Raw genomic sequence first — 52,359 nt, 5'->3', positions numbered from 1 at the left:
GGGCTTTGGCCTGGTGGAAGCGGTTCTGGAGGGGAGAAGGGAGCGAGGCCACCATCTCGCTCACCCGGGCTGAGCCTGCGGCCAAGGCGCCCCGCACCACCTCTTCAAACCGTCGGTGGAGGCGCTTATCGGGGGAAAACGCTCGCAAAACGGCCCGTGAACTCCTGGAGCCTGGCCTCGGCCACCTTGAGCATGTCCATGGATCACCCCCGGTACCAGATACGGGCTGCGCCCGCAAGGGGAGATTTACCACGAAACGGAGATGTGGGTAAAGTCCTGCTTAAGGAGGCCAAGGTGGCCGAGGCCCTGGCCCAGAGGGGAATCCCCCACCAGGTCCTCACTCCCTTCCAGGTGGAGGTGGTGGACACCTCCCCCGAGCGGGAGAAGGCCGGGGGGCTTCTGGGCTTCCTCCTTCCTTTCTTCCTGGTGGTCTTCGTCCTCACAGGGGGGCAGGTGGTGGCGGTGGACGCCACCGCGGGGGAGAAGGAGAAGGGGACCCTCGAGGCCCTCCTTGCCGCTCCCGTGCCCCTTTTGCAGATCGCCTTGGGTAAGACCCTGGCCACGGTGGCCATGGCCCTCCTCTCGGGGGCAGCGGGCCTTCTGGGCCTGGCCTTGGGTGGGGCCTTGACCGCCCGCTTCGGCGGCCTGCTTTCCGGAGGAGAGGGCCAGGCCCTGGCCTTGGGAGGCCAGGTAAGCCTGGACTGGGGAAGCTTTCTCGCCCTCTTCCTCACCGCCCTTCTCCTGGCCCTCTTCATGGGGGCGGTGATGGTAAGCCTGGGGCTCTATGCCCGAAGCTTCAAGGAAGCCCAGAGCTACATGGCCCCCCTCCAGCTTCTCGTCTTGCTCCCCCTCATCTTCCTCCAGTTTCGGGGCTTCTTTGAACTCCAAACCTGGCACCACCTGGTGCCCCTCTTCAACGTGGCCCTCCTCATGGACGCCCTCCTGAAGGGAAGCGCAAGCCCCCTGCAGGCAGGCCTCACCTGGGGTTCCACCCTGGTCTACGCCGGGCTTGCCCTCCTGGTGGCGGTTAGGGTCTTCTCCCGGGAAGAGGTGGTCTTCAGGAACTAAAAGGAGGCGGTATGCGCGAGGTAAAGGAAACTGCGGCGTGGCGACAAAACGGCTTTCTTGCCCTTTTGGCTCTCCTCCTGGCCCTCCTCTGGCTGGGCTGGGCAGGGTATCGGTTGCTGACCGAGAAGGAGCTTTTCTACCTCTGGCACCTCATCCCCGCTCTTCTGGCCTCGGGGCTTTTAGCGGCGGGGCTTTTCACCGTGCAACCCAACGAGGCGGTGGCCATAGTCTTCCTGGGGCGGTACGTGGGTAGCGTCCGGGAGGAAGGCTTCCACTTCACCAACCCCCTGGCCCAGCGAAAACGGGTTTCCCTCAGGGTCCACAACTTCACCTCGGACAAGCTCAAGGTGAACGACGCCCAGGGAAACCCCATAGAGATCGCCGCCGTGGTGGTGTGGCGGGTGGTGGACACGGCCAAGGCTCTTTTCCAGGTGGAGAACTACCAGAGCTTCGTGGCCATCCAGTCGGAGGCGGCCATCCGGGCCCTGGCGAGCCGCCACCCCTACGACGCTGAGGGCAAATCCTTGAGGGGAAATCCTGAGGAAATCGCCGAGGAACTCAAGGCCGAGGCGCAAGAGCGCCTCAAGGTGGCAGGAGTGGAGGTGTTGGAGGCTCGCCTCACCCATCTGGCCTACGCCCCCGAGGTGGCCCAGGCCATGCTCCGCCGCCAGCAGGCCCTGGCGGTGGTGGCCGCCCGCAGGCTCATCGTGGAGGCGGCGGTGGGGATGGTGCGGGAAGCCCTAGAGGGCCTGGAGGAGGCTGGGCTTTCCCTGGACGAGGAAAGGAAGGCGGCCATGGTGAACAACCTCATGGTGGCCCTGGTGGCCGAGGCCCAGGCCCAACCGGTGGTGAACGTGGGCACTTTGTACACCTAAAGGGAGTGGAGTGAGAGAAAAGGAGAAGAAGCGCTTCCTCTTAAGGCTTGACCCAAGGCTTTACCGGGTGCTGGAGAAATGGGCCCAGGACGAGCTCAGGAGCGTGAACGCCCAGATAGAGTTTCTCCTTAAAGAAGCCGCCAAGAAGGCGGGGAGGTGGAAGGATGAGGCTCCACCCGAAGAGGGAAGGGAATCCTAGGGGATTTTTCCTAGGTATTTTTATCCTGGCTACCCTGGCTGCCCTGGGGGTGGTCTTCTGGTCCCTTTGGGAAGACCCGGAGAGCCTTCCCCTTTTGCTAGCCCTCCTCCTTTTGGAGATTCCGCTTACGGGGGCCTTTTTACTTTGGCTTTCCAGTCTTCCGGGAAGGCTTTCCTACGAGCTGGCCGGTCCGGTGCTCACCGTCCACCTGCCCTTCGGCCGCCGCTCGGTCCACCGTTCAGAGGTAACGGAGGTGCGGCTTCTCCACTACACCCTTCCGTGGTGGAGCTACCGGTACAAGGGAGAAGCCTCCATGCCCGGTTACCACCACAGGAAGTTCCGCCTCAGTCCGCAGAGCTATCCTGGGGGCCTTCCTGTGGAAGCCTTCGTAGGGGCAAGGCGGGGGGAGGGCGTGCTTCTCGTGCTTAAAAACGGCTCTGGGCTTCTCCTGAACCCGGAAGACCCCCCCCTTTGCTGAAGTGGAAAGGGGAAGCATGAAAGCCCTCTACTGGACCTTTGGCCTTTCCTGGAGCGCCTTTTTAGCCTTTCACCTCCTGGGCGGGCGGGTGGGTAGCCCTGTTTACGCGGCCTTTGGCCTCCTGTACATGTGGATACCAGGCCTAACCGCCCTCTACTTGGCCCGCAAGGAAGGAGTGCGCCTTCCCCTCGCCTTAAGGCTCAACCGCTACTGGCTTTTCGCCTGGCTCTTCCCCGTGGCCCTCACCCTGCTTTCCATTCCCTTAAGCCTTCCCTTCGGTGCCTGGAAAGGATGGGAAGCCCTCCGGCAAACCGCGCCCCAGGAAGCAGCCCAGGCGATCCCGGAAACCCTCTCTGCGCTTTTCCCCCTGGTCCTCATCCTCTCCGCCCTGGTGGCGGGAGCCACGGTAAACCTCCTGGCCGCTTTGGGAGAGGAACTTTTGTGGCGGGGGTACCTGTGGGAAAAACTAAAGGTGCGGGGCTTCTGGCCCGCCAGCCTGGAAATCGGCTTCTGGTGGGGCCTGTGGCATGCTCCCCTTATCCTGGCCGGCCATAACTATCCCAGAGAACCTCTCCTCGGCGTTCCCATGATGATCCTCTTCACCCTGGCCCTGACCCCCGGGCTCCTCTGGGTCCGGGAAAAGGCAGGCTCGGTGCTGGCGGCAGCCCTCTTCCACGGAACCCTAAACGCCATAGCGGGCCTTTCCCTCCTTCTGGTGGAGCGCACCCACGACCTCCTCATCGGGGTGGTGGGGCTTCCTGGGCTTTTCCTCCTTTCCCTCTTCAACCTCTGGCTCAGAAGGCGGGTATAGTCAAGGGGATGCGGTTTCTGGTGCTTTCGGGGCTTTCCGGAGCGGGCAAGACCACGGCCAGGGGATACCTTGAGGACCTGGGCTACTTCATGGTGGACAACCTTCCCCCAAGTCTGTGGGAAGCCCTTTTGCAGGAACTGAGCCGAAGGGGGGTGGAGCGGGCCGGGGTGGTGCTGGACGCCCGGGCCCTGGCCTTCTTCGGGGATCTGGAAAGGGTATTGGACCAGCTCAAGCCCACCGTGGTCTACCTCGAGGCCCGCCCCGAGGTCCTCCTGCGCCGCTACAACCTGACCCGGAGGGTCCACCCCCTGGGAGCGGGAAATCTCATGCGGGAGATCGGGGAGGAACGCCGCATCCTGGGTCCTTTACGGGCCAGGGCCCACCTGGTCCTGGATACCTCGGAGCTTTCCCCAAGGGCCCTCAAGGAAGCCCTGGTGCGCTTTTTGGGAGAGGAGGCCGGCTTTCTTCTGCGCCTCATCTCCTTTGGCTTCAAGTGGGGCCCGCCCCAGGAGGCGGATCTGGTCCTGGACGTGCGCCCCCTGCCAAACCCTCACTATGACCCCACCCTCAAGCCCAAGACGGGGCTTGACCTCGAGGTGCAGGCCTACGTGTTCCGGGAAGAGTACGAGCCCTACTACCGGGCCCTGCTGGCGGTGGTGGGGTTGGCGGCAGAGGGGGCCCAGAAGGAAGGCAGGGCCTTTTACACCGTGGCCGTGGGCTGCACCGGGGGAAGGCACCGGAGCGTGGCCGTGGCCGAGCGGCTTGCCGAAGAGCTCTCCAGCCGGTTCCGGGTGGAGGTGAGCCACCGGGATGTGGACAAGGAGGAGTAAGTACCAGGGATTGTACCGGGTAGCCAAAGGGCTTGCCCGGCGTTTTCCCCCGCTTCGCTGGCTCCACCCGGGGATGCGGGTCAAGCGCTACGCCGCCTTGGCGGGCCTGGGGGTAGGCCTCATGGCCTTTGGGCTTGCCCGCTTCCTCCCTCCTCCACCCCCGGAACCCTGGGCCCTGGGCCTTGTCCTCCTGGGCCTCACCCTCTTGGTGGGAGGGGTAAGGAGCATGAACCGGAGCATGCTCTCCGCCTTCACCGAGCCCGAGGCGGTGCCGGAAAGGGTCTACGTGCGCAGGAGGCTGGAGCAAGGCCCCAAGGTGGTGGCCTTTGGCGGCGGGACCGGGCTCTCCCGTGTGCTTAGGGGCCTAAAGGAGCACACGGCCAACACCACCGCCATCGTGGCCGTGACCGACGACGGGGGCTCCACAGGCCGGCTCCGGCTAGCTTTCGGCCTGCCGGCGGTGGGGGATCTGGTGGACTGCCTGGCGGCGCTTTCCGACCACCCCGCCCTTCCCAAGCTCCTGCACTACCGCTTCCAGGAAGGAGAATTTAAGGGCCACACCTTCGGCAACCTCTTCCTCTTGACCCTGAACCAGGAAGCCAGGGATTTCGCCCAGGCCATCCTCGAGGCCAACGCCATCCTGCAGCTTAGAGGCCAGGTCTTTCCCGCCACCCCCGAGGCGGTGCGGCTTAAGGCCCGCTTCCGCGATGGTTCGGAGGTGGTGGGCGAGGTGGTCATTCGGGAAAAAAGGGGGCGGATCCAGGAGGTCTTCCTGGAACCCGAGCCCCAGCGGGTCATGGAGGAAGCCCTCAGGGCCATCCGCCAGGCGGACCTCCTGGTTCTGGGCCCGGGAAGCCTCTACACCAGCGTCATCCCCAGCTTCCTGCCCAAGCCCCTCCTGGAGGCCATGGCCAAGGCAAAGGCCCCCCTGGTCTACGTGGTGAACCTCATGACCGAGCCGGGGGAAACCGATGGCTACACCGCTTACGACCACTACAAGGCCATCGCCTACCATCTCGGCAGGAGGCCCGAGGTGGTCCTGGTGCACACCGCCCCCATCCCGGAGGAAGTCCAAGGGCGGTATGCGGCAGAAGGGCGTTTTCCCGTGGCCTTTGACCCGAGGCCCTTCGCCGCGGACGGGGTGAGGGTGATCACGGGGGATTTCCGGGAGGAGGGCCCCTTGGCCCAGCACGATCCGGAAAAGGTGGTGAGGGCCCTGGTGGCCCTGGTATAAAGATGGGCATGCTGTTTCTCTTCCAGGACCCCGTGGGCGACGATCAGGGCCTGGCCTACCGCTATCCCCGGGCAGCCCTGTTCCAGGAGGCAGGGGAGGGCTATGCCGACCTTCTGGCCCTGGCAGGGGAAGAACGGGAAGGGAGGCTGGTCCTGAAGGTGCGCCTGAGCCGCTACCCGAATCCCCTCGAGGGCCCCTTGGGCTTCAGCCTGGCCACGGTGGCCCTCTGGTTGGACACCGGGGAAGGAGGGGAGGAAGCCTTACTTCCCGGGCTTTCCACCCCTCCTGACCAAGGCTTTGAGGTGGCCTATATCCTCACGGGATTCGGCGGGGAAAAGCGTACCCCCACCGGGGAAAGGACGCCCGCCAGGGTGTGGCGGGAAGGGGAATGGGTGGCGGTGGACACTGGGATTCCCCCTGGGCCTTACGGCTACTACGGGGCTGTGGGCCTCTTCGACCCCTTCGCTCCCTGGTACCTGCGCCCCACTAGCCCGGAAGGAGGCCCCTGGACCCTGGGGGCCCCCCCGGGAAGCCCCCCGGTGGTGGACCTTTTGGCGGAGGCACCCTTGGATCAGGTAAAGGCCTACCAAACCGGCATCCTGAAGCCCTTAAGGCCCAAGGGATTCGCCCTAAAAAGGGAAAGCCTCCTGGCCTTTGCCCTGGGTGGGGCCTCCCTCCTCCTGGCCTTCCTCCTCCGCAAGCCCTAGAGGGGACGCAAATCCTCCAGAAGAAGCCAGCCCACCTCCTTGGGAAGCCCCTCCAGCATCCCCCGAAGGATGGGGGCCAGGGTTTCCGTCAGGGGCTTCAAGGCCTCGGGAGGTTCCTCGGTGAGGAGAAGAAGGGTAACCTGGTAAAAACGCTGGGTGTGCGTGGGGGTACCGTCCTCAAAGAAGGGTGTGGGGGGCGGCACCTCGTCCAGGAGAAGCCTGGCTCCCTCCACCTCCTGGGGAAGCAGGGTTTTCAGGTCCAGGGCAAGCTCCCTGGGGTACCAAAGGTAGCCCTGGAACAGGCGCACCGCTTGCACCCGTCTAGTTTAGAACCTCCCACACCTCCTCGCCATAGCGGTAAACCCGAGGAAACCTCCGGGAAAGGTGCACCGCCACCTCGTAAGGGATGGTCCCCCGGGCCTCGGCCCAGGCGCAAAGCCCCGTGGGGCCGAAATCCGGGGAGAGTACCTCCAAGACCGCCTCCAGGGGCAAAGGCCCCGGGGAAAGCACCGTGGTCTGGTCCATGGAGATGCGGCCCGCCACCGGGTAAAGGCCTCCTTCGGGACCCTTCACGAAGCGCACCGCCCCCCGGGGAAGACCGTCGGCATAGCCCACGGGCAAGGTCAGAAGCCACTCCCCACCCCGGGCCACGTACTCCCCTCCGTAGCCCACCCGATCCCCCGGCCCCAGCTGCTTCACCAGGGTGGGCCGGGCGAGAAGGCGGAGGATGGGCTTTAGGCTGAAACCCGGGATGAGGCCATAGAGGGCAAGTCCCACCCGCACGTTCTCCCCCCCGTGCAGCAGAAGCCCGTGGGAGTTTTCCAGGTGGTAGAAGTAGCCTTCCCCCAAAGCCTCCCGCACCCTTTGGAAGCGGCTTCTCTGCACCTCCACGAAAGCCTCGTCCTCAGAGGCGGTGGCCAGGTGGGTGTAGACTCCCTCCACCCTTATCCCCAAGGCCTCCACCGCCAGGAGGGCATCCTTGGCCTCCTCCCAGGGAAAGCCCACCCGGTTCATCCCCGTGTCCACCTTGAGGTGGGCCCTGGGGGTTAGGCCCAGGGCCCGGGCCCTACCCGCCAGGGCCTGGGCTGCCTCGAGGGTGGAGAGGGTGGGCAGCAGGTTAAGGCGCAACACCTCCTCCGCCTCCAGGGGATGGAGGCTTCCCAACAGGAGGATCTCCCCCTCCACCCCGCCTTCCCGCAGGGTCCTTCCCTCGCTCACCGTGGCCACCGCCACCCACCTGGCCCCCTTTTGGAAGAGGAAGCGGGCCAGGGGTAAGGCTCCATGCCCATAGGCCTCGGCCTTGAGGACCGGGATGACCTCTCCCCTGGCCTTGGCCTTAAGGAGGAGCCAGTTGGCCTCGAGGGCCTTAAGGTCCACCTCTATCCAGGCACGGGTCTTGAGGTACGCTGTGGCGTGACCCATGCTAATCCTCCAAAAGCCCCACAAAGCGGTGGGGATCGGGATCCAGCTTAAAGCGACGGCGGTCCAGGCGGGAAAGAAGCTCCCAAAGCCGCTCCGTGCTTCCCTTCAGGAGAAGGTGGAAGATGTACATCCCCTTCACCCGGGGCACCGGGGCAGGGGCCGGACCCAGCACCTCCCCTTCCCGGGCCACCCCCTTCAGGGCGGAAAGGAGGCCATAGGCCTCCTCGAGGGCCCGCTCCTCCTTGCGGTGGGCAACCTCCAGCTTCACCATCCGCACCTTGGGAGGGTAATCCAGAGCCTCCCGCAGGGCCTTTTCCCTCCAGGGAAAGACCTCCACGCTTCCCTCCAAAAGCGCCTGGTGAGCAGGGTGGTCGGGGGTGTAGGTCTGGAGGACCAGAAGGGGCCTTCTCCCCGGCCTCAGCTCGGTGAGGGCCCAAAGCAGGCGATGGTACCGCTCGGCGGCGCGGAAATCGGAATCGTAGAGGAAGCCATCGGCATAGGGCAGGAGGACCAAGGCCAGCTCGGGGAGCACCGGGCCCCGGAGAAACGCGGTGGTGCCCACCACCACCCCTGGTTCTCCCTTGAGCAGGGGGCCCAGGTCGTCCTTCCCCTCCTTGGAGTAGCGGTACACGGGTAGGGAAAGGCGCCCCCTTAGTTCTTCCTGCAGCCATTCCAGCCCTGGTCCCTTGGGCTCGAGGAGGGGGGAACCGCACTCCGGGCACAGAACCGGGGGAGGCTCGCGGTGGCCGCACTGGTGGCAGACCAGTTCCCCCCTGCCCCCCTTGTGGTAGCGCAAGGGAAGGGCGCAGTTGGGGCAGGTGGGCTTGTACCCGCAGTCGGCGCAGAGGAGGAGGGCGCTATAGCCCAAGCGGGGAGAAAGGACCAGGGCCTGCCGCCCCTTCTCCTCCACCTGCCTCAAAAGGGCCCAGGCCCTTCCCACCAGGGGATACCCCTTCTCCTTCCTCAAGTCCAACAGGAGAACCCTCGGCTTGGGTACAGGGAAGGCCAGGCCCGGCTTTTCCAAGACCTCCACCGCGGGCACCAGGGAAAGGTAGGTGAGGGGCACGCCCAAAAGCCTTGCCCTGAGCTCCGCCAAGGGAGGCACAAAGGCCCGGGTCCCCGAGGGAAGCTTGTAGCTCTCGCTTCCCTCTTCCACCACCACCAGGGAATCCGGGGTGAAGGGGAGGAGAAGCCCGCCATAGGTGGCGAAAATCAAGCCCCCAGGCTGCCGAAAAAGGGCCTCCCGCACCTCCCGGGAAAGGCCCCCATGGTACGGCCGGGCCTGGGGGAAGTGGCGGAGGAAGCGTTCCAAAAGGCTTACCTCGGGAAAGAGCACCAGGTGGCTTCCCTTGGCCACCAGGCCCGCCAGGAAACGCATCCTCTCCCCAAGCCTCCCCCCGTTCAGCCTTTCGGGCCTTTCCGGAAGGAAGAGGGGTTTTAGGGGCTCGCCCGCAGGGGAAGGCTCCCTAGGAGTCCCGTAGCCGATATCCCCCTCGGCGAGAAGCCTCTTTACCCGGCCCACCCCTACCCCAGCAGCCCGGGCCAAGGCTGCCAAACTCTCCGCCTGGCCCAGGGTCCAAAGGACCTGCAAAACAGCGTTCAGAAGAGGGTCTGGATGCCGCTTCTCCAGGGGGATGAGAACCCTTCTCCCCTCCTTAAAGGCCACCTCCTCCTGCAAGACCCCAGCCTCCCGCAGGTAATCCAAAAGCTTGGGGTCAAACCCCTTAGCCTCTTGCCAGGTGACAAGGCCCTCCAACCCCTTGGGCAAAAGGGCTGGGTCCGCCCCCGGGTAGAGGCGCACCCGGTGCCTTAGTTCGGGAAAAGGGGGCAGGAAATCGGCAAGCACCTGGCCCAAGGGAGCAAAGAGGTAGCGGGCGGCTTCCTCCAGAAACAGGATCTCCTCCGGGCGCAAATAGGGCCTCGAGTCCAGATAGGCGATGGCGTGCCGCAAGGCATGGCTCGGCCTGCCCCCTTCCCCCACCACCACCCCCACCCGCACCTCCCCCCGCCAGGGCACCGCCACCCGTTTCCCCAGGGCTTCTTCCCCGTCTACACCCTCCTGGCCCAGGGGAGGCAGGTAGGTCATGGGGGGAAGGGGCAGGGGTAAGGCCACCTGAAGAAGGCGCATGCTGCCCATAGGATAAGGGGGATGCGGTGGGCGGTGGTGCTCTCTGGGGTAGCCCTTTACAGCGCCCTCTACGCGGTGGTGCCCTTGCTTCCCCTTTTGGAAAAGCTCTTCGCTGTCCCTCCGGGGGCTGCGGGTCCAGGCATGGGCCTGCCCCTTTTGCTTCTGGTGCTCCTTTCCCCCTGGGTACCCCGCCTGGGCCTGCCGGCAGGCGCCCTGTTGGGCGGGGGCCTTCTCTTGGTGGGCCTAGGGGGGGTGCTCGGGGCCTTTAGCCCAAGCCTTTTCCCCTGGACCCTTTGCCGCATCCTCCAGGGGGTTGGGGCCGCCCTCGTGCCCACCTTGGCCATCGCCCTCATTCCCCTTCTCTTCCCCCAAAAGGCCTGGGAGATGGCCGGGGTATACATGGCGGGGAATGTTCTGGGCGGGGGCATGGGCCGGGTGCTGGCAGGGGTTTTGGCCGAGGTCGTCGGGGTGAGGGAGGCCCTCTTCCTCCTTTCCCTGCCCGCTTTTCTCCTGGGTCTCCTCCTCATCCGGGCTCCTGCGGGGCTTCCCGCCCTGGGTAGGCCGCAATACGACCTTTCCGCCTTTCCCTTGTACCTGGCGGGTTTCATCCTCCTTTTCCTGAACCTCTTCCTGGCCAACCTCCTCCCCTACCGCCTTCTGGAGCTGGGCTTCCGCCCAGGCGAGGTGGGGCTCGTGTACCTGGCCTACCTCTTCGGCATCCCGGGAAGCGCCCTTTCGGGGCTTCTGGCCCGCCGGTTCGGGGCGGTGGCCACCTTTCGCCTGGCCTTCTCCCTGGTCCTCCTCGCCCTGGGGCTTTTGCTCCTGCCACCCCCAGGCCTGGTTCTGGGATTCGTGCTCCTCATGGCCGCCCTCTTCACCGCCCAAAGCCTGGCCTCAGGAGCTGCAGGAAGAAGGGGAGCGGGGGTAAGCGGCACCTACGTGGCCGCCTTTTACCTGGGGGGCACCCTGGCCGGGCTTCTTTATCCCTTCTTCCTTCATAGCTTCCCCCTGGCGGTGGCGGTGGGCGTGGCCCTGGCCCTTCTCAACCTCCTCCTGGCCCCCGTCAGGTAGGCTCTTTGGTCCCGGAACCCTCCTACCCGCGCTACCATAACCCCATGGAGCTCCATGCCGCCGACCAGTACCTGGTAGCCCCTGGGGAGGCCGGGCTTCTTTTCGTGTACGAAAGGCTTTCCGGCACCCGGCTCTATCCCCCTTTCCCCCCGGTGGAGCTCCCTGGCGGGGTGGGGGGGCTTTTGGAACGGGGGGGCTTTGGCCAGACCTTTTTCTTTCCGGCGGAGGTCCTGGGCCTGACCTTTAAGACCCCCAAGGGAAGGGTGGTGCGGGCCGGGGGGGTGGTGGTGAAGAACGTGCAAGGCTACGACCTGGTGCGGCCCTTTGTGGGGAGTTTTGGCCTGTTGGGAAAGGTCCTCGAGGTGGTCTTTCGCCTGAGGCCGGGGCAGGCCTCCGTCTTTCTAAAGAGGCCCTTCACCGGAGAATTTCCCGAGCTTACTCCCCATCCCCGCTTCCTCTTTGCCCTCCTGGAGGAAGGGAGGTGGTGGCTTTACGCCTTTCACTTCGGCCACGAGAAGGAGGTGGCCCGCTTCCAAGAGGCCTTCGGCGGGGAGGAGGCCAGACCCCTGGACCTGCGGCCCCTCTTCCCCCAGGGGATGGGGGTGGGGGAGGGTCCTCTCAAGGACCTTCGCTTCTCCTGGGCGGATGGGGGCAGGGCCCCGGAGCCTCCAGAGGCCTTCCGGAAGCTCGCCGAGGCGCTTTAGTTAGTAAGCGAGTGGAAACGGAGTCCTCGACCTGTCCGGGGAAGGAGCGTAAGGGGGTGCCGCCATCTCCTTGCCCCACCCTCCCCACGCCCGGGACGGGGCAAGGTATTCTCTAAAGGATGCGGGAGCTCGAGCAAGAAGCCCTAGCCGCCATCCGGGAAGCCCGGGACCTCGAGGCCTTAAAAACCCTGAAGGCCCGCTACCTGGGCAAAAAGGGCCTCCTCACCCAGGAGATGAAGGCCCTTGCCAACCTTCCCCTCGAGGAAAGGAAAGCGAAGGGCCAGGCCCTAAACGCCCTCAAGGAGGCCATCGAACGGGCCCTGGAGGAGCGGGAAAAAGCCCTGGTGGAAGAGGAGCTGAGAAGGGCCCTGGAAAGGGAGCGCCAGGATGTTTCCCTACCAGGGGTGGAGGTTTTCACCGGGGGACTCCACCCCATCACCCTCATGGAGCGGGAGCTGGTGGAGATCTTCCGCTCCCTGGGCTACCAGGCGGTGGAAGGCCCCGAGGTGGAAAGCGAGTTCTTCAACTTTGACGCCCTGAACATCCCCGAGCACCACCCGGCCCGGGACATGTGGGACACCTTCTGGCTGGAAGGGGAGGAGCATAGCCTTCCTGGCCCCTTGGGAGAAGAGGTGAGGGGCAGGCTCCTTCTTCGCACCCACACCTCCCCCATGCAGGTGCGCTACATGGTGGCCCACACCCCTCCCTTCCGCATCGTGGTGCCGGGGCGGGTTTTCCGCTTTGAGCAGACGGACGCCACCCACGAGGCGGTCTTCCACCAGCTGGAAGGCCTGGTGGTGGGGGAAGGGATCACCATGGCCCACCTGAAGGGAGCCATCTACGAGCTGGCCCAGGCCCTTTACGGCCCGGAATCCCGGGTGCGCTTCCAGCCCGTGTACTTTCCCTTCGTGGAACCCGGGGCCCAGTTCGCCATCTGGTGGCCGGAGGGAAGGAAATGGCTGGAGCTGGGCGGAGCCGGGATGGTCCACCCCAAGGTCTTCCAGGCAGTGGATGCTTACCGCCAGACCCTGGGCCTTCCCCCTGCCTACCAGGGCATCACGGGCTTTGCTTTCGGCCTTGGGGTGGAGCGACTGGCCATGCTCCGCTACGGCATCCCCGACATCCGCTACTTCTTCGGGGGAAGGCTTAAGTTCCTGGAGCAGTTCCGGGGGATTCTATGAGGGTGCCTTTTTCCTGGCTAAGAAGCTACGTGCCCGAGTTGGAAAGCCCCGAGGTTCTGGAGGAGCGGCTAGCGGGCCTTGGCTTTGAAACGGACCGCATGGAAAGGATCTTCCAGATACCCGGCGGCGTGGTCTTCGCCCGGGTCCTCGAGGCCCACCCCATCTCCAGCACCAGCCTGAAGCGCCTGGTCCTGGATGCGGGAAAGGTGGTGGAGGTGGTCTCGGGGGCGGGAAACGCCCGGGCGGGCATCGGGGTGGCCCTGGCCCTTCCCGGCACGGAGGTAAGAGGGCTGGCCATCGGGGAAAGAACCATCCAGGGGGTGGTCTCCCACGGCATGGCCCTTTCGCCCAAGGAACTCGGGGTAGGGGAATACGGCGGTGGGCTTCTGGAGTTCCCCCCCGATACCCTTCCTCCCGGCACCCCCCTAGCCGAGGCCTGGCCGGAGGAGGAGGTGCTGGACATCGAGGTCACCCCCAACCGCCCGGATGCCCTGGGGATCCTGGGCCTGGCCTTTGATCTCCACGCCCTGGGCTACAGCCTGATTCTGCCCGAGGTGCGGCTGGAAACGGAGAAGGTGCCCCTACCCTTTGGCCTCAGGGTGGAAGACCCTCGCGGGGCCCTTCACTTCACCCTTTCCTACGCCTTTGGCCTCCAGGTGGGGCCGAGCCCCCTTTGGCTCCAACGCATCCTTTTCGCCTGCGGGATGAGGCCCATAAGCAACGTGGTGGACGTCACCAACTACGTGATGCTGGAACGGGCCCAGCCCATGCACGCCTTTGACCTCCGCTTCGTGGGGGAGGGTATCCTGGTGCGCCGGGCCAAGCCCGGGGAAAAGCTGGTCACCCTGGATGGCGTGGAAAGGGAACTCCACCTCGAGGACCTGGTGATCGCTGGGTACAGGGGGGAGGAAAGTTTCCCCATCGGCCTCGCCGGGGTCATGGGGGGCGCTGAAAGCGAGGTGCGGGAGGACACCCGGGCCATCGCCCTGGAAGTGGCCCAGTTTGACCCCGTGGCCATCCGCAAGACCGCCCGGCGGCATGCCTTGCGAACCGAGGCCAGCTACCGCTTCGAGCGAGGGGTGGACCCCTTGGGCCAGGTACCCGCAGCCCAAAGGGCCCTAAGCCTCCTCCAGACCCTGGCAGGGGCCCGGGTGGCGGAGACCATCCTGGAGGAAGGAACCCCCCAGGCACAAAGGCCCATTCCCTTCCGCCCTGCGTACGCCAACCAACTCCTCGGTACCCAGTACCCGGAAGAAGTACAGCTTGCCATCCTAAGGCGCCTGGGCTGCCGGGTAGAGGGGGAGGGTCCTTACCGGGTCACACCCCCCAGCCGCCGCCTGGACCTCGAGCTGGAAGAGGACCTGGTGGAGGAAATCGCCCGAATCCAGGGTTACGAAAGCATTCCCCTGGACCTTCCTGCCTTCTTCCCCGCCCCCGACAACCGGGGGGTGGAGAGGCCCTACCAAAGGGAGCGCCGCCTGCGGGAACTCCTTTCGGGCCTTGGCTTCCAGGAGGTTTACACCTATAGCTTCATGGACCCCGAGGAGGCTTCCCTCTTTCGCCTGCCCCCGTCCCCCTGGCGCCTCAAAAATCCCTTGAGTCCCGAAAAGGCCGCCCTGAGGACCCACCTCTTCCCCGGCCTCCTCAGGCTCCTCAAGGAAAACCTGGCCCTGGACCGCCCGGAAAGAGCCCTCCTCTTCGAGGTGGGCAGGGTCTTCGGGAAAGAGGGGGCTTGGGTGAGGGAGGAAACCCATCTGGCAGGCCTCCTCTTCGGGGAAGGCCTGGGGCTTCCCCATGGGGAGAAGCTTTCCGGCTACCCCCTCCTCAAGGGGCTTCTGGAGGCCTTTTTGAACCGGCTGGGCCTGGACCTGAGGGTGGAGGCCCATCCCTACCCCTTCCTCCATCCCGGCGTTTCGGGGAAGGTAAGGGTGGCCGGGGAGGAAAAGGGATTCCTGGGCCAGGTGCACCCGGAGATCCTCAAGGCCCTCGAGCTTCCCCCGGTCTATATCTTTGAGCTTCACCTCCCCCTTCCCGAGAAACCCTTCCGCTTCCAAGACCCCTCCCGCTACCCCTTAGCCCTCAGGGACCTGGCAGTGGTGGTTCCCGAGGCCACGCCCTACGGGGAGGTGGAGGCCCTCCTTCGCCAGGCAGCGGGACCCTACCTGGAAAGCCTACGGCTATTTGACCTCTACCAGGGCCCACCCCTTAGGGTTGGGGAGAAGAGCCTGGCCTTCCACCTGCGCTTCCGCCACCCCGAGCGCACCCTCAAGGACGAGGAGGTGGAGGAGGCCATGGCCCGCCTCCTGACGGCTTTAAGAAGCCGGGGCTGGGATATCCGGGGCTAGGCGGTAAACTGAGGCCATGCTCACCTGGGTGGATCTCCTGGCCCTGCTAGGCTTGGCCGTGGCCCTGGCCTGGGGCTACCGGAGCGGCCTCCAGGGGGCCTTCGCCGGGCTTGGGGTGGTGCTCTACCTCCTCCTGGCCCAGGTGGGGTTTGCCGGCCCCTGGTGGGGTCTTGGCCTCGGGCTTCTCCTGGGGCTTCTGGCCAAAAGCCTCCCCCTTCCCTCCCTTTCCCAGGGCCTCGAGGCCCTCCTGGGCTCCCTGGGAGGGTTCCTTTTGGGCCTCTTCGTGGCCCTGGCCATCTGGACCGGCTATCCCTGGGAAAAAACCGCCGCCGGGAGCCTCCGCTACCCCTCCCTGAACCTTCCCACCCCGGTCTACGACGGGGTGAGCCAGAGCCCCTTTGCCCGGGAAGCCTTCCGCCTGGCCTGGACCTCCCCATGGCTCAGGCGGGCCCTGGGCCTAGATCGGCCGTAAGGCTATCTAGGTCAGCCGCAAGGCTATCTAGGTCAGCCGCAAGGCTATCTAGGTCAGCCGCAAGGCTATCTAGAGGGCCAGAATCCGCGACAGGGCCAGAAGGGAGCGGTTGATGTCCTTCTTACGCTCCACCGCCTCCTTGAGGGGGGTGAGCTCCACCTCCCCCTCCACCTCCCCCACCATGACCCCGCTGGTCCCCCCGGCCAGGGCCTCCACCGCCGCCGCCCCCAGGCGGCTTGCCAGGATGCGGTCCTTGGCGGTGGGGCTCCCGCCCCGCTGGATATGGCCCAAGACGGTGACCCGGGCCTCCACCCGCACGTGCTCCTGGATGGCGGCAAGAAGCCCCGCCGCCCCCCCGGGGTAGGCGCCCTCGGCCACCACCACGATGGAGCTGGATTTTCCCCGCCGCAAGGACTCCATGAGCCCCTCGGCGATGGTCTTGGGGTCCAAGGGCTCCTCGGGAACGGCGATCACCTCCGCCCCTCCCGCCAGGCCCACGTCCAAGGCGATGAAGCCCGAGGAGCGCCCCATAACTTCAATGAAGAAGACCCGCTCGTGGCTGGCCGCGGTGTCCCGGATGCGGTCTATGGCCTCGAGGGCGGTGTTCACCGCGGTATCAAAGCCGATGGTGTAATCGGTGCCGTAAAGGTCGTTGTCAATGGTGCCGGGCACCCCCACCACGGGAATCCGGTGCTCCTCCGAAAGGCGCATGGCTCCGCGAAAGGTACCGTCCCCTCCGATGGCCACCAGGCCCTCGATGCCCGCCGCTTTGAGCTTCTCCGCCGCCTTGGCCCGGCCCTCTTCCGTGAGGAACTCCTGGCTTCTTGCGGTGAGGAGAACGGTTCCCCCCCGCTGAAGGATGTTGGCCACATCCCGCACCCCCAAGGGCACCATCTCCCCCAGGATCATGCCCGCATAGCCGCGGCGGATGCCGATCACCTCGAGGCCCAAGGCATAGGCCTGGCGCACCACCGCCCTGATGGCCGCATTCATCCCCGGGGCGTCGCCGCCGGAAGTAAACACCCCTATGCGCTTCATTCTCCCTCCTCAAAGGGCTTCTTCTCCCCCTCCAAAGCCAGGCGATAGGCCTCGTTCCTGGGAACCCCCCTCTGCAGAAGGGCCCGGAAAAGGGCCTTACCCTTAAGGCCCTGGGCTTTTAGCTCCTCCAAGAGCTGGTTGGCCTCCACGGGTGGCGCCTCCTTGGGTCCCAGCACCAAAACGAACTCGCCCCTTGAGTTTTGAAAGTGCCTCCAGGCCTCCTCCAGGGTCCCCCGGAAGATCTCCTCGTGCACCTTGCTGATCTCCCGGGCCACGGCCACGGGATGCCCGGGGCCGTAGACCCCCATGAGGTCCTCCAGGGTTTTTTGCAGGCGATGGGGGCTTTCGTACAGCACCGCGGTCCTCCCTTCCCGGGCCAGGGCCCAAAGCCGTTCCTTGCGCTCCTTGCCCCCCTTGGGCAGAAACCCCTCAAAGGTGAAGCGGTGGGTGGGCAGGCCCGAGGCCACCAGGGCGGGGATGAGGGCGGTGGGACCCGGAAGCGCTTCCACCCGCCAGCCCCATTCTAACGCCAGCCGCACCAGATCCGCCCCGGGATCGGAGATGCCCGGGGTGCCGGCGTCCGTGGCGTAGGCCACGTAAGCGTAAGGGGAAAGGAGTTCCCTGGCCTTTCCCATCGTGTGCTGGTCCAAGCGCAGGGTGGGGGTAGGGATGCCGTAGTGGCGGAGGAGAAGCCCGGTACGCCGGGTGTCTTCACAGGCCACCACCTCCACCTCCTTGAGCACCCTCAGGGCCCTTAGGGTGATGTCCTCCAGGTTGCCGATGGGGGTGGGTACCAGGACCAGGCGCACCTTAGAGGAGGATGGGCTTGAGAAGCTCCTGGACCTCGCGGAAGGGGAACTGGTACACCGAGCCCGAGGGCAGGGTGAACTCCAAAAGGTCCGGGCTTCCCGGGAAAAGGATGCGGCGCAGGGCCATGGGGCCCCCATCGGTTTCCACATGGACCGTCACGTAGTCGGGCTCCAGGTTGGGTTCATCCTCCGCTTCCTTGGGAGGTTCCTCCCCCACCCCCTCCTCCAGGCGGCGAAGGGCTTCCAGGAGGTCGGCCTTGAGGGTTCGCACCTCCTCCTCCAAGGTGCCGTCGGAAAAAACCAGAACCGCCTCCTCCCCTTCCCCATAGGCGGTAAGCCCCCAAAGGGCCTCTCCTTCCTCCTCGGGGGGGGCCTCCACCAGCTCCAGGGTGCCGTCGGAAAGCAGGCGCAAGACCGCCCCGCAGGCCTCGCAGTCCAGGAGGTCCCCCGCCTCGTACCCCGCAAGCTCTAGGGTTTCCCCGCATGCCGGGCAGACCATAAGCGTCCTCCTGGCTTCATTGTAAGCCTAAAGAAAAAGGGCCAGGCCACGCTTTCTCAAAACCCACCTCAATGGGCCTGGTAGCGGGCGATGCAGGCCCTTACCTCCTCCAGGGCCGCCTGCCGGTCCCGCCAGCCCGTCACCCTGACCCACTTGCCCTTTTTGGCCTCGAGGGCCTTATAGGTTTCAAAGAAGTGCTGGATCTCCTGCCTCACCCCTTCGGGAACATCGGCAATATCCCGGATATGGTCCAGGCGCTGGTCCTCCGCCACCACCCCGATGACCTTGGCGTCCCCGCCCTTCTCGTCCTCCATGAGCAGAAGGCCCACCACCCGCACCTCCACCACCACGCCGGGCAAAAGGGGGTAGGTGGAGAGAACCAGGCCGTCCAGGGGATCCCCATCCTCGGCCAGGGTGGAGGGAATGAACCCGTAGTCCCCGGGATAGAACTGGGCTCCGGGAAGGACCCGGTCCAGCTTGATAACCCCAAGCTCCGGATCGTACTCGTACTTGTTGCCGGAACCCCTGGGCACCTCGATGACCATGTTCACCACCTCGGGAGCACCCTTACCCACGGGAAGGCTCTTCAGGTTCGCCATAGCCCCCCCATTATACGAGGACCCCCGGGAAATCGGTGACCAGGGCATCCACCCCCCAGGCGGCCAGTTCCTGGGCTTGCTGGCGGCGGTTCACCGTCCAGACCAGTACCCGGTAGCGGGTCCTTAGCTTCCTCACCTTGGCCTCGCTGAGCAAAGAGGCCTCGGGATGCACCCATTCCACCCCCAGGCAGGGGGCCAGGGCCTCCGCCTCCTCGTGTTCATAAAGAAGGCCCAGGGGCCCCACCCCAAGCCGTTTAAGGCGCACCAGGGCCAAGGGATCAAAGGAGCTCACCCAGATCCTATCCGAGGGGTAACGGGCCAGGAGCCTGGCCAAGGCCTCCTCCCGGCCGTCGGTTTCCGGGGGAAGGCTTTTCAGCTCCACGTTGATCCAGGCTTCGGGGAAGGTCCTCAGCACCTCCTCGAGGGTGGGCACATAGGCCGGAAGCTCCCTGAAGGCCAAGGAGGCCAAGGGGACGCCCTCTAGGGTGAAGTCGTGGTGCACCACCAAGACCCCGTCCCGGGTGAGGTGGACGTCTAGCTCAAAGCCGTCCAGCCCAGCCTCCAAGGCCTGGCGGAATGCCTCCAGGGTATTTTCCACATAGACCTGGGCCTCGCCTTCCGCCAGGCGAGGGGCGCCGCGGTGTCCCAAGCGCAAGGGCACGAGGGGAAGTATACAATGGAGCCATGGGCAAGTATGAAGCGGCGTTTTCCCGCCTGGGCGAGGAGGCTCTGGTCAAGCTGGAAGGGCCGGGTGGCTTTCTGGCCGTCACCGAGGCCCACCTGGTCTTCGTGGACGACGCCGGGGTAAAGCGCCTGGAGCTTTCCCGGATCCGCCGGGTGGGCAAGGGAGAGGCCGGCACCCTCCTGGTGCAAGGGGAGGAGGATTCCCTGGTCCTCCCCCTGAAGGCCTTCCCCCTGGAGGAGCTCAAGGTCTTTCTGGAAGGGTTGAAACCTCACGTGGCCCGGGCCCGCAAGGCCACCTCGGCTCCCGCCCCCGCCCCCAAGGCTCCCCTGACCCAGGAAACCCCTCCCCCACCCCCTCCTCCCGAGCCCCCGAAGGCCCCGGTGTGGGAAGAGGAACTCCCTCCCAAGCGGGATTCGGTGGAGCTAGCCCCGGAGCCGGAGTCCCCTCCCCAAGCCCCCACGCCCAAGGCCCAGGGAGGGAGAAACCCTTTGGCCCTCCCCTTAAAGGTCCTCTCCCTCCTCACCCTGGCCTACACCGTGGCCTTCGTGGCCCTGAACCCCGGGGTGGATCCTTGGGTCCTGGCCGGGGTTCTCCTAGGCGGGCTTGGTCTGGCCTTGACGGAGTGGTCCTCCTCTACCTCCTCGCGGTAGCCCTCCTGGGTCTTTCCAGCCTCTGGCCCAAGCTGGTCCCGAAACCCCAGCCGGTGTGGGTGGAAACCCTGGCGGAGGCCAGCTTTGAGCCCCCAGCCCCTGAGCCCATTAGCTTGAACCAAGCCAGCCTCGAGGAGCTCATGAGCCTCCCTGGGGTCGGCCCCGTGCTGGCCCAGAGGATCGTGGCGGGAAGACCCTACGCCCGGGTGGAGGACCTCCTGAGGGTCAAGGGCATCGGCCCCGCCACCCTGGAACGGCTCAGGCCCTATGTCCGGCCCTAGGGCATTCTTCCCCAAGCCTCCCCTCTCTACCTGGGGTCCAGGGGTAGGCCTGGGTCTAGGCGGGCTCCTGGGAGCCTGGGGGCTTTTCCATCCCTGGGTCCTTCTCCTGGCGCCCTTACTCCTCCCCTTCCTCCGGCTTCCCTTCGCCCTTGGGCTCGTTTTTGTCCTCCTCCGGGGCCTCCTCTTCCCCGTACCGGAACCCCCTTACGGCACCCGCCTCGAGGGTGTCTTCACCCTCCACCAAGGCACCATCCTCTGGCAGGGGCACAGGCTCTGGGTGCAGCACTACCCGGGCCTGGAGGATGGCCGCTACCGGCTGAGGGGGTACCTGGCTCCACCCCAGGGCAAGCGCAACCCCGGGGGCTTTGACCAGCGCACCTGGCTCCTCTCCCGGGGGATAAGAGGGGTGTTTCACGTGGAACGGGCGGAGGCCCTGGCCCCCCTACCCGATCCTCGGGCACCCTGGCGAGAGCGCCTCACCGCGGGCCTCTCCCCCCAGGTCGGGGAAGTGGTGGAGGGCCTGGTCCTAGGGGACAAAAGGGGCCTCGAGGACGCCTACCCCCTCTTCCAGAAAGCGGGCCTCGCCCACCTCCTTGCGGTCTCCGGGCAGAACGTGGGCTATTTGGCGGCGACCCTAGCCCTTCTTCCCCTGGGGCGGTGGCGCTACCTCCTCGCCCTCCTCCTTCTCCCCGCCTACCTGTGGCTGGCAGGCCCCAGCCCCTCCCTGCTGCGGGCGAGCCTCATGGCGGGCCTTTCCCTCCTGGGGCTCTTCCTCGGCCTGGGAGCCGCGGGGGTCTTCCAGGCCTTGGGGTTGGCCCTTTTCCTCCAACTCCTCCTCCGCCCCGAGGCCCTCCTGGGCCTAGGCTTCCAGCTCTCCTACCTGGCGGTGCTGGGCCTGGCCCTGGTCCTCCCCGCCTTGGCCCTTCCCTCAGGGGCCCGGGGCTGGCTCCTCGGGGGCCTCGCCGCCAGCCTGGCCGCCCAGCTCCCCCTTATCCCCCTCCTCCTCCACCACTTCGCCTTCCTCCCCCTCCTCGCCCCCCTGGTCAACCTCCTTGCCCTCCCCCTGGCGGCCCTCCTCGTGCCCCTGGGTCTTCTGAAGCTCCTCCTTGGGGGAGTCCTGGCGCCCCTGGTGGAAGCCCTGGCCCGAGCCCTCCTGGCCCTGGCTCAGGTCGCCTCCCAAGGACCCCTGCTCCGGTGGGGGGAGGTCTCGCCCCCGGGCTTTGCCCTTTACTACCTGGCCCTCCTGCCTCCCTTCCTCGTCCTCCGCGGGCTCTTCCCCTGGCGCAAGGCCCTCCTCCTCGCCACCCTGCCCGTCCTGGCTGGCCTCGCCGCCGGCTGGCCCAAACCCTTGGACCTCTGGGCCCTGGACGTGGGCCAGGGGGATGCCCTGCTGGCCCGGCTGGGTGGGGCCGAGGTGCTGGTGGACGGGGGCCGGCCCGAGCAGGGGGAAAAGGTGGTGCGGGCCCTAAGGGCCCTGGGGGTGGAAGCCCTCGAGGTCCTGGTGGCCACCCACCCCGACGTGGACCACTACGGCGGGCTCCTCCAGGTGGTGGCCGAGCTCCCGGTGGGCCTGGCCCTCCTCTCCCCGGCCTTTCCCCGGGATCACCCCTTGGTGCGGGCTCTGGAGGCCAAGGGGGTACCCATCCGCTACCCCGGCGCGGGCACGCGGCTCAGGGTGGGGCGGGGGAGCCTCGAGGTCCTCTGGCCTCCTGGCCCGCAAGCAGACGACAACCAAGGCGGTCTGGTCCTCCTCCTGGACTTCGTCGGGCCCAAAGCCCTTCTCCTGGCAGACGTGCCCGGGGAGGTGGAGGAAAGGCTCACTCCCCCGCAGGTGGCGGTGGTTAAGGTTAGCCACCACGGTTCCCGCACGGGCACGGACGAGGACCTCCTGGAACGCACCCGACCCCAGGTGGCCTTGATAGGCGTGGGAAGGAACCCCCATGGCCACCCCCACCCCGAGGTCTTGGAGCGCCTGGACCAGCATGGGGTAAGGGTCTACCGCACCGACCAAAACGGCGCGGTGCGGGTCCTCTTTGGCTACGCCTGGTAACCCAGCCGCTCTAAAAGGGCCTCCAGCTCCTCCAGGGAGCGGTAGTGGATGACCACCTTCCCCCGCCTTCCCCCCACCACCCTCACCGGCAGGCCCAGGTGCCGGGAAAGCTCCAGGGAAAGGGGAGAGGGTTCCTGGGTTTTGCGCTCCTGTTCCCGCACCAAACGCTCCCGCAAGGCCTCCGCCTGGCGTACGGAAAGCCCTTTTTCCAGGATCTCCCTCAGGCCCCAAAGCCGGTCCTCAGGCTCCAGCATCAAAAGGGCCCGGGCGTGGCCTGCGCTGATGAGCCCCTGTTCCAAGACCTCCAAAACCTCCTCGGGAAGCTGCAAAAGCCTCAGGGCGTTGGCCACCGTGGAGCGGGCCTTACCCACCCGCTTGGCCACCTCCTCCTGGGTGAGGCCCAGACCCAAGAGGGCCTGGTAACCCCGGGCCTCCTCCAACGGGGTGAGGTCCTCCCGCTGGAGGTTCTCCACCAGGGCCACCTCCATGGCCTCCTGGTCCGTGAGGTCGCGGATGATGACGGGAATCTCCTTCAGGCCCGCCATCTCCGCGGCCCTAAGGCGCCTCTCCCCGGCCACCAATTCGTATCCCTCCCCCTTGGGACGCACCACCAGGGGTTGAAGCAGGCCTTTCTCCCGAATGGAAGCCGCAAGCTCCTCCAGACCCTCCTGGGAGAACCTCCGGCGAGGCTGGTGGGGGTTGGGCCGGATGGCGGACAGGGGAAGCCGGACCACCCCTCCGCCGCCCTTGGGCAGGAGGGCCTCGAGGCCCCTCCCTAAACCGCTAGCCTTCTTGGACACGGGCGATCACCTCCTCGGCCAGACGGCGGTAGGCGTGGGCCCCCGGCGAGGTGGGGGCATGCTGGGCAATGGTCCTGCCAAAGCTCGGGGCCTCTGCCAGCCGCACGTTCCGGGGCACCACCGTCCAGAACACCTTCTCCCCGAAGTGGGCCCGAAGCTGGGCCTCCACCTGCTGGGACAAAAGGGTCCGGCCGTCGTACATGGTGATGGGGATGCCGAGAAGCCTAAGGCACGGGTTCAGCCGGGTGCGCACCTCGTCCAGGGTGGAGAGCAACCCCGCCACCCCCTCCAGGGCGTAGTACTCCGCCTGCACCGGGACCACCACCCCGTGCGCCGCCGCCAGGGCGCTCAGGGTGAGGGCGGAGAGGCTGGGGGGCACGTCCAAGAGGGTGATATCGTACCCCTCGTCCCGTAAGGCCTCCCCTAGGGCCAGGGGCTTTTCCAGAAGCTCCACCGTGGCCCCCACCAGCTCCGGGGTGGCCGGCAACAAATGGAAACCGTCCACGGGCTGCACCAAGGCCTCCAGGGGTTCCCCCTGCAACACCTGGTACACCCCGCGCTCGGGCCGGAGCCCAAGGCCGCTGGTGGCGTTCATCTGGGGGTCCAGGTCCACCAAGAGGACTTTCTTCCCCATGCGGGCCAGGTAGGCGGCCAGATTGATGGCGGTGGTGGTCTTGCCCACCCCCCCCTTCTGGTTCACCAGGGCGATCCGCCGCAACACCTTGGACCCTAGCATAAAGGATTTCTCTCGGGCACCCCCGGTCGCCGGGGATACCTGGCCGGGGTAGAGGCCTCCTTGGGCACCACCACCAGGTTCCGTTCCTCCTGGGCCACGGGAAGAACCAAGGAGTGGACGGTAACCAAACCGCCTCCCAGGAGGGCTAGGGCCCTGGGCAAGGGGGCCACCTCCTCCACCACCCTCGGACCCTTCTGGGCCACCATATACCCTCCCAGGGCCACGAAGGGCAGGCCCAGCTCCACCAAGACGCAAAGAGAAGCCACCGCCCGGGCCACCACCCGGTGGTAGGCCTCCCGGTGCTCGGGCATATGGGCCAGCTCCTCCGCCCGGCCCCAGAGGGGGTAGGTCCCCTTCAGCCCAAGGGCCTCCACCGCCTGGGCCACGAAGGCCACCTTCTTCTTGGTGGCGTCCAGGAGGGTGACCTCCAGCTCCGGGCGCACGATCTTCAGGGGAAGCCCGGGAAACCCCGCCCCCGTGCCCAGGTCCAGCACCCGCCATGGCCCCTGGAAGAGGGGCAAGGTAAGGAGGGTGAGGGAGTCCAGGAAATGTTTGACCACCACCTCCTCCTCCGTGCGCAAGGCCGTGAGGTTGGTGCGCCGGTTGGCCTCCATGAGGAGGTCGTAAAGGCGGGAGAAGGTGGAAAGGTGGGCCTCGAGGTCCAGCCCCAAGGCCTTTCCACCCTCCAGAAGAAGCTGAACGCCCTTTGGGCTTAGACCCACCCCCACCCCCAATGTTTCACGGGAAACATCCCCCTCTCACCGGGAAAGCACCCTGAGGTGCACCAACAGGGCCGTGAGGTCCGAGTCCCGTATCCCAGGGACCCGGGCAGCCTCCGCCACGGTCCGGGGCCTCACCCGGGAAAGCTTTTCCACGGCCTCCCGGGAAAGGCCCGGGATCCGGGGGAACTCCAAACCCTCGGGTATGCGAAAGCCCTCCAGGTCCCTCAGCTTTTTCCGCAGCTGCTCCTGCCGCTCGATGTACCCCGCGTACTTGGCCCGCACCTCCACCTGGTAGGCTTCTTCGGGGCTCAAAGGAACAGGTGGGGGAAAGCGTTCCGCCAAGGCCCCGTAGGTGTTTCCCGGACGCCTCAGCCACACCAGGCCGCTCACCCCATCCACCCGCAAGGCCTCGAGGCGCCTTAGCTCCGCCTCCACCCGGCGGTACTTTTCCCTCATCGCTTCCAGATCCTCCCTGGGCCTAAGGCCCCACTCCACCGCCAAGGGCACCAGGCGCTCGTCCGCATTGTCCGCCCGGCAAAGGAGGCGGAGCTCCACCCTCGAGGTCATCATCCGGTAGGGCTCGTCCGTACCCCGGCCCACCAGGTCGTCCACCATCACCCCGATGTAGCCGCTTTCCCGGGGGAGATGCACCTCTGAGAGGCCCAGGGCATACCGGGCAGCGTTCAGCCCCGCCAGGAGGCCCTGGGCCGCGGCCTCCTCGTACCCCGAGGTGCCGTTCACCTGCCCGGCAGCGAACAACCCAGGGAGGAAGCGGGACTGGAGCCCCCGGGTAAGCTCCGTGGGATCCAGGCTGTCGTACTCCACCGCGTAAGCGTAGCGCTGGATCACCGCCCGCCCAAACCCCGGCAGGCTTTTCACCATATCCTCCTGGAGCTCCGGCGGCAGGCTGGAGGAGAACCCCTGCAGGTACACCTCGCTGGTGGCAAGCCCGTCGGGCTCCACGAAGAGAAGGTGGCTATCCTTGTCGTAAAAGCGCACCACCTTATCCTCAATGGAGGGGCAGTAGCGGGGACCGATGCCCACGATATCCCCGGCATAAAGGGGAGACAGGTGCAGGTTCTCCAGGATCAGGCGGTGGGTGCGGGATGTGGTCCGGGTCTGCCACGTGGGAAGCTTGGCCGCATGGGGTCCCGGGCTTCCCGTGAAGCTTCCCGGGGGTACCTCCGGGGGCACCACCAAGAGCTCCGAGAAGTCCACGGAATCCGCCCGGATCCGGGGTGGGGTCCCCGTCTTGAACCGGCGCAGGGTGTGGCCGACGGCCTCGAGGCTACGGGAAAGGAACCGGGCCGGCGGCTCCCCCTGCCGTCCCGCTGGCCGGGAACGCCTTCCGTACCAGACCACCCCTCCCAGGAAGGTTCCCCCCGCCACCACCACCGCCTTGGCGGGAATCTCCCGGCCATCCACGGTGCGCACCCCAAGAAGTCTTCCCCCCTCCACAAAGAGGCTCACCACCTCCCCCCGGATCACCTCGACCGGCCTCTCCGCCAGGATTTCCTGGGCCTTAAGGGCGTAGAGATCCCGGTCCACCTGGACCCTAAGGCTTTGCACCGCCGGTCCCTTGGAGCGGTTCAGCACCCGGGTGTGGATGGCGGTGGCGTCCGCCGCCCGGCCCATAAGCCCCCCCAGGGCGGTGAGCTCCGCCACCAGCTGGCTTTTGCCGGGTCCGCCCACCGCCGGGTTGCAGGGCATCATGCCTATGCGCTCGGGGTTGATGGTGACCAGGGCCACCCGCACTCCGAGGGCCGCGGCCGCCCAGGCCGCCTCCAGCCCTGCATGCCCACCTCCCACCACCACCACGTCGTAACGCATCCCACCCTCCACTTTACCCAAGGCCTTGGCGTAGAATGTTCCTCCGGAAACGCGGGGGGGTAGCCTTGACCCACGAGGCCGTCTGGCAACACATCCTGGAGCACATCCGCCGCAACATCACCGAGGTGGAGTTCCACACCTGGTTCGAGCGCATCCGCCCCTTGGGCATCCAGGATGGGGTACTCCAGCTGGCGGTGCCCACCTCCTTCGCCCTGGACTGGATCAAGCGCCACTACGCCGAGCTGATCCAGGAGGCCCTGGGTCTCCTGGGAGCCCAGCCTCCCCGGTTTGAGCTCAAGGTGGTCCCCAGCGTGGCCGTCCAGGAGGATATCTTCCACACCCCTGCCCCTTCCGAAGCAGCCAAGCCCAACCTCAACCCCAAGTACACCTTTGAAAACTTCGTGGTGGGGCCCAACAACTCCATGGCCCATGCGGCGGCGGTGGCGGTGGCCGAGTCCCCGGGGCGCGCCTACAACCCCCTTTTCATCTACGGGGGCGTGGGCCTGGGCAAGACCCACCTCATGCACGCCGTGGGGCACTCCGTGGCCAAACGTTTCCCCCACCTGAAGATCGAGTACGTATCCACGGAAACCTTCACCAACGAGCTCATCAACGCCATCCGCGAGGACCGCATGACGGAATTCCGCGAGCGGTACCGCTCCGTGGACCTTCTCTTGGTGGACGACATCCAGTTCATCGCCGGCAAGGAGCGCACCCAGGAGGAGTTCTTCCACACCTTCAACGCCCTCTACGAGGCCCACAAGCAGATCATCCTCTCCTCCGACCGGCCCCCCAAGGATATCCTGACCCTCGAGGCCCGCTTACGAAGCCGGTTCGAATGGGGCCTCATCACCGACATCCAGCCCCCTGACCTGGAAACCCGCATCGCCATCCTCAAGATGAACGCCGAGCAACGGGGTCTCAGGATCAGCGAGGAGGTGCTGGAGTACATCGCCCGGCAGGTGACCTCCAACATCCGCGAGCTGGAGGGTGCTCTGATGCGCACGATCGCCTACGCTTCCCTAAACGGGGTGGAACTCACCCGCGCCGTGGCCGCCAAGGCGCTTTCCGACATCTTCGCCTCCAAGGAGGTGGAGGTGGATCCCCACGAGATCGTGCGCAAGGTGGCGGAGTACTTCGCCCTGCGCCCGGAGGACCTGGTGGGAGGTGGCCGGCGCAAGGAGGTGGTTTTACCCCGCCAGATCGCCATGTTCCTGGTGCGGGAACTCACCCGCTCCTCCCTCCCGGAAATCGGCCAGCTCTTCGGAGGGCGGGACCATACCACCGTCCTCTATGCCATCCAAAAGGTTCAGGAGCTTTCGGAAAGCGACCGAGAGGTGCAGAAGCTGCTTCGCAGCCTGAAAGAGGCCCTGACATGACCCCTGTGGATAACCTGTGGATAACCCTGTGGATAACCCCGATTTTCCTGTGGATAACCCTGTGGACAAACTGTGGAAAACCAACCCCCCTTCGGAGCCTGTGGATAACTGGCCAGTTATCCACAGCTTATCCACAACCCAAGGCCAGTTATCCACAAAGGTTTTCCACAAGCCCTTTTCGCTCCCACACAGCATTTTCTACCCCTTATCCACATATCCACAGCCCCTATTACTACGACTACTATCTTTTAAGATCTTTAAAAAACCCATAGTAAGAGCAGTAGATTAGAGGAGGCAAACCCCGTGAAGGTGAAAGTTCCAAAAACCCTGCTAACCGAACACGTGGCCTTGCTGGAACGGGTCATTCCCACGCGAAGCTCCAACCCCCTTTTTACCTACTTGGGCCTAGCCCTTACGCCAGATGCCCTGGTGTTGTTCGGAACCAATGGCGAGGTGGATCTGGAAGTGCGCCTGGAGCTTCCCACGGAGGGAGAGGGGCGTTTTCTGGTTCCCGCCCAGCCTTTCTTCCAACTGGTGAAGAGCCTTCCCGGGGATCAGGTGGAGCTGGACTTCGGTGCGGAGCTTTCCCTTTCTTCGGGTTCCTTCAGCACCCGGCTGAGCCTTGCCCCCGACGAAGGCTACCCGGAGCTTTTCTTTCCCAGCCTGGAAGGCCCCGCAGAGCCCTATCCCCTCCAGACCCTTTTGCCGGTGGAGGAGCTTCTTAAGGCGCTATCCCACGTGCGCTATGCGGCCAGCAACGAAGAGTACCGGGCGATCTTCCGGGGTGTGCAGCTGGAGTTTTCCGAGGGCGGGCTTCGCTCCGTGGCCTCCGACGGGTACCGCCTGGCCCTTTACAGGCTTGCCAAGCCCCAACCCTTTGCCAAGAAGGTGGTGGTGCCTGCCCGAAGCGTGGACGAGATGGTGAGGGTTCTGAAGGGTATGGGCGAGGGGGAGGTGGCCCTGGCCCTGGGCCCGGGGGTTCTAGGTCTCGCCACCGGCAAGGGACAGCTGCGCATGGCTGTCCGGCTTATGGAAGGGGAGTTCCCGGACTATGAGCGGGTGATCCCCAAGGAGTTTCCCCTGAAGGCGGCCTTCGATGTGGAGGCCTTCCGGGAGGCCCTGCGCCGGGTGAGCGTCCTTTCTGACCGGCAAAACCATAGGGTGGACCTTCTTTTTGAGGAGGGGCGGGTATTGCTCTCCGCTGAGGGGGACTACGGCAAGGGGCAGGAGGAGATCCCCGTGCGCCTCGAGGGCCTGCCCCTGGCGGTGGCCTACAACGCCCGCTATCTCTTGGAGGCCCTTTCCCCTCTCTCCGGCCAGGCGGTGTTGTTGCTTTCCGGGCCCACCAGCCCTAGCCTGGTGCGCCCAGGGGAGGCGGCGGAGGGGTACCAGGCGGTGGTGGTGCCCCTACGGGTGTAAACTTAGCTCCGAGGGGCGGGAAGCGCTTCCAGAAACGCTTAGGGGAGGAGTCCATGACCACGATCGTGAACGTGAAAGCCAGGGAGGTTTTAGACTCTAGGGGCTTTCCCACGGTGGAGGCCGAGGTGGAGCTGGAAGGTGGTGCCAGGGGCAGGGCCATGGTGCCCTCCGGAGCCTCCACCGGCACCCATGAGGCCTTGGAGCTACGGGATGGGGGTAGGCGTTACCTGGGGAAGGGGGTGCGCCGGGCGGTGGCCCACATCCTGGAACGCATCGCCCCCGAGCTCATCGGCCGGGATGCCCTGGACCAGGAGGGGGTGGACCGGGCCATGCTGGAGCTGGATGGCACTCCTAACAAGGCCAACCTGGGGGCCAACGCCATCCTGGCGGTTTCCCTGGCCACGGCCCGGGCGGCGGCGGAGGCTTTGGGTCTGCCTTTATACCGTTATTTGGGGGGAGTTCAGGCGGTTACTTTGCCGGTTCCCCTTATGAACGTGATCAACGGGGGAAAGCACGCGGACAACCGGGTGGATTTCCAGGAGTTCATGCTGGTGCCTGCGGGGGTGGAAAGCTTTTCCGAGGCCTTGCGGGTGGGGGCTGAGGTCTTCCACACCCTGAAGGGGGTGCTGAAGGAAAAGGGATACAGCACCAATGTGGGGGACGAGGGAGGCTTCGCTCCGGACCTAAGGAGCAACGAGGAGGCCATAGAGCTTCTTCTTTTGGCCATCGAGCGGGCGGGATACACCCCGGGGCAGGAGGTTTCCCTGGCCCTGGATCCCGCGGCCAGCGAGCTTTACCAGGAGGGGAAGTACCACCTGGAAGGGGAAGGGCGGGTGCTTTCCTCGGAGGAGATGGTGGAGTTCTGGGCCACATGGGTGGACAAATACCCCATCCGCTCCATTGAGGACGGCCTGGCGGAGGACGACTGGGAAGGCTGGCGGCTTCTCACCGAGCGCCTGGGTGGCAGGGTCCAGCTGGTGGGGGATGACCTTTTCGTAACCAACCCGGACAGGCTTCGCCAAGGGATCCAGCAAGGTGTGGCCAACGCCATCCTGGTGAAGGTGAACCAGATCGGCACCCTTTCCGAGACCCTCGAGGCCATCCGCTTGGCCCAGCGCTCCGGCTACCGGGCGGTGATCAGCCACCGCTCCGGGGAAACCGAGGACAGCTTCATCGCCGACCTAGCGGTGGCGGTGAACGCCGGGCAGATCAAGACGGGTTCCCTCTCCCGTTCGGATCGCCTTTCCAAGTACAACCAGCTCCTGCGCATCGAGGAGGAGCTGGGGCGTGCGGCGCGCTTTTTAGGGTATGAGGCCTTTTAAGCGCACCAAGATTGTGGCCACCCTGGGGCCCGCTTCGGACTCCAAGGAAGCCATCCGGGCCCTGGCGGAGGCAGGGGCGGATGTCTTTCGCCTGAACTTTAGCCACGGCACCCACGAGGAGCACCGCAGGCGGGCGGCCTGGGTGCGGGAGGTGGGGAAGGAACTTGGAAAAACCTTGGCCATCCTCCAAGACCTCCAGGGCCCCAAGATCCGCATAGGCCGCTTCAAGGAGGGCCGGGTGGAGCTTAAGGCCGGCCAGCCCTTTATCCTCACCCGGGCTCCCGTGGAGGGGGACGAGACCCGGGTTTCCATCACCTACAAGGGGCTTCCCGAGGACGTGGCTCCCGGTCAGGTGCTCCTCTTGGACGACGGCCGCCTGCGCCTTCGGGTGGAGAGGATCCAAGGGGACGAGATCCACACCGTGGTGGAGCTGGGTGGGATTCTTTCCGACAGTAAGGGGATCAACGTCCCTGGCTCGGATCTTTCCATCCCCGCTCTCTCGGAAAAGGACATCCAGGACCTAGCCCTGGGGGCGGAGCTCGGGGTGGACTGGGTGGCGGTTTCCTTCGTGCGCACCCGGGATGACCTGCTCCTGGCCCGGCACTACCTGGCCCGGCATGGTTCCCGGGCCCGGCTCATGGCCAAGATAGAGAAGCCTTCCGCCGTCCACCGCTTTGAGGAGATTCTGGAGGAGGCCGACGGGATCATGGTGGCCCGGGGGGACCTGGGGGTGGAGATGCCTTTGGAGGAGGTGCCCATCATGCAAAAGCGCCTTATCCTCAAGGCCATTGCCGCCGGGAAACCGGTGATCACCGCCACCCAGATGCTGGAGTCCATGGTGCAGAACCCAAGCCCCACCCGGGCAGAGGCCTCGGATGTGGCCAACGCCATCTTCGACGGCACGGATGCGGTGATGCTCTCCGCGGAAACCGCTGCCGGGGCTTACCCGGTGGAGGCCGTGGCCACCATGGCCAGGATCGCCCGGGTGGTGGAGTCCTCCCCCGAGTTCTTGCAAAAGCTCAACGTCCTCCGCCCGGCTCCCACCCCCACCATCCAGGACGCCATCGCCCAGGCGGCGGACGACATCGTGGAGGCAGTGGACGCCAAGGCCATTGTGGTCTTTACCGCCACGGGAAGCTCCGCCAGGCGCATTGCCCGCACGCGGCCCAAAGTGCCCATCCTGGCCCTCACCCCGAACCCCGAGGTGGAGCGGCAGCTGGCCTTGGTCTGGGGTGTTCTGCCCCATCTGGCCCCCGACCCCCAGGACACCGACGACATGGTGCGCATCGCCCTGGAGAAGGCCAAGGCCTGCGGGCTAGCCCAGGTGGGGGAGAGGGTGGTGATCGCCGCGGGAGTGCCCTTTGGGGTGCAGGGGACCACCAACCTCATCCGGGTGGAGCGGGTGAGCTAACATCACCCCACCCTGGCCGTGCCAGGGTGGGAATCCTGGAAAAGCCTTTTTGCAGGGGTACTCTCCCCAAAGCAGTCCGGATGTGGGGTTAACTTCCCGCTTCCCGTGGGGGGAGGCACCTTCAAGGAGCGTAGAGGGCCAAGGCGCTCACCACCGGCCTGGGGGAGCCATTGTAAGGGCTTCGCAGTCTCCCCTTAACCCAAAGCTGGGCAGACCCGCCCCCATCCATGCGGAGGGCATTCCAGGCCCCTAAGGAGAGAAGTGCCCGGGCCAGGACCCCGGGGGTGGTGGGTTCGGAAACCACAAGCCAAAGCTTCCCTTCCCGGGTCCAGGCCACGGCCGCCTGGGGGGCTATGGCCTCGAGGGGCCTTTTATCGCGGAAGTTTTCCTGGCTCGGGTCAAAGGCGTACTGGCCCTCCCTGACCAAGAGGGGGCCGCCCTCCAGGGCGTAGCGGAAGGGGGGGTCCAGGCGGCTGTAGAGGCTTAAGGAGTCCCCTGGCCTAAGGGGGAAGGGAGGTGCCTCCTTGGGGAAGGCAAGGGCCCAGGCCCCAGGGGGAAGTTCCTGGGGGGCGGGGAAGATGGCCTGTACCCGGTTTCCCATCACCAAGGCCACCTCCTCCCCCTCCCTTCCCACGGTTCCCGGGACCGTGTAGGCGGTGTAGCGGGCCCGGGAGGTGTTGATGCCCACCCGCACCCGCTCTCCGGAAGGACCCTGGACCATTGCCTCAAACCGGGGAACCCCCAGGAAGAAGCTGAATCCATCCCATAAGAGAGCCATGCGGCCGCTGGGATAGGAAACCGTAACCCCGTCCTGGACCCAGAGGCCGATGGGGGTAGCGGTTTTGGGGTCAAAGTACCCCCCGTTCAGCACCGCCAGGGCGTTTGGGGCAAGGTCCTTGGGTAGGGCCCGGACCCCGGGCTTGCCCACAGGAACCAGCCTGCCTTTCTCCGCCTCCACCAGGTAAAGCCTTAGGGGCTCTGGGGTAAAGGCCCAGATCTCCCGATAGCGGACTCCCGCGGCCACGGGTTCCTCCACCTCGGCCTCGAGCACAAAGAGGTCGAGGACCAGCCGATCTGGCTCCTTGAGGGGGAAGAGCCGGTAGCGAAGGAGCCTTCCGGGAAAGCTTAGGAAAAGCTCGGTGCCCTTGGGTAAAAGCCGCACCCGGGCTTCTAACCCTTTGGGCCAGGGCACTTGGAGCATCCCCGGGGCCAGATAGGGAAAGGAGAGAAGGAGGCTTCCTTGTCCTTGGCCCTCCAGGGGGAGGTGGGCGGCAGCCTCCCCTGCCGGAAGGTCCAACACCAGGCGGAAGCCCCGTCCTTGGATGCCGTGGCGTACCCCTGCCTCCGGCACCAAAAAGAAGCCTAGGGCCTTCAGGGCCTCGAGGGGCAGTTTTTCCCCATCGGGTGGGGGAAGTCTGGGGTCCAAGGGCTCTGCCCAGCCCACCCCCGGCGCGTAGACGAAGCGCACCCCCTCCCCCTCGTAAATCCAGGCCGAAGCCTCCTCCCGAAAGGAAAGGCCAAAGGTGCTGGCGGGAAGTAGGGTCTGGGCCAGGGAGCAGGAGAGGAAAAGGAGGAGAGCTAGGAGCCTCATCCCTCCATGGGAGCAGATGGCGGTGAGAAAGCGCTTAGAGTTTATCCCTTGACCACGATGAGGGGCCTTAGGCGGGCCACCTTCTTTCCGATTCCAGCTCCCTGGACCGCCTCCACCACCACGGAAACATCCTTGTAGGCCTCGGGCATCTCCTCGTCCACGGTAGCCTTGGTGGCTGCCCGCACCAGTATGCCCCTTTCCGCAAGCTCCTTCACCAGGTTGCGCTCCTTGGCCACCCGCTTGGCCTGGTGGCGGCTCATCTTGCGTCCGGCCCCGTGGCAGCTGGAGCCAAAGGACACCGCCATGGCCTTTTCCGTGCCCGCTAGCACATAGGAGTAGCGGCCCATATCCCCGGGTACCAGCACGGGCTGGCCCACGTGCCGGTATTCCAGGGGAATCTCCGGATTTCCCGGCCCGAAGGCCCGGGTAGCCCCCTTGCGGTGCACCAGAACCCTTCTTCCCCCGTGCTCCTCAAACTTGGCGTTGTTATGGGCCAGATCGTAGAGGACCCTGAGGCCATGTTCCCTTGGGGGGAAGCCCACGGCCTCAAAGGCCTCCCGCACAAAGTGGGCGATGAGCTGGCGGTTGGCGAAGGCGAAGTTGGCGGCGGCGGCCATGGCCTGGAGGTAGTCCTGGCCCTCAGGGCTCTGGATGGGGGCTGCGGCCAGCTGCTTGTCTACCAGCTCTATGCCGTAGCGGGGGGCGGCTTTAAGGAATTTCTCCACATAGTCCTGGCAGACCTGATGGCCCAGGCCCCGGCTTCCCGTATGGATGAGGACGGTGATCTGGTTGGGGAAAAGCCCGAAGGCCTCGGCAGCCTCCTCATCATAGATTTGGTCCACGTACTGGACCTCGAGGAAATGGTTCCCGCTTCCTAAGGTGCCGATCTGGGGAGCCCCCCGCTCAAAGGCCCTTTCCGACACCTTATCGGGGTTGGCCCAGGGCAGGCGGCCTTCCGACTCGATGAAGTGGAGGTCCTCGGGGTAGCCATAGCCCCTTTGGATGAGCCAGCCAGCCCCCTCTTTAAGGATTTCCTTGAGCTCCTTTTTGCTGAAGCGCACGTCCTTGCGCTCGCTTCCCACCCCCGAGGGGATCAGACGGTAGAGGGTGTCCGCCAGTTCCCGTTGGCGGGGGAGAAGGTCTTCCAGGGTGAGATGGGAGGCCAAAAGGCGTACCCCGCAGTTGGAGACCACAAACCCTTCGGCCACAAAGTTGTGTCCCTCATGAGCCATGGAGAGGTCGTAAACCCTTCCCCCGTGGGGAACGGTTTCCATAGCCACTACCCTGTCAAAAAGCATGGGGCCGGCCCTTTGGAGGAACTCAGGGAAGGTGGGAAATCCCCAGGGGCGGAATCCACCTCGCTTCTCGTAAAGGGTACGCTCCACGAAGCGCCGAGGAAGGCCTAGGGTGGCGGCGATGCGTTTTGGTCCTAGGCCTGCCTGTCGTAGGGCCAAGACCTCCTCGGCCTGGGTTTCCCGAGCTTCTAAGTGGGCCTTTTTCAGGCGCAGGTAGAAAGCAGCCGCCTGGGCTAGCCAGGCTTTTTGGGGAGCGTAGGCATAGCCCACCCTCTCGTAAAGGAGGCTGAGGTTTTCCGGTGTACTCCGGAGGATCAGTTTGAAGCGGTGGGAAGGATCAGCGGGTTCCTCCCAATCCAGTTCCTCACGCAGGGACTGGACTTCCAGGCCCAAGCTTTCCATTAAGCGGGCCAGATCTTCCATGAAGGTCCGGCCAATCCCCAAAAGGCTTTTCCGTTTGGACTGGGAGAGCACAGGAGAGGCGAGGTTGTACCCATGTCCGCTTACCCACTTCGGCGCGGAGAGCTCCGCTCCGAATAGTCCTGCTAAAAAGTTGGCTTTAAGCCAAGCGGGAATGAAGAAGAGCCAATGAGGTAAGGCAAAAGCCGTTTGCGCCTTGGGGCCCTCGGGAAGGCCTAAGGCGTGGAGAAGGAGGAACAAAGCCCGGGAGGAGGCCTTAAGGCTAGCCTCTCGGTAGGTGAAGGTCCGTCCTCGGAAGCTGTGGTTTCGTACCCGAACGTAAGGGCCCCCAGCCTGGAAGCCCAGACGCTTAAGGTCCTCCTTGGCTTCCAGGAGTCCTTCTTCGTCCCCATAGAGCACCAGGTACCCCCTGCCCCGGGACCGGTAAAGGGTTCCATCCCCCAAGGCGTAGCCCAAGAGGCGTAGGATAGCTGGCAAGTGAGGGTGGTCCGCCTGTAGGGGAAGGAGCCCCTTCTCTTTCAGCACATCTGCCGCTCGGGGAAACCCCAGGGCAAGGCCTAGGGCTTGGGCCCTTTCCTCGCTTAGAAGGGTCAGGGACGGAGGGGGTTCGTGGGGAAAGCCCTGGAAGGGGTGGACGGCCACCTGGTCTCCCTTTTTCAGGGTGCCTATGGGACGCATTCCCGAGGGGGTGTAGACGGGATGATCGGGGGTGGCCTCCAGGATGAACCCTCCCTCGGTGCGGAGGCGCACCAGGGTTTCCGCTTCTCGGGAGAGGAGGAGAAAGGCTTTGCCTGCCTCGGCTTTTTCCCCAAGCCGCCACACGGTGAGGAGGGGTTCTTGTTCCCTCGCCACCTCCTCTATGGGGCGGGTGTAGCGGTCATGAAAGAGTACGCGGGTGCCGGCAGGAAGGCAGTTGATGTCAAAACCCACCCCTCCCGGGCTCACCACCCCTCCTTCCTCGGGGTTGAAGGCCGCCACCCCCCCGATGGGGAAGCCGTAGCCCCAGTGGATGTCGGGCATGGCCAGGGCGGGTTCCACGATCCCCGGCAAGGTGGCCACGTTCATGAGCTGCTGTAAGGAGGCGTAGTTTTCCCCCTCGAGGTCCTTTAAGATCTCCTCCGAGGCGAAAAATACCGCATCCACCCGCATCTTCCCCTGCCGGGGGATGCGGTAGGTGTAGGGGGCGATTTTCTCAAAGCGCATGGCGCCCTCCATGTGTTGGCCCTCCGGGCCAAGCAACCCAAAGCAAAAGGCCGGGCTTGCGGGCCCGGGCTTATTCTCAAGCTACCGCGGTATGCGGTATGCGTCAAGGCTATGCGGTAAAATCCCCCCGTGTCCAGTCTGGCCTTCGCCCTGGAAACCCACCCCGGCCTCAAGCGGCCCAAAAATGAGGACGCCGTGGGCCACGCCCTCACCCCCTGGGGAGGGGTCTTCGTGGTGGCGGATGGGGTGGGGGGGCACCGCACAGGGGAAGTGGCGGCCAGGCTGGCCGTGGAGATGATCCTGGAGAACCTGCGCAATGTAGACCCAAGCCCGAGGGCCCTCCTTCAAGCCTTTGAAAAGGCCAACGAGCGCATCTACCAGGAGGCGCAACGCCCCGAGAACCGGGGTATGGGCACCACCGCCACCTGCCTTCTTTTGGATCTTCCCTATGCCTTGATCGCCCATGTGGGGGACTCGAGGGCCTACCTTCTCAGGAAAGGGGAGCTTACCCTCCTCACCGAGGATCACTCCTGGGTGGCGGAAAGGGTGCGCCAGGGCCTTTTGAGCCCCGAGGAGGCCAAGGCCCATCGCTGGCGCAACGTGATCACCAACGCCCTGGGCTCCTTTCCCCAGGCCCGGGTGGACCTCATGGGGCTTAAGCTGGAGCCTGGGGATGTGTTTTTGCTTTGCAGCGATGGCCTTTCCGGGGTGTTGGAGGACCGCACCCTGGGGGAAGTTCTGAAGAGCTTTCCCCCGGAGGAGGCGGCCAGGCGTCTGGTGGCCTTGGCCAACGAGTGGGGAGGCCCCGATAACGTGAGCGCCATCGTGGTGCGGGTGCCCGAGGAGCTTCCCCAGGGGGGTCGCCCCTATGCCTTGCCCCTCGAGGCGGCAAAAGGAGCCCCGGTGCGCCTGAAGCTTGGGGAGGAGCCTGAGGAACTGCCCACCCAGGTGCTGGAGCCCAAGCGTCCCCGGGTTCGCCTGAACTGGCGGGATGCCCTTTTGGTGCTCCTTTGGGTGGTGGTGGTGGCCTACATCCTGCTGGGCTACTTCAAAAGGCCCTAGACCTGCTAAACTCCTAGGGGTATGGAGCGCACCTTTGTCATGGTGAAACCCGACGGCGTGCGAAGGGGTCTGGTGGGGGAGATCCTTGCCCGCTTTGAGCGGAAGGGTTTTCGTATCGTGGGGCTTAAGCTTTTACAGATCAGCCAGGAGCTTGCGGAAAGGCATTACGCCGAGCACCGGGAGAAACCCTTCTTCCCCGGCCTGGTGAGCTTCATCACCTCAGGGCCAGTGGTGGCCATGGTGCTGGAGGGGCCGAACGTGGTGGCCGAGGTGCGGAAGATGATGGGGGCCACCCACCCCAAGGACGCCCTTCCCGGCACCATCCGGGGGGATTTTGCCACCACCATCGACGAGAACGTGATCCACGGCTCGGCGAGCCTCGAGGACGCAAGCCGGGAGATCGCCCTTTTCTTCCGACCCGAGGAACTCCTCTAGGCCGGGGTTTACTCGCCGCTTTCGGGGGCCTGGGGCAGGCTCTGCGCCCGGAGGCGCTCCCAGGGGAAGTCGTCCAGGGGATAAAAGCGGTCCGCCTGCTGGGCCAGGCGGTGGGAGGAAAGGGCGTGGAAGGTGGTGTTCTCCACCTGCTTGCCCATGTCCTGGACTACCTTGACCACCTCGGCGAAGTCCCCATCCCCGGAGACCAGCACCGCCACGTCATAGGCGTCGGCATAGGCCAGGCGCAGGATGTCTATGGCGATCTGGATATCCACCCCCTTTTCCACGAAGCCATCCGCCCGCCTTTCCAGCCTTCCCAGGCGCACGGCCACATAGGGCACCCGCTTCAGGTAGTTGAGAAAGCTCTGGTGGGCCTTGGCAGCCGGGTCTTCCGGAGGGAGGGGGGCGTTGTAGTAGTAGGCGCGCAAAAGCCTGCGCCCAGCGGTGAGAAGGCTGATAAACTCCACGAAGTTTAGCCGATAATCCGCCCCTAGGTGCTGCACCAACCCCTTGTACAGGTTGGAGCCGTCAATGAATATTGCTACCCTTTCCATAATAGACCCGCCCCTTGCCGGGCTCCTTCAGTTTAGCCCAAGGGGGTGAGAATGTTTATAACCCACCGCTCCCTGGGGAGCAGTGGGGGAAGGGATAGGTCTTCTCCACGTAGCCCTTTTGGGCGGGGCTATCCTACCACGGTTTTCCCATGAGCGCAAGATGAGTGGCCGAAACGGTTTCTAGGAGCGCGTTTTTTCCGTTTCCGCGTACACGTCGCGAAAAACCCCGGGGATGGGGGCGTGGGGCTTGTGCACCCGCACCCGCACCCCCTCGAGGCGAGGGAAAGCTTGCAGGAGGGCTTCCGCCAGGTGGTCGGCCAGGGCCTCGATCAGGTAGAAGCGGCGGTGGCGCACCACCTCCTCCACCAGGGCGTAGACGGCGGCGTAGTCCACGGTTTCCTCCAGCCGGTCCCCCCTGCCCTCAAAGGGCACCTTAAGCCAGAGGTCCACCACAAACCGGGCTCCAAGCCGGCCTTCCTCGGGCCTCACCCCGTGGCGACCGTAGAACTCCAAACCTAAAAGGGCGATCTCCCCCATATCTATTCCCAAAGGGCGTTCCACACCGCAAGGGCCTCCCGGTGGGCGGCCACGTCGTGGACGCGAAGGATCCTGGCCCCCTTCATGGCGGCGAAAAGGTGGGCGGCCACGGAGCCAAGGACCCTTTTTGCCGGTTCCTCCACCCCCGTGAGCTCCCCGATGGAGCGCTTCCGGGAAAGCCCCACCAAAACGGGGTGGCCCAGGGCCACGATCTCCTCCAGGTGTTTAAGGAGGGCCAGGTTGTGCTCCAGCAGTTTCCCGAAGCCGAACCCCGGGTCCAGGACCACCTGGGGCACCCCGGCCCTCAGGGCGTTTTCCGCCTGGGCCTTGAGGAAGGTCTTCACCTCGGCCACCACGTCCCCGTAGCGGGCATGGGCCATCATGGTCTTGGGGTCGGGCACGGGCATGTGCATGACCACCGTCGCCACCCCGTATCGGGCGCAAAGGGCCACCATGCGTTCGTCCCGAAGGCCCGTCACGTCGTTGATGAGGTGCGCTCCTAGCTTCAGGGCCTCCTCCGCCACCTCGGGCTTGCGGGTATCCACGCTCACCGGCACCCCTAGCTCCAAGACCGCCTCCAACACCGGCAAAAGCCTCCTTTTTTCCTCCTCCACGGGCACGGGCTCCGCTCCCGGGCGGGTGGATTCAGCCCCCAGGTCCAGGAGGTCTGCCCCCTCGGCCACCAGGGTCCGGGCTTGCTTTAGGGCCTTTTCCGGGTCCAGGTAAAGGCCGCCATCGGAGAAGGAGTCGGGGGTGAGGTTGAGGATGCCCATGATCCTAGGGCGGGAGAGGTCCAGGGCGCGGTCGCGAAGCCAGAGCACGCAAGGATTATATTGGGGCCAGGGGGTGAAGCATGCGCCTGTTGGCCGCGGTGGATTTGGGGGAGGGCTTGGAGTCGGTGGTGGAAAGCGCCCGCTTCCTTCAGGAGGGGCTTGGCATCCCGGCGGAGCTTCTCCACGTGGTGCCCACTCCCTACTTTGAGGCCCTTGGCCGCCGCTTTCCCCATCTTAGGCCGGGGCTGGAGGAAGCCCTTAGCCAGGTGGAGAAGGAGGTGCAAAAGACCCTGGCGGATACCGGGCTTAGGGCCCGGGTGCTCCGGGGTTTCCCTGCGCAGGTGGTGGCGGGGGAAGCATTGAAAAGCCGGTTGGTGCTCCTGGGGCAGCGGGGGACGGGTACCCTCGAGGTCCTGGCCCGGGGTGGGCTCGCCCGCTACCTCCTGCACCGGGGGGAGGTGCCGGTTTTGTTGCTCCCCAGGGCCTTGAAGGCGGTGCGCCGCATCGCCGTGGGACTGGACGATAGCCCCGCAAGCCTCTCCGCCTTCCGGGTGGCGGAGGCCTGGGGGAGGGCTTTGGGGGCGGAAGTCTTTGGGCTCCACCTGGTGAGCGGGCAAGGGGGGTGTTGCTTCCCCACGTATCTGGATCCCGAAGGCCTCGCCCTGACCGAGGTTTTAGCCCAGGCCAAGGCGCACCTGGAACAGCTTCTCAAGGCCACCGGGGTGGTGGAGGTGTCCAAGGGGGATGAGGAGCTGGACCTTCTGCGCTTGGCCAAGGCCCGGGAGGCCGATCTTCTGGTCCTGGGCTCCAAGGCCAAGAGCACCTGGCGCCACCGGCTTGGGCGCATGGTGGAGGTGCTCTCCAGCCAAAGCTCCATGCCCCTTCTCGTGGTTCCCGAGGCCACGGTCTGGTAAGGTAAGGCCCATGCGCCATGGGCCTGGCTGGTTCCTTTCCCTTTCCGCCTACTGGTTTGCCACCAGCTTCAAGTGGTTCTTGGTCCTCCTGGTGATCCTTCCCGCCAAGGTGGCGGAGCTTTCCCCTCCTGAGGAGAAGGCTACCCGCCTTGGCTTTCTTTTCGGTCTGGGGGCGGTGATGGCCATCCTGGGGCCTCCCGTCATGGGCTACCTTTCGGACCGCCTGGGTCGGAGGAAGCCCTTTCTCCTTTTGGGAAGCCTGCTCACAGCCCTGGCCCTCTTTCTCTTGGTGCACGCTCCAGGCTATGGCCTTTTGCTCCTGGCCTATCTGCTTCTGCAGGTGGCCGATGACCTGGCCACTGGGCCCTACTCCGCCCTCATCCCCGACCTGGTGCCCCGGGGAAACAGAGGGGTGGCCTCAGGGTACATGGGGGTGTTGCAGGTTTCCGGCCAGGTTCTGGGGGGCGCGGTGGGCTTTCTCTTTCCCTTGGCCTTCCAGGCTTACCTGGCCGCCTTCTTGAACCTGGCGGGGGCGGGCCTTAGCGCGCGCGTCATCCCCGACCATCCCCTGAGGGCCAATCCTAGGCCCTTTTTGGCCGCCATGGTGAGGCCCTGGCAGGACCGGGACTTCCTTTTGGTCTACCTGACCCGCTTCCTGGTGATGCTGGGCTTCTACCTGGCCCAGACCTACCTGCAGTACTACCTGGCGGACGTGGTGCGGGTCTTCCAGGCCTTCGGGCGGGCCCTCGCCCAGGAGCCCTTCCAGGGGGTGGCCCTTTTGGGCCTTCTCATCTCCTTGGGGGCCGCCTTGGCCAGCATCCCCGCCGGTCGGGCCTCGGACCGCTGGGGACGCAAACCCCTCATCTACCTTTCGGGGGTGGGTCTGGGCCTTCTGATGCCCTTCATCCTCCTTTTCCCCCACTACGATGCCCTGCTGTTCCTGGCCCTCTTCTTTGGCCTCTTCTACGGGGTCTACCTGGCGGTGGACTGGGCCTTGGTGGCGGATGTCCTGAGGGACCCCGGGGCCCACGCCACCGACATGGGCCTGTGGCAGACCTCCATCGTGGTGCCGCAGGTGCTGGCGGGAGCCTTTGGCCGGCCCTTGGACCTCCTGAACGCCCAGGGGGAGGGCCTGGGGTATTTGGTGCTCTTTTTGCTGGCGGGGACCTTCTTTCTCCTGGGGGCCTTCCTGGTAGCCCCGATCCGCCGGGCCCGCTAGGACTTGGAATGGAAAAGCAACAGGGAAAAATCCCTCCTGGACGCAACCCCGCATTGACATCCCGGATTGCCCTGGGTAGGATGGGGCGGGCTTCAAGGGGGGTTGGGAATGCGCCTTCTTTTAGGTCTTTCGCGAGCCATAGATGCGTTAACTGAGGCCATAGGCAAACTCACCGTGTGGCTGGTGCTCTTGGTGGCCTTGCTTTCCGCAGGCAACGCCATCATGCGCTACGGGTTCAGCTATAGCTCCAATGCTTACCTCGAGGCCCAGTGGTACCTGTTCAGCCTCATCTTCCTCCTGGGCGGGGCCTACGCCTTAAAGCACAACGCCCACGTGCGCATCGACCTCATCTTCGGTCGGTTTTCCAAGCGCACCCAGGCCTGGATCGACGTGGTGGGGACGGTGCTCTTTCTTCTGCCCATGGCGGTGGGGGTGATCTACCTCTCCTGGCCCTGGGCCATGAACTCCTTTTTGGGGAAGGAGATGTCCCCCGATGTGGGAGGGCTTCCCCGCTGGCCCATCAAGCTGGCCTTGCCCTTGGGCTTTGCCCTTTTGACCCTCCAGGGGATCTCCGAGCTGATCAAGCGCATCGCCTACCTCACGGGGCATCTGCAGCTGGTGGAGGAGGAACGGGAGGTGGTGGAATGAACCTGGAAAACCTCATGCCTCCCCTGATGTTTTTGGCTCTGGTGGTCTTTTTGCTTTCCGGCTACCCCGTGGCCTTCTCCTTGGGGGCGGTGGGGATCGTTTTCGGCTTTTTGGGCATCGCCCTGGACATCTTCCCCGCACCCCTTCTTAAGGCCATGCCCGACCGCATCTTCGGCATCATGTCCAACCAGCTTCTCCTGGCCATCCCCTTCTTCACCTTCATGGGGATCATCCTGGAGAAAAGCGGCCTGGCCGAAGACCTCCTGGACACCATGGGGAAGCTCTTTGGGCCTTTAAGGGGCGGCTTGGCCCTAAGCGTGGTTTTCGTGGGGGCCATCTTGGCCGCCACTACTGGGGTGGTGGCGGCCAGCGTCATGGCCATGGGCCTTATCTCCCTGCCCATCATGCTGAAGTACGGCTATAACCCCCGCTTCGCCAGCGGGGTGATCCTGGGCTCGGCCACCCTGGCCCAGATCATCCCCCCAAGCGTGGTCCTCATCGTGTTGTCGGACCAGCTTGGGGTTTCCGTGGGGGATATGTACAAGGCGGCCCTGATCCCCTCAGCTCTCACCGTGGGCCTTTACTTCCTTTACGTGATCTACGTGGCCCTTTTCCGCCCGAAATGGGCTCCTGCCCTTCCTCCGGAAGCCCGGCCTGACGCCGGCAAGGAAGCCCAGGCGGCCTTTGCCTTGCTTTCCTATCTGCTGGTGGGGGTAGGGGCTTATGCGGTGGGGCGCTTCCTGCCCGCCTGGGCGGAGTGGCTGGAGGTGCTTTTGGCCCTAGGGATCTGGAGCTTGGTGCTCCTTCCCTGGATCCGCAAAAACCTCCTTCTCAGAAGGGCCCTCCTTTCCATGGTGCCTCCCCTGGTGCTGATCTTCCTGGTGCTGGGCACCGTGCTCATCGGCCTGGCCACCCCCACGGAGGCCGGGGCCATGGGGGTGGTGGGGGCCTTGATCCTGGCGGCTTTGAACCGCCGGCTTTCCTTCAAGGTCCTCTACGGGGCCATGGAGGGCACGGCCAAGCTCACGGCCTTCGTCATCTTCATCCTTATCGGCTCCACCCTCTTCAGCCTGGTCTTCCGCGGCGTGGACGGGGACCTCTGGGTGGAGGGGTTCCTCACGGGCCTGCCGGGCGGGGAGGTGGGCTTCATCCTCTTCGTGATGGTGTTGGTCTTCCTGCTGGGCTGCTTCATCGACTTCTTTGAGATCGCCTTCATCGCCTTGCCCCTTCTGGCCATCGGGGCCGAGGCCTTGAACATAGACAAGCTCTGGTTTGGCCTCCTGGTGGGGGTGAACCTGCAGACCTCCTTCCTCACCCCGCCCTTCGGCTTCGCCCTCTTCTACTTGCGGAATGTCGCCCCCAAGGAGGTGAAGACGGCGGACATCTACCTGGGGGGGATCCCCTTTATCGGTCTTCAGCTTTTGGTCCTGGTCTTCGTGTATTTCCTGCGGGAACCCATCCTGCGGTTTGTCAGTGGGATGGGTTTTGGGGGGTAGGCTCTAGACTGGAGGTATGGACCTCACCCACTTTAAGGACGGCAGGCCCCACATGGTGGACGTGACGGAGAAGTCCCCCACCTTCCGCACCGCCACCGCCGAGGCCTATGTGGAGCTCACGGAAGAGGCCCTGGCTGCCCTGGAAAAGGGGGGTGTGGGGAAGGGGGATCCCCTCACGGTGGCCCAGCTTGCGGGCATCATGGGGGCCAAGAAGACCTCTGAGCTCATTCCCCTTTGCCACCCTCTGCCCCTCACCGGGGTGGAGGTGGGGGTGGAGTTGGAGAAGGAGGCCAAAAGGGTGCGCATCGAGGCCACGGTGCGCACCAAGGCGGAGACCGGGGTGGAGATGGAGGCCCTGACCGCCTGCGCCGTGGCGGCCCTCACGGTCTACGACATGCTGAAGGCGGCCTCCAAGGGCCTGGTGATCTCCAGGGTCCAGCTTTTGCACAAGGCGGGGGGGAAAAGCGGGGAATGGCGGCGGTCCGAAGCCCCCTGATACCCAGGGGGTGTATACTCAGGCTATGCGCGTGGCCATCGCTCTAGCCAAAAACGATGAAGGGAAGGTGTACCCGGGGCCCTTTGGGCATGCTCCCCGCTTCGCCATCTACGAGGTGGGGGAGGGGGGAAGGATTGACCTCCTCGAGGTGCGGGAAAACCCCTACGCCGCCATGGAGGGCGGAAGGAAGCACGAGCTCATGCGGGAGCTTCTCAAGGATGTGGACCTGCGGGTGGGGGCCCGCTTCGGCCACGGGGGTTCCATGGGGGCCTTCCCCATGGCGGATCGGCTGGAGGTGGGGCCGGTGAGCGTGGCCGAGGCCTTGGAGAAGGTTAGGGCCCGCTGAAGTAGCGCCGCAAAAGCTCCCGGGCCTCAGGGGAGAGGGGGGTGCGCTCCAGGTAGACCTCTACTCCCCGGCGCACTTCCTCTGGAGGGCTTCCCTCCCGCCAAGGGGAGGGTAGGTCCTGGCCCTTTCCTTCCCGGCCGGGCCCGAGGAGCTCCTGCCCGGGACCGGTGGGCTCTGGGAGGGGCAAGGAGGCGGGAGCCTCCAGGGTTGGGGAGGGTCCTGAGGCACCTGGGGTGGGGGTGCCTGCTTCCTTAGGCTGGCCCGGTTCCTGACCTGGGACCTCCTGGGTGGCTTCTGGCTTTCCTTCCCCTCGGCTTGGCGCCTGGGTGCCCTGCCCCGGGGCCCGGGGGGAACCCCTGGGGGAAGATCCCTGGGGGCTGGGCTCCGGTTCCCTTCCCTCCTGGGAGGTTGGGGCGGGGTGGCCCTGGCCTGGCTCCTTCCCTTGCGGCTTCCTGAGGGCCTCTGGGAAATCCGGGGGCGGCGTGGTTTTCCCAGGTGAAGCCCCGGGTGCTTCGGCTGGCTTCTCCCTTTCCAAGGGGGTTTGGGGGATTGCGGGGCGCCCGGCGTTGGGAAGGGACCAGAAGGGGCTTGCTTCCCTGGGAGGAAGCCCCGTCCACGAGCCCAAGGCCAAGGCCAGGAGGACTAGGTAGAGGGCGAGAAGGCCCAGGGGGAAGGGGGGAGGAGGGATCTCCAGCTTGCGGGCTTCCTGCCAAAGCCGTTCTTCCCCGTAGGCCAAGGCGGTGGGATAGGCCAGGCTGGCCCGGGCGATCTCCCGTAGCGCCCGCCCTTCCCAAAGTCGGGCGGGAAGCAAAAAGGGTAGGAGGGAGGCCAGGGCGAAGAAGGGGTGGAGAAAGCCTAGAAGCGCCAAGGGAAGGGCCAAGAGGAGCCGGTGGCGCCAGGCCAGGCGCCTTGCGTAGAGAAGGTGGAACCCAGGCTCCACGGTAAGACCATTATCCCTCGCCAAAGGCTAAGGAAAAGGTGCCCGGGGCCTTTAGGCCCCGGGGGGAGGGCGTATACCGGTCTACTTGACCGGGGGACGGGACTTGAGGACCTCCTGGGGGGAGAGGGCCCTGGCCCTTTGCGCCTTCACCTCCTCGGCGCTTATGGGCTTGGCCTTGGACTTGGCGAAGGTGGTGAGGATGTGGTTCAGGAGGTCGGCCACCTCCTGGTCCTTGAGCTGGCGGAAGGGGGGCATGACCCCGTTATAGGTTTTCCCCTGCACGGTGAGGGGGCCCTGAAGGCCATAGAGGACTACCCGGATGAGATACTCCCGGCCCCCCTTGGCCTGGACCACCTGGTCCAGGTGGGTGAGGGGCGGGAAGGCTCCGGGTATCCCTTGCCCCGTGGCCTGGTGGCAGCTTTGGCAGTTGGCGGAGTAGAGCTTGGCCCCGGGGCTTTGCCCAAGGGCCAGAAGGCCCAGGAAGAGCAAGGCGGGCAAGAGGCGCTTCATGGCTCCATTATGGGGAACCCCGCTCCCTTAGGCCAGGGACATTTGTCCTAGGCCCTTAGGGATGTAGGCGCAGCGGGGGTCGGCGGCCAGGTGATCCCCGGTTTCCGCCCAGGCCCGGGCCCGGCTTCCCCCGCAAAGCTCCCGGTACTCGCAGACCCCGCACTTGCCCTTGAGAAGGGCCTTGGGTAAGGGGTCCGGCACCGCCGAGGCCCGGCAGTGCTGGCAGGCGAGAAGGCAGGCCCGGGTCATCTCCCAGGCCACCAGAAGGGGGAAGCGGTGAAGGTCGGGCTTCATGCCTCCAGGATGCCGCCTAGATGTCCCTAGCGGAGAAGGGTGAGGCGGTAGACCAGGGTAAGGGCCTCCCCGGGTTTAAGGGGGACCTCCAGGCGGTAGCCCTGGGGCAGGTGGGTGGCCTCGGGGAAGTCCAGGCGGAAGGGCTGGGGGAAGGTTTCCGAAAGGAGGAGGGCGATGGGGTAGGGGTAGGGGTTTTTGAAGCGGGTTTCCACCCGGTAGGTGGCCTCCTTTTCGCTTTGCTGGAGCAGGTTCACCGACCGTTCCAGCCGGCCCTCGAGGTCCCGCCCCAGCCACACCTCGGCCACCTCTCCCTCAGGGGTGGCGGGAAGCAGGGCCTGGCCCAGGAAGAAGCCTTCCTCCACCACCTCGAGGCTCCCCGGAGCCAGGGGGAAGGGTGCCGTAAAGCGGTAGCCCCGCTCCAGGGCCAGAAGCCTGTCCGTGCGGAAGGGTCCTTGGTAGCGAAGAAGCCGGGTTGGGCTTACCTGGGCCTTGAGGACGGGAATCTCCGTGGTGCCGGGCTCCAGCCGGCCCGGGGGCAGGGGGTAGCGGAAGAGGCCAAAGGGGCTTTCCCCCGAAGGCGCCTCGGCGAAGGCCCGCATGGGTATCCCCTTGGCCTCGGCCACCCCGAGAAGGGGGGCTTCCCCGGCGAGCAGGGTGAGCTTTCTGGCTTCCAGGGGCCCTCCCTCCAGCCGGAGCCGGGCCCAGAGGGTAAGCCTTCCCTCCTCCAGGGTGTAAAAGACCTCCCCAGAAAGCCCGGTGTAAAGGTAGCGCAGGGTGGCGGGCCCTTCCCCCTGGTAGCGGAAAAGGACCGCCGTTCCCTGGTTGATGCGCTCCTTTTCCTCCACCCCAAGGAGCCTTAAGGATCCCGGGGCCATGCGGGAAAGCTTTTCCCCGGCCAAATAGACCCAGGCGGAAGGGGGAAGGAGCACGGGTTCCTTGACCTCAGCGAAGCCGGGGTAGACCACCACCTCCTGGGCCCAGGCCAAGGCGCCCAGGCTCCAGAGGAGGGCTAGGAGGCCCGCTTGGACTTTTCTCATACCCCCAGTTTAAGGGCCAAGGCCTCCACCTCCTGGCGGGAGAGGGGCCCTCCGTGGCCCAGGTAGACGGTTTCTGCTCCCAGGTCCAGGATCTTGCGCACGGTCTTCTTGGCTAAGGCATGGTCCTCGTTGATGAACCTGGGGGGAAGGCCCTTGCCCCTTAAGGCATCCCCGGCGATCAGGAGGCCTTCCCGGAAAAGCCCCACCTGCCCCAGGGTGTGGCCGGGAAGCTCCACCACCCGCCATCCCAGGACCTCCTCCCCTTCCTCCACTGGCCTCAAGGCCTCCCGGGGAAGGGGCGGGGCCAGGTTGGCGAGCCAGGGACCCAGGAGGGGTATGGGTAGGGGAGGGCGGGGCTTTTCCTTGGTCAGGTAGGGCCACTCCTTGGGATGGGCCAGGATGGGAAGGCCAAACTGTTCCCAAAGGGCCCGGGCCCCGCCGCTATGGTCCGTGTGGTGGTGGGTGAGGAAGAGGAGCCTGGGGGGTTCCCTGAGGAGCCTTAGAAGCCTTCCCGCCTCCCAGGGAAGCCCGGCGTCCACCAGGAAGTACCCTTCCGCTACGGGAACCCTGTAAAGGTTGGCGGCGAAGGGGAGGGCCTCAAGCCCTCTCATAGGTGGGAGGGACGCCCATTTCCGCTAGGGCCCTCCGGATGCCCTCGGCGTCGATCCCAGCCTGGCGGTGGAGGCTTGGGATGGAGCCGTGCTCTAGGAAGCGGTCGGGCAGGCCCAGGACCTTCACCTGAGGCTTCAAGCCCATCTCGTTTAGGGCCTCGAGGACCGCGCTTCCAAACCCCCCCATCCGCTGGTGGTCTTCCACGGTGAGGAGCCGGTAGTGGGCAAGCGCCTTGAGCATCTCCCGGTCCAGGGGCTTGAGGAACCGGGCGTTCACCACCCCGATCCTGGGGTCGTCCTTGGCGGCCTCGAGGGCGTACTTCAAGGTCTTTCCGAAGGCCAGGATGTAGGCCTCGGTACCCTCCTTGAGCACCTCCCACCGGCCCCAGGGGATCTCGGGCCAGGCGCCCTCCGGGGCCCGTTCCACGTTGTCCCGGGGGTAGCGGATGGCGATGGGCCCTCCGATCTCTAAGGCCTTCTTCAGCATGGCCCTTAGCTCCAGGGCATCCTTGGGGGCAGCGATCTGCAGGTTGGGGATGGTGCGCAGGTAGGCGATGTCAAAAACCCCGTGATGGGTGGCTCCGTCGGCCCCCACCACCCCCGCCCGGTCTATGGCGAAGATCACGGGCAAGGCCTCTATGGCCACGTCGTGGATCACCTGGTCGTAGGCCCGTTGCAAAAAGGTGGAGTAGATGGCCACGATGGGCTTAAGGCCCCGTAGGGCCATGCCCGCGGCCGTGGTCACCGCCACGTCCTCGCAGATCCCCACGTCCAGGTAGCGGTCGGGGTGCTCCACGGAGTAACGCACCAGGCCCGACCCCTCCCGCATGGCCGGGGTGAGGACGAAGAGGCGGGGTTCCAGATAGGCCAGCTCCGTGACGGCGTCCCCAAAGGCCTGGCTCCAGGTGTAGCCCTTGGAAACCTTCTCCGGCTTGAGGGGGTCAAAGCCCGAGGGCCCGTGCCAGTAGATGGGGTCGGCCTCGGCCACCTTGTAGCCTTTGCCCTTCTTGGTGACCACGTGGAGCAGGGTGGGACCGTCCAGCTCCTTGAGGTGCTCCAGGATGTGGATGAGCCCCTTGAGGTCGTGGCCGTCCACGGGGCCGATGTAGCGGATCCCCCAGGCGTAGAAGGGATTCTCCTGGTGGAGGATGAGCTTGGCCGCTTCCTTGGCCCGGTCCACCAGGCCGAAGAGCTTGGGGGAGATGTGCTCCAGGATGCTTCGCCCCAGCTTCTCGGCGTCCTGGACCCACTTTCTTATCTGAAGCTCTTTGAAGTACTTGTTGAGGGCCCCCACGTTTTCCGAGATGCTCATCTCGTTGTCGTTCAGGATGATGAGCATCCTCTTGCCCAGCTCCCCGATCTTGTTGAGAGCGGCCAGGGCCATTCCTCCGGTGAGGGCCCCATCCCCTATGACCGCCACCACGTGGTAGTCCTCCTTCGCCAGGTCCCGGGCGATGGCCATGCCCAGGGCATGGGCCAAGGAGGTGCTGGCGTGCCCGGCGGTGATGGCGTCGTGCTCCGACTCGGAAACCTTGGTGAAGCCGGAAAGCCCCCCTTCCTGCCTTAGGGTGTGGAAGCGGTCCTTGCGCCCGGTGATGAGCTTGTGGGCATAGGCCTGGTGGCCCACGTCGAAGAGGATGCGGTCTTTAGGGGACTGGAAGACCCTGTGCAGGGCCAGGATGAGCTCCACCGCTCCCAAAGAGCTTGCCAGGTGGCCTCCGTTTTGCGCCGTGACCCGGATGATCTCGCTCCGGATTTCCTCGGCCAAGGCCAGGAGCTCCTCGAGGGTCAGGCCCTTCAGGTCGTCCGGGCTATTCACCTTGTCCAGTACCATTGCTCCCCCCTAGCTAGAAGTTCTTCTCCACCAGAACGCGGCCTTCCCGGGTGCGCACCTCCCCCACCCTGGGGGAAAACCAGACTTCCCGGACATCCTGGCCGCGCTCGTCCTGGTAGACCTGGCGGATGCGGTACACCTGGAAGACCCCGGCGGGCAGGCGCACCTCCCGCTCCTCCAGCACCTCCATGGTATAGCTCAGGCCCCCCTGGGCCAGGGGCTCTCGTCCCCCAGGGGTGAGGAGCTCCACCCGCACTGTCACCCTGCCCCCCCAGCGGTAGCCCACGGCTAGGAGGGCCTCCGGGGGGTACTCCAGGATGGGGGGGGTGAAGACCACCCGGGCGGAGGGGTCCTGGAAGCCCAAAAGCCGCACGCCAAAGGCCCCCACCTGCCGGTAGTAGACCCTGTCCTCCCCCCGGCCGAAGCTTCGGAAGCGCACCGCCTCCTGCCCCTCGTAAAGGGCCGGGCCCTCCACCCGCACCCGGTAGGGTGGGGAGGAAAGGGCCTCCCCCTCGGGCACATAGACCCACTCCAGGCCCGTGGTGGCGGGATAGAAGGCGGTTTCCTTAAGAAGGGGCCGGGCCTCGGGGGCCTGGGTGGCCTGGGGGGCACAGGCGGCCAGAAAGAGGGCGAGGGCCATAAGGTACCGCCTCATGATACGGAGTTTACCCCTTAAGCCCCCGTGGGCCGGCCTACACTGCCCGCAAGGAGGGATGCCCGGATTAGAGAAAAGAGGGGGTGTGGGGGAGCTATAATCCCCCGGTTTCCAAGATAGCCCTCAAGATACGCTAACGCGTGACACAGGCTGACCAAACCGGGGATACATGGGTCAGCGAAGCTACATGCGACCGAAGGGAGCTTAGCTCCCCCACGTCCACCACAGGTGGACACGGATTTGGTACAATGTTCTTGGGGACAAAGTTCCCCGTGGACCTTGAAACTTGGAGTAGGGGGTTCCATCGGGTAGTCCGATGGGTAAAACTCCAAACGAACACCCGTGGCAGAGCCGGAAGCATTGCGCTCGCCTGCCGATACGGAGTCAAGGTCTTTCTGGGCCTGGACGGGGCCTTCGGGGGAGACCCCGAGAAGCCCCGGACTTTAGTCCGGGGAGTCGTCACGATTGGCCAAGCTCCTTCTTGAGGCGGGAAAGCTCCTCCTCCAGCTCCTTTTCCGCGGAGAGGGCGGCGAGCTCCTTTCCCAGGTCCTGGCCATCCAGCTCCTTCAGGGCCTCGTGCCGGTCCTCCATGGAGAGGATGCGGGCCTCCATCTCCTCAAAGGCCTCGAGGGCCGGGTGGGCGTCCAGCTTGGATTCCATCCGCCGCACTGCCTCGGCGGCCTCCACCCCCTTCTTGCGGGCGAGAAGGAGCTTTTTCCTGGCCTCGGCCTCGTCTATTTTGGCCTCGAGGGCCTTGAGCTGGGTCATGAGGCGGCTCACAAGGGTTTTCTGCTCCTCCGCCTGCTGCTTGAAGCCCTCGGCCAGGTCCAGGGCCCGCTTCCTTCGCCTCAAGGCCTCCTTGGCCAGGTCTTCCCGGCCTGCCTTCAGGGCCTCCTTGGCCTTCTCCTCCCAGAGGGTGGCCTCTTGCAGGTGGCTTTCCACCTCCCGTTCCAGGCGCTTGCCCTCAGCCATGGCAGCCGCCACCTGCTCCCGGGCCTCCCTTAGGGCTTCTTTCATGTCCTCCAGGGCCTGGTTGATGATCTTCTCGGGGTCCTCGGCCCGGCGCAGCAGGTCGCTCAGGTTGGCCCGGATGAGACGGCTTAGGCGGTCCAGTAGGGTCATGGTTTTTCCTCCTAGGTTGAGTATGCCACATCCCCTTGCCCTCGAGGGGAAAGGGGGGTAGGCTGGTCTTGAAAGTATGCGCTTGCTTGCAGAACCGGATGGGGCTGCTGGCGGCATGGACCCCAGCGAGAGGCTCCTCCTTGCGGCCTTAGAGCTTCTGGCCGAGCGGGGGTACCGGGGGGCCACCACCAAGGAGATCGCCCGGCGGGTCGGGGTGAACGAGGTAACCCTCTTCCGGCGTTTCGGCAGCAAGGAGGCCCTTTTGCGGGCGGCCCTTTCCCGCTTTATCCCGGCGGGGTTTCTGGAACGCCTCCCCGCGGAGGAGGCTCCCTTGGAGGAGGGCCTAAAGGAGCTTTTGGAGGCCTACCTGGACCTCGTGACGACTCCCCGGACTAAAGTCCGGGGCTTCTCGGGGTTTCCCCCGAAGGCCCCGTCCGGGCCCAGAAAGACCTTGACTCCGTATCGGCAGGCGAGCGCAATGCTTCCGGCTCTGCCACGGGTGTTCGTTTGGAGTTTTACCCATCGGACTACCCGATGGAACCCCCTACTCCAAGTTTCAAGGTCCACGGGGAACTTTGTCCCCAAGAACATTGTACCAAATCCGTGTCCACC

General features: G+C 65.4%; 52 protein-coding genes and 3 pseudogenes. 29 read left to right on the top strand and 26 right to left on the bottom strand.

Annotation, left to right across the window (positions count from 1 at the left end):
* Positions 1-279 precede the first annotated feature (279 nt).
* The 8 genes and pseudogenes from F604_RS11940 to F604_RS0105580 form a co-directional block, all read left to right on the top strand.
* A pseudogene (locus F604_RS11940) lies at positions 280-1,068 on the top strand (ABC transporter permease); the annotation flags it as partial.
* Positions 1,069-1,079: 11 nt separating this feature from the next.
* A complete protein-coding gene (locus F604_RS0105610) occupies positions 1,080-1,943 on the top strand; it encodes an SPFH domain-containing protein (protein WP_019550790.1) in 864 nt (287 codons plus the stop codon).
* Positions 1,944-1,953: 10 nt separating this feature from the next.
* Positions 1,954-2,142 (top strand): type II toxin-antitoxin system antitoxin, encoded by a 189-nt coding sequence (locus F604_RS0105605; protein ID WP_019550789.1) that lies wholly within the window; start codon positions 1,954-1,956, stop codon positions 2,140-2,142.
* The gene (locus F604_RS11935) at positions 2,108-2,620 is read left to right on the top strand and encodes a hypothetical protein (RefSeq protein WP_240030554.1); all 513 of its coding nucleotides are present in this window, start codon (positions 2,108-2,110) and stop codon (positions 2,618-2,620) included. The genes F604_RS0105605 and F604_RS11935 overlap by 35 nt, the downstream gene beginning before the upstream one ends.
* Before the next feature lie 16 nt (positions 2,621-2,636).
* A complete protein-coding gene (locus F604_RS0105595) occupies positions 2,637-3,431 on the top strand; it encodes a CPBP family glutamic-type intramembrane protease (protein ID WP_019550788.1) in 795 nt (264 codons plus the stop codon).
* Between the two features lie 8 nt (positions 3,432-3,439).
* Entirely contained in the window at positions 3,440-4,261 is an 822-nt protein-coding gene (rapZ, locus tag F604_RS0105590) for an RNase adapter RapZ (RefSeq protein WP_019550787.1), read from the top strand.
* A 73-nt stretch (positions 4,262-4,334) separates the two neighbouring features.
* Entirely contained in the window at positions 4,335-5,495 is a 1,161-nt protein-coding gene (locus F604_RS0105585; RefSeq protein WP_420804986.1) for a gluconeogenesis factor YvcK family protein, read from the top strand.
* An 8-nt stretch (positions 5,496-5,503) separates the two neighbouring features.
* Positions 5,504-6,202 carry a glucodextranase DOMON-like domain-containing protein gene (locus tag F604_RS0105580; RefSeq protein WP_026328998.1) on the top strand — a complete coding sequence of 233 codons (699 nt, stop codon included), beginning with the start codon at positions 5,504-5,506 and terminating at the stop codon, positions 6,200-6,202.
* Here F604_RS0105580 and F604_RS0105575 read toward each other — a convergent pair.
* Genes F604_RS0105575 through F604_RS0105565 form a run of 3 tightly spaced genes read right to left on the bottom strand, consistent with a single transcriptional unit; the run spans position 6,199 to position 9,752 of the window.
* Complete coding sequence (locus tag F604_RS0105575; protein WP_015718342.1) at positions 6,199-6,519, bottom strand: DUF3208 domain-containing protein; 321 nt, start codon at positions 6,517-6,519, stop codon at positions 6,199-6,201. The two genes, F604_RS0105580 and F604_RS0105575, sit on opposite strands and share 4 nt — an antisense overlap.
* 4 nt (positions 6,520-6,523) lie before the next feature.
* Positions 6,524-7,624, bottom strand: a complete 1,101-nt coding sequence (alr, locus tag F604_RS0105570) for an alanine racemase (protein WP_019550784.1) — start codon at positions 7,622-7,624, stop codon at positions 6,524-6,526.
* A gap of 1 nt (position 7,625) precedes the next feature.
* Positions 7,626-9,752, bottom strand: coding sequence for a primosomal protein N' family DNA-binding protein (locus F604_RS0105565; protein WP_026328997.1), 2,127 nt, complete (start codon positions 9,750-9,752; stop codon positions 7,626-7,628).
* Between the two features lie 21 nt (positions 9,753-9,773).
* Between F604_RS0105565 and F604_RS0105560 the strand changes: the two genes are divergently transcribed.
* From F604_RS0105560 to F604_RS0105540, 5 genes are all read left to right on the top strand, one after another.
* Positions 9,774-10,823, top strand: coding sequence for an MFS transporter (locus F604_RS0105560; protein ID WP_019550782.1), 1,050 nt, complete (start codon positions 9,774-9,776; stop codon positions 10,821-10,823).
* Between the two features lie 44 nt (positions 10,824-10,867).
* Positions 10,868-11,527 (top strand): DUF5639 domain-containing protein, encoded by a 660-nt coding sequence (locus F604_RS0105555; protein WP_026328996.1) that lies wholly within the window; start codon positions 10,868-10,870, stop codon positions 11,525-11,527.
* 119 nt (positions 11,528-11,646) lie between these two features.
* A complete protein-coding gene (gene pheS / locus F604_RS0105550; RefSeq protein ID WP_019550780.1) occupies positions 11,647-12,708 on the top strand; it encodes a phenylalanine--tRNA ligase subunit alpha in 1,062 nt (353 codons plus the stop codon).
* A complete protein-coding gene (pheT, locus tag F604_RS0105545) occupies positions 12,705-15,053 on the top strand; it encodes a phenylalanine--tRNA ligase subunit beta (RefSeq protein ID WP_019550779.1) in 2,349 nt (782 codons plus the stop codon). Before pheS ends, pheT begins: the two co-directional genes overlap by 4 nt.
* 16 nt (positions 15,054-15,069) lie before the next feature.
* Positions 15,070-15,525 carry a hypothetical protein gene (locus tag F604_RS0105540; RefSeq protein ID WP_019550778.1) on the top strand — a complete coding sequence of 152 codons (456 nt, stop codon included), beginning with the start codon at positions 15,070-15,072 and terminating at the stop codon, positions 15,523-15,525.
* A 69-nt stretch (positions 15,526-15,594) separates the two neighbouring features.
* Here the strand turns inward: F604_RS0105540 and pfkA are convergent, their stop codons facing one another.
* From pfkA to F604_RS0105515, 5 genes are all read right to left on the bottom strand, one after another.
* Complete coding sequence (pfkA, locus tag F604_RS0105535) at positions 15,595-16,563, bottom strand: 6-phosphofructokinase (RefSeq protein WP_019550777.1); 969 nt, start codon at positions 16,561-16,563, stop codon at positions 15,595-15,597.
* Positions 16,560-17,372 carry a 16S rRNA (cytidine(1402)-2'-O)-methyltransferase gene (gene rsmI / locus F604_RS0105530; protein WP_019550776.1) on the bottom strand — a complete coding sequence of 271 codons (813 nt, stop codon included), beginning with the start codon at positions 17,370-17,372 and terminating at the stop codon, positions 16,560-16,562. The genes pfkA and rsmI overlap by 4 nt, the downstream gene beginning before the upstream one ends.
* A gap of 1 nt (position 17,373) precedes the next feature.
* Positions 17,374-17,871, bottom strand: coding sequence for a hypothetical protein (locus F604_RS0105525; protein ID WP_019550775.1), 498 nt, complete (start codon positions 17,869-17,871; stop codon positions 17,374-17,376).
* 68 nt (positions 17,872-17,939) lie between these two features.
* Positions 17,940-18,470, bottom strand: coding sequence for an inorganic diphosphatase (locus F604_RS0105520; RefSeq protein WP_019550774.1), 531 nt, complete (start codon positions 18,468-18,470; stop codon positions 17,940-17,942).
* A 10-nt stretch (positions 18,471-18,480) separates the two neighbouring features.
* Entirely contained in the window at positions 18,481-19,131 is a 651-nt protein-coding gene (locus F604_RS0105515) for a glycerophosphodiester phosphodiesterase (protein ID WP_019550773.1), read from the bottom strand.
* 23 nt (positions 19,132-19,154) lie between these two features.
* On the opposite strand from F604_RS0105515, the gene F604_RS0105510 reads away from it, so the two are divergent.
* Genes F604_RS0105510 through F604_RS0105500 form a run of 3 tightly spaced genes read left to right on the top strand, consistent with a single transcriptional unit; the run spans position 19,155 to position 22,136 of the window.
* The gene (locus F604_RS0105510; RefSeq protein WP_019550772.1) at positions 19,155-19,805 is read left to right on the top strand and encodes a hypothetical protein; all 651 of its coding nucleotides are present in this window, start codon (positions 19,155-19,157) and stop codon (positions 19,803-19,805) included.
* Positions 19,778-20,086, top strand: a complete 309-nt coding sequence (locus F604_RS0105505; protein ID WP_019550771.1) for a ComEA family DNA-binding protein — start codon at positions 19,778-19,780, stop codon at positions 20,084-20,086. The genes F604_RS0105510 and F604_RS0105505 overlap by 28 nt, the downstream gene beginning before the upstream one ends.
* Positions 20,073-22,136: a DNA internalization-related competence protein ComEC/Rec2 gene (locus F604_RS0105500; protein WP_019550770.1), complete on the top strand. Its 2,064-nt coding sequence runs from the start codon at positions 20,073-20,075 to the stop codon at positions 22,134-22,136. The genes F604_RS0105505 and F604_RS0105500 overlap by 14 nt, the downstream gene beginning before the upstream one ends.
* Here F604_RS0105500 and F604_RS0105495 read toward each other — a convergent pair.
* From F604_RS0105495 to mnmG, 4 genes are read right to left on the bottom strand one after another with little or no spacing between them, the layout of a single operon-like run.
* Positions 22,124-22,936, bottom strand: coding sequence for a ParB/RepB/Spo0J family partition protein (locus tag F604_RS0105495; protein WP_019550769.1), 813 nt, complete (start codon positions 22,934-22,936; stop codon positions 22,124-22,126). The genes F604_RS0105500 and F604_RS0105495 overlap by 13 nt on opposite strands.
* Positions 22,920-23,672, bottom strand: a complete 753-nt coding sequence (soj, locus tag F604_RS0105490; RefSeq protein WP_019550768.1) for a chromosome-partitioning ATPase Soj — start codon at positions 23,670-23,672, stop codon at positions 22,920-22,922. The genes F604_RS0105495 and soj overlap by 17 nt, the downstream gene beginning before the upstream one ends.
* Complete coding sequence (gene rsmG, locus F604_RS0105485; protein WP_026328995.1) at positions 23,666-24,394, bottom strand: 16S rRNA (guanine(527)-N(7))-methyltransferase RsmG; 729 nt, start codon at positions 24,392-24,394, stop codon at positions 23,666-23,668. The genes soj and rsmG overlap by 7 nt, the downstream gene beginning before the upstream one ends.
* 36 nt (positions 24,395-24,430) lie before the next feature.
* Positions 24,431-26,245 carry a tRNA uridine-5-carboxymethylaminomethyl(34) synthesis enzyme MnmG gene (gene mnmG, locus F604_RS0105480; protein WP_276324406.1) on the bottom strand — a complete coding sequence of 605 codons (1,815 nt, stop codon included), beginning with the start codon at positions 26,243-26,245 and terminating at the stop codon, positions 24,431-24,433.
* Between the two features lie 44 nt (positions 26,246-26,289).
* Between mnmG and dnaA the strand changes: the two genes are divergently transcribed.
* The 4 genes from dnaA (at position 26,290) to pyk (ending at position 31,755) form a co-directional block, all read left to right on the top strand.
* Entirely contained in the window at positions 26,290-27,603 is a 1,314-nt protein-coding gene (gene dnaA / locus F604_RS0105475) for a chromosomal replication initiator protein DnaA (RefSeq protein WP_026328994.1), read from the top strand.
* A 303-nt stretch (positions 27,604-27,906) separates the two neighbouring features.
* Positions 27,907-29,022 carry a DNA polymerase III subunit beta gene (gene dnaN / locus F604_RS0105470; RefSeq protein WP_019550765.1) on the top strand — a complete coding sequence of 372 codons (1,116 nt, stop codon included), beginning with the start codon at positions 27,907-27,909 and terminating at the stop codon, positions 29,020-29,022.
* Positions 29,023-29,075: 53 nt separating this feature from the next.
* Positions 29,076-30,344 (top strand): phosphopyruvate hydratase, encoded by a 1,269-nt coding sequence (eno, locus tag F604_RS0105465; protein WP_019550764.1) that lies wholly within the window; start codon positions 29,076-29,078, stop codon positions 30,342-30,344.
* Positions 30,331-31,755, top strand: a complete 1,425-nt coding sequence (gene pyk / locus F604_RS0105460) for a pyruvate kinase (RefSeq protein WP_019550763.1) — start codon at positions 30,331-30,333, stop codon at positions 31,753-31,755. Before eno ends, pyk begins: the two co-directional genes overlap by 14 nt.
* Before the next feature lie 121 nt (positions 31,756-31,876).
* Here the strand turns inward: pyk and F604_RS0105455 are convergent, their stop codons facing one another.
* From F604_RS0105455 to F604_RS13510, 3 genes and pseudogenes are all read right to left on the bottom strand, one after another.
* Positions 31,877-33,346, bottom strand: a complete 1,470-nt coding sequence (locus tag F604_RS0105455; RefSeq protein WP_019550762.1) for a phosphodiester glycosidase family protein — start codon at positions 33,344-33,346, stop codon at positions 31,877-31,879.
* Positions 33,347-33,387: 41 nt separating this feature from the next.
* Positions 33,388-34,620: an RtcB family protein gene (locus F604_RS13560; RefSeq protein ID WP_420804985.1), complete on the bottom strand. Its 1,233-nt coding sequence runs from the start codon at positions 34,618-34,620 to the stop codon at positions 33,388-33,390.
* Between the two features lie 1,143 nt (positions 34,621-35,763).
* A pseudogene (locus tag F604_RS13510) lies at positions 35,764-36,264 on the bottom strand (RtcB family protein); the annotation flags it as partial.
* A gap of 129 nt (positions 36,265-36,393) precedes the next feature.
* Between F604_RS13510 and F604_RS0105445 the strand changes: the two are divergent.
* Together F604_RS0105445 and ndk are read left to right on the top strand one after the other, a co-directional pair.
* Positions 36,394-37,326: a PP2C family protein-serine/threonine phosphatase gene (locus tag F604_RS0105445; protein WP_019550760.1), complete on the top strand. Its 933-nt coding sequence runs from the start codon at positions 36,394-36,396 to the stop codon at positions 37,324-37,326.
* Positions 37,327-37,347: 21 nt separating this feature from the next.
* The gene (ndk, locus tag F604_RS0105440; RefSeq protein WP_019550759.1) at positions 37,348-37,761 is read left to right on the top strand and encodes a nucleoside-diphosphate kinase; all 414 of its coding nucleotides are present in this window, start codon (positions 37,348-37,350) and stop codon (positions 37,759-37,761) included.
* Between the two features lie 8 nt (positions 37,762-37,769).
* On the opposite strand, the gene F604_RS0105435 is transcribed toward ndk, so the two are convergent.
* The 3 genes from F604_RS0105435 to folP all read right to left on the bottom strand — a co-directional run bounded on the left by F604_RS0105435 (position 37,770) and on the right by folP (position 39,673).
* On the bottom strand, positions 37,770-38,315 hold the full coding sequence (locus tag F604_RS0105435; RefSeq protein ID WP_019550758.1) for a LabA-like NYN domain-containing protein: 546 nt from the start codon (positions 38,313-38,315) through the stop codon (positions 37,770-37,772).
* A gap of 180 nt (positions 38,316-38,495) precedes the next feature.
* A complete protein-coding gene (folB, locus tag F604_RS0105430; RefSeq protein WP_019550757.1) occupies positions 38,496-38,852 on the bottom strand; it encodes a dihydroneopterin aldolase in 357 nt (118 codons plus the stop codon).
* 2 nt (positions 38,853-38,854) lie between these two features.
* Positions 38,855-39,673 (bottom strand): dihydropteroate synthase, encoded by an 819-nt coding sequence (gene folP / locus F604_RS0105425; protein ID WP_019550756.1) that lies wholly within the window; start codon positions 39,671-39,673, stop codon positions 38,855-38,857.
* A 32-nt stretch (positions 39,674-39,705) separates the two neighbouring features.
* Here folP and F604_RS0105420 point away from each other — a divergent pair, with 32 nt between their 5' ends.
* The 6 genes from F604_RS0105420 to F604_RS0105395 all read left to right on the top strand — a co-directional run bounded on the left by F604_RS0105420 (position 39,706) and on the right by F604_RS0105395 (position 44,744).
* Positions 39,706-40,539, top strand: coding sequence for a universal stress protein (locus F604_RS0105420; protein ID WP_019550755.1), 834 nt, complete (start codon positions 39,706-39,708; stop codon positions 40,537-40,539).
* Positions 40,540-40,549: 10 nt separating this feature from the next.
* The gene (locus F604_RS0105415; protein WP_019550754.1) at positions 40,550-41,758 is read left to right on the top strand and encodes an MFS transporter; all 1,209 of its coding nucleotides are present in this window, start codon (positions 40,550-40,552) and stop codon (positions 41,756-41,758) included.
* A gap of 108 nt (positions 41,759-41,866) precedes the next feature.
* Positions 41,867-42,406: a TRAP transporter small permease subunit gene (locus F604_RS0105410; RefSeq protein WP_019550753.1), complete on the top strand. Its 540-nt coding sequence runs from the start codon at positions 41,867-41,869 to the stop codon at positions 42,404-42,406.
* Positions 42,403-43,902 carry a TRAP transporter large permease gene (locus F604_RS0105405; RefSeq protein WP_019550752.1) on the top strand — a complete coding sequence of 500 codons (1,500 nt, stop codon included), beginning with the start codon at positions 42,403-42,405 and terminating at the stop codon, positions 43,900-43,902. The genes F604_RS0105410 and F604_RS0105405 overlap by 4 nt, the downstream gene beginning before the upstream one ends.
* Before the next feature lie 16 nt (positions 43,903-43,918).
* Positions 43,919-44,398 (top strand): cyclic pyranopterin monophosphate synthase MoaC, encoded by a 480-nt coding sequence (moaC, locus tag F604_RS0105400; protein ID WP_019550751.1) that lies wholly within the window; start codon positions 43,919-43,921, stop codon positions 44,396-44,398.
* A gap of 25 nt (positions 44,399-44,423) precedes the next feature.
* Complete coding sequence (locus F604_RS0105395; protein ID WP_019550750.1) at positions 44,424-44,744, top strand: NifB/NifX family molybdenum-iron cluster-binding protein; 321 nt, start codon at positions 44,424-44,426, stop codon at positions 44,742-44,744.
* Here the strand turns inward: F604_RS0105395 and F604_RS0105390 are convergent.
* The 8 genes and pseudogenes from F604_RS0105390 to F604_RS0105355 all read right to left on the bottom strand — a co-directional run bounded on the left by F604_RS0105390 (position 44,731) and on the right by F604_RS0105355 (position 51,747).
* On the bottom strand, positions 44,731-45,708 hold the full coding sequence (locus F604_RS0105390) for a hypothetical protein (protein ID WP_248644135.1): 978 nt from the start codon (positions 45,706-45,708) through the stop codon (positions 44,731-44,733). The genes F604_RS0105395 and F604_RS0105390 overlap by 14 nt on opposite strands.
* Positions 45,709-45,765: 57 nt before the next feature.
* On the bottom strand, positions 45,766-46,194 hold the full coding sequence (locus tag F604_RS0105385; protein WP_019550749.1) for a c-type cytochrome: 429 nt from the start codon (positions 46,192-46,194) through the stop codon (positions 45,766-45,768).
* 27 nt (positions 46,195-46,221) lie between these two features.
* A pseudogene (locus F604_RS13100) lies at positions 46,222-46,377 on the bottom strand (radical SAM/SPASM domain-containing protein); the annotation flags it as partial.
* A gap of 137 nt (positions 46,378-46,514) precedes the next feature.
* Positions 46,515-47,525 carry a hypothetical protein gene (locus tag F604_RS0105375; RefSeq protein WP_019550747.1) on the bottom strand — a complete coding sequence of 337 codons (1,011 nt, stop codon included), beginning with the start codon at positions 47,523-47,525 and terminating at the stop codon, positions 46,515-46,517.
* A complete protein-coding gene (locus F604_RS0105370) occupies positions 47,522-48,136 on the bottom strand; it encodes an MBL fold metallo-hydrolase (RefSeq protein ID WP_019550746.1) in 615 nt (204 codons plus the stop codon). The genes F604_RS0105375 and F604_RS0105370 overlap by 4 nt, the downstream gene beginning before the upstream one ends.
* Positions 48,123-49,970 carry a 1-deoxy-D-xylulose-5-phosphate synthase gene (dxs, locus tag F604_RS0105365; RefSeq protein WP_019550745.1) on the bottom strand — a complete coding sequence of 616 codons (1,848 nt, stop codon included), beginning with the start codon at positions 49,968-49,970 and terminating at the stop codon, positions 48,123-48,125. Before dxs ends, F604_RS0105370 begins: the two co-directional genes overlap by 14 nt.
* Before the next feature lie 13 nt (positions 49,971-49,983).
* A complete protein-coding gene (locus F604_RS0105360) occupies positions 49,984-50,625 on the bottom strand; it encodes a hypothetical protein (protein WP_019550744.1) in 642 nt (213 codons plus the stop codon).
* Between the two features lie 459 nt (positions 50,626-51,084).
* The gene (locus F604_RS0105355) at positions 51,085-51,747 is read right to left on the bottom strand and encodes a PspA/IM30 family protein (protein ID WP_019550743.1); all 663 of its coding nucleotides are present in this window, start codon (positions 51,745-51,747) and stop codon (positions 51,085-51,087) included.
* A gap of 76 nt (positions 51,748-51,823) precedes the next feature.
* Here F604_RS0105355 and F604_RS13230 point away from each other — a divergent pair.
* The coding region (locus F604_RS13230; RefSeq protein ID WP_019550742.1) for a helix-turn-helix domain-containing protein at positions 51,824-52,359 on the top strand (536 nt) is incomplete at its 3' end.

Origin of the sequence: Thermus scotoductus DSM 8553 (genome assembly GCF_000381045.1) — a bacterium.
Taxonomy (GTDB): domain Bacteria; phylum Deinococcota; class Deinococci; order Deinococcales; family Thermaceae; genus Thermus; species Thermus scotoductus.
Note: the sequence above shows the minus strand (reverse complement) of the source record. Positions and strands in the feature narration are given on the sequence as shown.

Bases quoted from the DNA above. Each gene is read 5' to 3' on its own strand.
- F604_RS11935 (WP_240030554.1), top strand. From the start codon at position 2,108: ATGAGGCTCCACCCGAAGAGGGAAGGGAATCCTAGGGGATTTTTCCTA.
- F604_RS0105580 (WP_026328998.1), top strand. From the start codon at position 5,504: ATGCTGTTTCTCTTCCAGGACCCCGTGGGCGACGATCAGGGCCTGGCC.
- F604_RS0105540 (WP_019550778.1), top strand. From the start codon at position 15,070: ATGCTCACCTGGGTGGATCTCCTGGCCCTGCTAGGCTTGGCCGTGGCC.
- pfkA (WP_019550777.1), bottom strand. From the start codon at position 16,563: ATGAAGCGCATAGGGGTGTTTACTTCCGGCGGCGACGCCCCGGGGATG.
- rapZ (WP_019550787.1), top strand. From the start codon at position 3,440: ATGCGGTTTCTGGTGCTTTCGGGGCTTTCCGGAGCGGGCAAGACCACG.
- F604_RS0105385 (WP_019550749.1), bottom strand. From the start codon at position 46,194: ATGAAGCGCCTCTTGCCCGCCTTGCTCTTCCTGGGCCTTCTGGCCCTT.
- soj (WP_019550768.1), bottom strand. From the start codon at position 23,672: ATGCTAGGGTCCAAGGTGTTGCGGCGGATCGCCCTGGTGAACCAGAAG.
- F604_RS0105560 (WP_019550782.1), top strand. From the start codon at position 9,774: ATGCGGTGGGCGGTGGTGCTCTCTGGGGTAGCCCTTTACAGCGCCCTC.
- F604_RS0105555 (WP_026328996.1), top strand. From the start codon at position 10,868: ATGGAGCTCCATGCCGCCGACCAGTACCTGGTAGCCCCTGGGGAGGCC.
- pheT (WP_019550779.1), top strand. From the start codon at position 12,705: ATGAGGGTGCCTTTTTCCTGGCTAAGAAGCTACGTGCCCGAGTTGGAA.
- F604_RS0105405 (WP_019550752.1), top strand. From the start codon at position 42,403: ATGAACCTGGAAAACCTCATGCCTCCCCTGATGTTTTTGGCTCTGGTG.
- F604_RS0105360 (WP_019550744.1), bottom strand. From the start codon at position 50,625: ATGAGGCGGTACCTTATGGCCCTCGCCCTCTTTCTGGCCGCCTGTGCC.
- F604_RS0105420 (WP_019550755.1), top strand. From the start codon at position 39,706: ATGCGCCTGTTGGCCGCGGTGGATTTGGGGGAGGGCTTGGAGTCGGTG.
- F604_RS0105510 (WP_019550772.1), top strand. From the start codon at position 19,155: ATGGGCAAGTATGAAGCGGCGTTTTCCCGCCTGGGCGAGGAGGCTCTG.
- ndk (WP_019550759.1), top strand. From the start codon at position 37,348: ATGGAGCGCACCTTTGTCATGGTGAAACCCGACGGCGTGCGAAGGGGT.
- folB (WP_019550757.1), bottom strand. From the start codon at position 38,852: ATGGGGGAGATCGCCCTTTTAGGTTTGGAGTTCTACGGTCGCCACGGG.
- F604_RS0105395 (WP_019550750.1), top strand. From the start codon at position 44,424: ATGCGCGTGGCCATCGCTCTAGCCAAAAACGATGAAGGGAAGGTGTAC.
- pyk (WP_019550763.1), top strand. From the start codon at position 30,331: ATGAGGCCTTTTAAGCGCACCAAGATTGTGGCCACCCTGGGGCCCGCT.
- F604_RS13560 (WP_420804985.1), bottom strand. From the start codon at position 34,620: ATGGAAACCGTTCCCCACGGGGGAAGGGTTTACGACCTCTCCATGGCT.
- F604_RS0105455 (WP_019550762.1), bottom strand. From the start codon at position 33,346: ATGAGGCTCCTAGCTCTCCTCCTTTTCCTCTCCTGCTCCCTGGCCCAG.
- F604_RS0105500 (WP_019550770.1), top strand. From the start codon at position 20,073: ATGTCCGGCCCTAGGGCATTCTTCCCCAAGCCTCCCCTCTCTACCTGG.
- F604_RS0105370 (WP_019550746.1), bottom strand. From the start codon at position 48,136: ATGAGAGGGCTTGAGGCCCTCCCCTTCGCCGCCAACCTTTACAGGGTT.
- F604_RS0105415 (WP_019550754.1), top strand. From the start codon at position 40,550: ATGCGCCATGGGCCTGGCTGGTTCCTTTCCCTTTCCGCCTACTGGTTT.
- F604_RS0105595 (WP_019550788.1), top strand. From the start codon at position 2,637: ATGAAAGCCCTCTACTGGACCTTTGGCCTTTCCTGGAGCGCCTTTTTA.
- moaC (WP_019550751.1), top strand. From the start codon at position 43,919: ATGGACCTCACCCACTTTAAGGACGGCAGGCCCCACATGGTGGACGTG.
- eno (WP_019550764.1), top strand. From the start codon at position 29,076: ATGACCACGATCGTGAACGTGAAAGCCAGGGAGGTTTTAGACTCTAGG.
- dxs (WP_019550745.1), bottom strand. From the start codon at position 49,970: ATGGTACTGGACAAGGTGAATAGCCCGGACGACCTGAAGGGCCTGACC.
- F604_RS0105435 (WP_019550758.1), bottom strand. From the start codon at position 38,315: ATGGAAAGGGTAGCAATATTCATTGACGGCTCCAACCTGTACAAGGGG.
- F604_RS0105375 (WP_019550747.1), bottom strand. From the start codon at position 47,525: ATGAGAAAAGTCCAAGCGGGCCTCCTAGCCCTCCTCTGGAGCCTGGGC.
- F604_RS0105525 (WP_019550775.1), bottom strand. From the start codon at position 17,871: ATGGTCTGCCCGGCATGCGGGGAAACCCTAGAGCTTGCGGGGTACGAG.
- F604_RS0105610 (WP_019550790.1), top strand. From the start codon at position 1,080: ATGCGCGAGGTAAAGGAAACTGCGGCGTGGCGACAAAACGGCTTTCTT.
- alr (WP_019550784.1), bottom strand. From the start codon at position 7,624: ATGGGTCACGCCACAGCGTACCTCAAGACCCGTGCCTGGATAGAGGTG.
- F604_RS0105565 (WP_026328997.1), bottom strand. From the start codon at position 9,752: ATGCGCCTTCTTCAGGTGGCCTTACCCCTGCCCCTTCCCCCCATGACC.
- F604_RS0105520 (WP_019550774.1), bottom strand. From the start codon at position 18,470: ATGGCGAACCTGAAGAGCCTTCCCGTGGGTAAGGGTGCTCCCGAGGTG.
- F604_RS0105585 (WP_420804986.1), top strand. From the start codon at position 4,335: ATGCGGGTCAAGCGCTACGCCGCCTTGGCGGGCCTGGGGGTAGGCCTC.
- F604_RS0105410 (WP_019550753.1), top strand. From the start codon at position 41,867: ATGCGCCTTCTTTTAGGTCTTTCGCGAGCCATAGATGCGTTAACTGAG.
- pheS (WP_019550780.1), top strand. From the start codon at position 11,647: ATGCGGGAGCTCGAGCAAGAAGCCCTAGCCGCCATCCGGGAAGCCCGG.
- F604_RS0105355 (WP_019550743.1), bottom strand. From the start codon at position 51,747: ATGACCCTACTGGACCGCCTAAGCCGTCTCATCCGGGCCAACCTGAGC.